The sequence below is a fragment of the Streptomyces sp. NPDC057249 genome, assembly GCF_042669245.1.
Classification (GTDB): domain Bacteria; phylum Actinomycetota; class Actinomycetes; order Streptomycetales; family Streptomycetaceae; genus Streptomyces.
Genome location: NZ_JBHUXS010000009.1, coordinates 111924 through 168571, shown reverse-complemented (window position 1 = coordinate 168571; position 56648 = coordinate 111924). Strand labels below are relative to the sequence as shown.

Below are 56648 nucleotides of genomic sequence, written 5' to 3'. Positions count from 1 at the left end.
CGGTACTTCGCCGGCAAGGAGGACGCCGTTCTGGACTCGGTCCGGGGCGACGGCGACCGGATCAACGACGCCCTGCGCGCCCGTCCGGCCGACGAGCCCCCGCTCACCGCCTACCGCCGGGCCGTCCAGGACTGGCTCCGGGACCCGGTGGCCCCGGCCTGGCACCGCCGCCCGCGCATCTACGAGCTGCTGGTCCTCGCCGAGCGCGAACCGACCCTCTACGCGGCCTTCCACCACATCCGGGTGGACGCGCAGGCGGATTCGGTCGCCATCGTCGCGGACCGGCTCGGCACCGACCCCCTCAACGACCTGCGGCCCGCCGTCACGGTCGCCGCCGGAGCCGGCGCCCTCCTCGCCGCCCAGGCCGCCTGGGTGCGCGGGGACCGCCCCGACGAGCTGCCCCGGCTCGTCGAACGCGCCTTCGACGCCCTGGCCGGCGAACTCTTCACCGGCTCCGCGCCGCACCGCACCACCAGCACCACGGAAGGAAACGGCACCCCATGAGCACCACCACCCCCACCGACCAGGAGTTCGCCGGCCGCACCGCCCTCGTCACCGGCGGGGCCTCCGGCATCGGTCTCGCCCTCGCCCACCGGCTCGCCGGCGCGGGCGCCTCCGTCGTCGTCGCCGACTACAACGAGGTGAGCGCCCGCGAGGCGGCCGCCGCGCTGGAGAGCGCCGGCGGCCGGGCCGCCGCCGTGGCCATGGACGTCACCGACCCCGCGTCCGTCGAGGCGGGCGTGCGGTTCGCCGTCGACACCTTCGGCGCACTGCACCTCGCCGTGAACAACGCGGGCATCGGCGGCCCCCGCAACCCCACCGGTGAGTACCCCGTCGCGGACTGGGACCGGGTCGTCGCGACCAACCTCAGCGGCGTCTTCTACTCGATGCGCCACGAGCTGCCCGCCATCGTCGCCGCGGGCGGCGGCGCGATCGTCAACATGTCCTCGATCCTGGGCACCAACGGCTTCGCCGGCTCGCCGGCCTACGTCGCGGCCAAGCACGGCGTCGTGGGCCTCACCAAGACCGCCGCCCTGGAGTACGCCGCCCAGAACGTCCGGATCAACGCCGTGGGCCCCGGCTTCATCGACACCCCGCTGCTGCGGGACACGGAGGGCCCGGCCCGCGACCACCTGATCTCGCTGCACCCGGCGGGCCGCCTGGGCACGTCCGAGGAGGTCGCGGAGCTCGCCGCGTTCCTGCTCTCGGACCGCGCCTCGTTCATCCACGGCAGCTACCACCTGGTGGACGGCGGCTACTCCGCCTCCTGACCGGCGGACGGGGATCCGGGGGAGCGGGGGACAGGGGGACAGGGGGACAGGGGGGTTCGGGGGTCAACGCAAGAGCCACAGCCACAGAGGTCGAGGAGGACCCCATGAAGGCAGTCCAGTACCGCGAGATAGGCGCCGCACCCGAGGTCGTCACCGTGCCGGACCCGGAGCCGGGCCCCGGGCAGGTGCTGCTGAAGGTCAGGGCGGCGGGCGTCTGCCACTCCGACATCGCCGTGATGAGCTGGACCGCGGACCAGTTCCCTTACCCGCTGCCGCTCACCCTCGGCCACGAGGGCGTCGGCACGATCGCCGCGCTCGGTGACGGCGTCACCGGCCTGGAGACCGGCCAGTCCGTCGCCGTCTACGGCCCCTGGGGCTGCGGCACCTGCGTGAAGTGCGCCGAGGGCAAGGAGAACTACTGCCTGCGCGCCGCCGAGCTCGGCATCAACCCGCCCGGCCTGGGCTCGCCCGGCGCCATGGCCGAGTACATGATCGTGGACGACCCGCGCCACCTCGTGCCCATCGGTGACCTCGACCCGGTCCGGACCGTGCCGCTCACCGACGCCGGCCTCACCCCGTACCACGCCATCAAGCGCTCCCTGCCGAAGCTGGTGCCCGGGGCCACCGCCGTCGTCATCGGCACCGGCGGCCTCGGCCACGTCGCGATCCAGCTGCTGCGCGCCCTCACATCGGCCCGGGTCATCGCCCTGGACGTCACCGAGGACAAGCTGGCCCTCGCCCGCACCGTCGGGGCGCACGAGACCGTCCTGTCCGACGCGCACGCCGCCGCCCGCATCCGTGAACTGACCGGCGGGATCGGCGCGCAGGTCGTCCTGGACTTCGTCGGCGCCCCGCCGACCGTAGCCACGGCGGGCGCGGCCGCCGCCATCGACTCGGACGTCACCATCGTCGGCATCGGCGGGGGAACGCTGCCCGTCGGCTTCGGGGTCCTGCCGTTCAACACGACGGTCACCGCCCCGTACTGGGGATCGCGTTCCGAACTGGCCGAGGTGCTGGACCTGGCCCACGCGGGCGCGGTGGACGTCCACGTCGAGACGTACCCGCTGGACGAGGCACCGCTCGCCTACGAGCGCCTGCACGCCGGAAAGATCAACGGCCGGGCGGTCATCCTCCCGCAGAGCTGACCGGTCCGGCGGCGAGGAGGGCGGGCGCCGGCATCAGGCCCCGCCCTCCGCCAGGTGCTCGCGGAGCCGGTCCACGAAGACCCGCTGCCCCTTCACCAGCCGCTCCGCCGCCTCCTCGGGCGTGCACCAGGCGAACCGGTCCATCTCCGGGAACTCCCGCAACGTCCCCGACTTCCGGGGCCACTCCATCGCGAACGTGCCGGGCACCGCCGTCGCCGGGTCGGCATCGCCCTCCAGCGCCCACACGGTGACCGTCTTCCCGCTCGGCTGACGGGCCTCGCCGAGATCCACCCACGCACCGTCCGGCGCCGGATGCCCGAACTCCTCCTCGAACTCGCGCCGAGCCGCCGCCCTCGGCTCCTCGTCGGAGGCGTACTCACCCTTGGGCACCGACCACGCGGCTTCCTCGCGCCCCGTCCAGAACGGGCCGCCCATGTGGCCGATGAGCACTTCGAGGCCGCGCCCGGCACCGGTACGGAACAGCAGCAGGCCCGCACTGCGGCGGGCGGTCTTCTTGGCCGTCATGCCGTCAAGTGTGCGCGGCGCCCGGTGCCTACGCCTTGCGGTACCCGTACGCCTCCGAGGCCGCCGCCTCCACCGCGTCGAGGCCGCCGCCCGTCGACGCGGTGACCACGGCGGCCACCGCGCCCTCCACGAACGGGGCGTCCACCAGCCGCGTCCCGGCCGGAAGTCCGTCGCCCTCGGCCAGCATCGCCTTGACCGTCAGGACCGCGCTGCCCAGGTCCACCAGGACGGCGACCCCCGCCCCGCCGTCCACCGACCGGGCGGCCTCCGCGATCAGCTCCGCGCTCGTCCCGAGCCCGCCCGCCCCGGTGCCGCCGGCCGCGGCCACCGGAGCCGTCGCCCCGCCCGCCGCCAGCCCCCGGGCCAGCTCCGCCACGGACTCGGCCACCGGCCCGCTGTGCGAGACCAGCACGATGCCCACCTGCGCCTCCGCGCTCACGCCGCGCCCCCCTTCGTGTCCGCCACGTCCGCCGTGTCCGCCAGCGCGGCGAGCAGCAGCGCCGCCGAGGTCGCCCCCGGGTCCTGGTGCCCGACGCTCCGCTCGCCCAGATAGCTCGCCCGGCCCTTGCGCGCCCGGAGCGGCACCGTCGCCTCCGCACCCGCGCGCGCCGCCTCCCGGCCCGCCGCGAACGAGGTCCCCAGCGCCTCCACGGCCGGCAGCAGCGCGTCGAGCATCGTCTTGTCGCCGGCCCGCGCCCCGCCCAGCTGCGCCACCGCCGCGACGCCCTCCCCGAGCGCCCGCGCCAGATCCGCGGGGGACACGGCCGGAGCATCGCCCAGCGCCTTGCCCGTACGCCGCAGCAGCGTCCCGTACAGCGGGCCCGACGCCCCGCCGACCGTCGAGATCAGCCGGCGTCCGGCCAGCGTCAGCACGGCCCCCGGGGTCAGCGGCGGCTCCTTCGCCAGGGCCGCCGAAACGGCGGCGAACCCGCGCTGGAGATTGCTGCCGTGGTCGGCGTCCCCGATCGCGGAGTCCAGCTCCGTGAGGCGCGCCGCCTCGCGGTCGACGAGACTCGCGGTCGCGGTCATCCAGCGGTGGAAGAAATCGGCGTCCAGCACATGCCCTCCTCGGTCCTCGCGTGCGGATCAGCGGCCCCAGCGCAGCGCCGGCGTCTCGACCGGCGCGTCCCACAGCCGCAGCAGCTCCTCGTCCACCTGGCACAGCGTCACCGAGCAGCCCGCCATGTCGAGCGAGGTCACGTAGTTGCCCACGAGCGTACGAGCGACCACCACGCCCCGTTCCCGCAGCACCCGGTGCACCTCGCCGCCGAACCCGTACAACTCCAGCAGCGGGGTCGCGCCCATGCCGTTGACCAGGGCGAGCACCGGGCCGCTGGGGCGCAGGCCGTCCAGGACCGCGTCCACGGCGAAGTCCGCGATCTCCCCGGAGGTCATCATCGCCCGCCGCTCCCGGCCCGGTTCGCCGTGGATGCCGATGCCCAGTTCGAGCTCGCCGGCGGGCAGGTCGAAGGTGGGGGAGCCCTTCGCGGGGGTCGTGACGGAGCTGAGGGCCACACCGAAGCTGCGCGAGGACTCGTTCACCCGGCGGGCGATCGCGGCCACCCGGTCCAGCGGGGCGCCCTCGTCGGCCGCCGCGCCAGCGATCTTCTCCACGAAGAGGGTGGCCCCCGTGCCCCGGCGCCCGGCGGTGTAGAGGCTGTCGGTCACCGCGACGTCGTCGTCCACGAGCACCTGCGCGACGCGCAGCCCCTCCTCCTCGGCGAGCTCGGCCGCCATCTCGAAGTTGAGGACGTCCCCGGTGTAGTTCTTGACGACGAAGAGCACCCCCTCACCGCTGTCCAAGGCGGCCGCCGCCCGCACCATCTGGTCCGGCACCGGCGAGGTGAACACCTCGCCCGGACACGCCGCCGACAGCATCCCGGGGCCGACGAACCCGGCGTGCAGCGGCTCGTGCCCCGATCCGCCGCCGGAGACCAGGGCGACCTTTCCGGCCACCGGCGCGTCCCGGCGTACGACGACCCGGCTCTCCACGTCCACGGTCAGCTCGGGATGGGAGGCGGCCATCCCGCGCAACGCGTCGGCCACCACGGTTTCGGGGACGTTGATCAGCATGCGCAACGGAATCTCCCAGGAGAGCTGTCGGACCCGGACGGCGTGAACCACCCCACCGTAGGCCGAGATCGCGCCGCTGCGAAGACGGCGGCGCTACGCTGTCGGCGTCCGCCGGGCCCCGCGGTCCCTCCCGCATGAACAGGTGATCGGATTTGCTGTACATCGCACTGCTCCGAGGGCTGAACGTGCCGGGCCGCTCCGTGAAGATGGAGCGCCTGCGCGGCCTCTTCACGGAGCTGGGTCTCGCCTCCGTGCGCAGCTACATCCAGAGCGGCAACGTCTTCTTCGAGTCCGACGAGACCGACCGGGCCGCGCTCGCCGCCCGGATCGGCGACCATCTCGCCGGGGCCCTCGGCTACGACGTCGCGGTGTGCCTGCGCACGGTTCCCGAGCTGGAGGCGCTGATCGCGCTCGACCCGTTCGAGGACGTCACGGTCACCGACGACATCCGCTGCTGCGTCGTGTTCACGACCGGGCGCATCCCGTCGGACCTGGACCTGCCGATGCTCTCCCCGAAGAAGGACATGGAGATCATCGGCCACACCGACCACGACGCCTTCGTCGTCTGGCACCTGATCAACGGCAAGGCCCCGGCCGCCAAGGGCTTCCAGGAAGGCGTCCTGGGCCGCGACGCGACCACCCGCTTCTTCCACACCGTCGTGAAGATCCTGGCCGCCGCCCGGAAGGGCACGGACTGACCGGTCAGGCGCGGTCGATGTGCACGCTGGTCGACTTCACCCGGGCGGTGGCCTGCACACCGACCTCCAGGCCCAGTTCCTCGACGGCCTCCCTGGTCAGCAAGGACACCAGCCGGTGCGGCCCCGCCTGGATCTCGACCTGCGCGGCCACATCGCCCAGCTTCACGGCGGTGACGATGCCCGCGAACGCGTTGCGCGCCGAGGTGTACGAGACGTCCTCGTCGCCCGCGCCGTTCTGCGCGACCTCGACCGAGAACGCCGCCAGGTCCCGGCCGTCGATGAGGCGGCGGCCCCCCTCGTCCCGGTGGGTCGCGACACGCCCCGCGTCGGCCCAGCGCCGGGCGGTGTCGGGGCTCACGCCCAGAAGCCGGGCCGCCTGCCCGATCGTGTACGACTGCATGCGCCGTACCCTAACCGGCGCCCCGCCCGGCACGGCCGGGTGGACCAGCCGGGATGAGGAATCCCCGCACCCGTCCTAGGGTGCCAACCATGGCAGACAGCGCGGCGGGCCGGGGTTCCGGCGGGCAGGACGCGGATCCGGGGTCCGGGCCCGACACGCCCGATCCGCGGCGGTGGCAGGCGCTCGCCGTCTGCCTGGTCGCCGGGTTCATGACCCTGCTGGACGTCTCGATCGTCAACGTCGCGCTCCCCTCCATCAAGGCGGGACTGCACACCCCGGAGTCCGACCTGCAATGGGTCCTGTCCGGTTACGCCCTGGCCTTCGGCCTGTTCCTGATCCCGGCCGGACGGCTCGGTGACGCCCGCGGCCGGCGCGCCGTCTTCATGGCGGGGCTCACGCTCTTCACGCTGTCCTCGGCGGCCTGCGGTGCCGCCCAGTCCAGCCTCTGGCTGGTGATCGCCCGCCTGGTCCAGGGGCTGGCCGGCGGCATGGTCTCACCGCAGATCTCGGCCCTCATCCAGCAGATGTTCCAGGGCCGGGAGCGCGGTCGCGCCTTCGGCATGTTCGGCACGGTGGTCGGCATCTCCACCGCCGTCGGCCCGCTGCTCGGCGGCCTGCTGATCCAGGCGGCCGGAGCGGACGAGGGCTGGCGCTGGGTGTTCTACGTCAATCTGCCGCTGGGGCTCGTCTGCCTCCTGCTGGCCCGCCGTCTGCTGCCCGACACCCCGTCCGCCGGCCGGGTCCGGCCGCGGGACCTCGACCCGGTCGGCGTGCTGCTGCTCGGCTCCGGGATTCTGGCCCTGCTGCTGCCCTTCGTCCAGTCCCGCCAGTGGCCCGGCGACGAGAAGTGGCTGCTGCTGATCCTGGCCGTGGCGCTGCTCGTCGTCTTCGTCGGCTGGGAGTCCCGGTGCGGCCGGCGCGGCACCCAGCCGGTCGTGGACCTCCGGCTCTTCCGGGTGCGCTCGTACTGGCTGGGCTGTCTGCTCATCCTGCTCTACTTCGCCGGATTCACCTCGATCTTCTTCATCACCACGCTCTACCTCCAGAGCGGCCTGCACTACACCGCCTTGCAGGCCGGCCTGACGATCACCCCCTTCGCCCTGGGCTCCGCCGTCGCCGCCGGCCCCGGCGGCAAGCTCGTCGGGCGCTTCGGCCGCCCCCTCGTCGTCGCCGGCCTGGCCGCCGTGGCCGTGGGCCTCGGAGCCACCGCGCTCGCCGTCCACCTGGTGCCCGGCCGGGGCGCCGGCTGGGCGATGGCCGCCCCGCTGCTCTTCGCGGGGCTCGGCAGCGGCCTGGTCATCGCGCCGAACCAGACCCTGACCCTCTCCGAAGTGCCCGTGGCCACCGCGGGGAGCGCCGGCGGCACCCTCCAGACCGGGCAGCGCGTCGGCTCCGCCATCGGGATCGCCGCCGTCGGAGCGGTGTTCTTCGCCCAGGTCGGCGACGGCTGGTCCGACGCGTACGACCACGGGCTCATCGTCTCCGTCGCCTTCGTCGTCGCCGCCCTGCTCGTCGCGCTCGCGGACGTGGGCGGCGGCCGACGGGGCAGACGCCGTACACAGCACTCCCCACCTCCCGCAGCCGCCTCCTGAGGAGAACGCGATGAACGACTCCGCCGGCACCGACGGAAACAGCTCGTACGGACACAAGCCCTTCAAGCGCTCCCGCAGCCACTTCGCGGACCGCATCACCGCCGACGGCCGCGACGGCTGGCCCGTCGAGGCGGGCCGCTACCGGCTCGTCGCCAGCCGGGCCTGTCCCTGGGCCAGCCGCGCCCTGGTCTCCCGCAGGCTCCTCGGCCTGGAGGACGCGCTCTCGGTCGCCGTCGTCGACCCGCTCCAGGACGACCGCAGCTGGCGCTTCACGCTCGACCCGGGCGGCCGGGACCCGGTGCTCGGCATCCGCTACCTCAGCGAGGCGTACGACGCCCGCGAGCGCGACTACCCGGGCGGCGTCAGCGTGCCGGCGATCGTGGACGTACCCAGCGGCAAGCTGGTCACCAACGACTACCAGCAGATCACCCTGGACCTCGCCACCGAGTGGACCGACCTGCACCGGTCCGGTGCGCCCGACCTCTACCCCGAGCCGCTGCGCGCGGAGATCGACGCGGTCATGGAGGGCATCTACCGGGACGTCAACAACGGGGTCTACCGGGCAGGGTTCGCGGACGGCCAGGACACTTACGAGGAGGCGTACGGGGCACTGTTCCGCCGCCTGGAGGAGATGTCCGGGCGGCTCGCGGACCGGCGCTACCTCGTCGGCGACACGATCACCGAGGCCGACATCCGGTTCTTCACCACCCTGGTCCGCTTCGACCCGGTCTACCACGGCCACTTCAAGTGCAACCGCCGGAAACTCTCCGAGGACCCGGTGCTGTGGGCGTACGCCAGGGACCTCTACCAGACCCCCGGTTTCGGGGACACGGTCGACTTCCACCACATCAAGCAGCACTACTACCGGGTGCACACCGGCATCAACCCCACCGGCATCGTGCCCGCCGGCCCCGACCTCTCCGGCTGGCTGACCCCGCACCACCGCGAACAGCTCGGCGGCCGCCCCTTCGGCGACGGCACCCCGCCCGGTCCGGTGCCCCGGGGTGAGGGCGTACCGCCCGGCGGCCGTCCGTAGGACGTCTTCCGGCCGACGGGAGGGCAGGGCCCTGTCGAACCCGCGCCGCTCACGAGATATCTTGATGTCAAGCAATGTTGCAGACGTGGAGCGGAGCACAGGGTGACTGACTCGACCATCATCTATACACACACCGACGAGGCCCCGGCCCTGGCGACGTATTCGTTCCTGCCCGTGGTCGAGGCGTACGCCTCCAAGGCCGGTGTCACCGTCGAGAGCCGGGACATCTCCCTGGCGGGCCGGATCATCGCCGGATTCCCCGAGCGGCTCCGGGAGGACCAGCGCATCGACGACGCTCTCGCCGAGCTCGGTGAGCTGGCCACCACTCCGGGCGCCAACATCATCAAGCTGCCGAACATCTCGGCCTCCATCCCGCAGCTGAAGGCCGCGATCGCCGAGCTCCAGGCCCAGGGCTACGCCCTCCCGGACTACCCGGACGACCCGAAGACCGACGAGGACAAGGACGTCCGCGCCCGTTACGACAAGGTCAAGGGCAGCGCCGTCAACCCGGTCCTGCGCGAGGGCAACTCCGACCGCCGCGCCCCCGCGTCGGTCAAGAACTACGCCAAGACCCACCCGCACCGCATGGGCGCCTGGACCGCCGACTCGAAGACCAACGTCGCCACCATGGGCGTCGACGACTTCCGGTCCACCGAGAAGTCCGCGGTCATCGCCGAGCCCGGCACCCTGCGCATCGAGCTCGCCGGCGACGACGGCACCACCACCGTGCTGCGCGAGTCCGTCCCGGTCCTCGCGGGCGAGGTCGTCGACGCCTCCGTCATGCGCGTCGCCGCCCTGCGTGAGTTCATCACCGCCCAGATCGCCCGCGCCAAGGCCGAGGGCGTCCTCTTCTCCGTGCACCTCAAGGCCACGATGATGAAGGTCTCCGACCCGATCATCTTCGGCCACGTCGTGCGCGCCTTCTTCCCGAAGACCTTCGCCGCGTACGGTGACGCGCTCGCCGCGGCCGGCCTGACCCCGAACGACGGTCTGGGCGGCATCCTCAAGGGCCTGGAGGCCCTGCCCGAGGGCGCGAAGATCAAGGAGTCCTTCGAGGCCGAGCTCGCCGAGGGCCCGGCCCTCGCCATGGTCGACTCCGACAAGGGCATCACCAACCTGCACGTCCCCAGCGACGTCATCGTGGACGCCTCCATGCCGGCCATGATCCGCACCTCCGGCCACATGTGGGGCCCGGACGGCAACGAGGCCGACACCATCGCCGTCCTGCCGGACAGCAGCTACGCCGGTGTCTACCAGGTCGTCATCGACGACTGCCGCGCCAACGGCGCCTTCGACCCGGCCACGATGGGCTCCGTGCCCAACGTCGGCCTCATGGCGCAGAAGGCCGAGGAGTACGGCAGCCACGACAAGACCTTCGAGATCCCCGCCACCGGCACCGTCCGCGTCGTGGACGCCGCCGGCAACGCCGTGCTGGAGCAGGCCGTCGGCGCCGGCGACATCTTCCGCATGTGCCAGACCAAGGACCTGCCGATCCAGGACTGGGTCAAGCTGGCCGTCACCCGCGCCCGCGCGACCGGCAGCCCGGCCGTCTTCTGGCTCGACGCGGACCGCGCGCACGACGCCCGGCTCATCGAGAAGGTGAAGACCTACCTCGCCGAGCACGACACCGAGGGTCTGCAGATCGAGATCATGACCCCGCAGGAGGCCACCGCCTTCTCCCTGGAGCGCATCCGCCGCGGCGAGGACACCATCTCCGTCACCGGCAACGTGCTCCGCGACTACCTGACGGACCTCTTCCCGATCCTGGAGCTCGGCACCAGCGCGAAGATGCTCTCCGTCGTCCCGCTGATGAACGGCGGCGGCCTCTTCGAGACGGGCGCCGGCGGCTCCGCGCCCAAGCACGTGCAGCAGCTCGTCAAGGAGGACTACCTGCGCTGGGACAGCCTGGGCGAGTTCCTGGCCCTCGCCGTCAGCTTCGAGCACCTCGCGCAGACCACGGGCAACGCCCGCGCCCAGGTCCTCGCCGACACGCTGGACCGGGCCACGGCCACGTTCCTCAACGAGGACAAGTCGCCCTCCCGCCGCCTCGGCGGCATCGACAACCGCGGCAGCCACTTCTACCTGTCCCTGTACTGGGCCCAGGAGCTGGCGCAGCAGACCGCCGACGCCGAACTGGCCGCCGCGTTCGCCCCGCTCGCCAAGACGCTGTCCGAGCAGGAGCAGACGATCGTGGACGAGCTGATCGCGGTCCAGGGCAAGCCGGCCGACATCGGCGGCTACTACCAGCCCGACCCGGCCAAGGCCGCGGCCGTCATGCGTCCGTCCGCCACGTTCAACCAGGCGATCGCGAGCCTCGCCTGACCCGACGGTCACCGACGCCCCGGCCGGCCTCCGCCGCGCCGGGGCGTCGGCGTGTCAGCACACGAAGGGCGCTGACCCCCCCTGACGGGTGAATGTCGTGCTCCGGCGGGTGCCGGGCCGCGCGACGGGGCCGCTTCGCTGCTTTGCTGCATCCGGTAACACGGATGCACAAGCGAAGGAGCGGCCCCGTGACGACGACGGGCACACCAGGTACGGCCGAGGACGAGGAGTCGTACTCCAACGAGCTGCCGGTGCGCGGCAGACAGCCCGGCAACGTCGTCATCAAGTGGGCGACCACCACCGACCACAAGACGATCGGCACGCTGTACCTGGTCACCTCGTTCGCGTTCTTCCTGGGCGGCGGGCTGCTCGCCCTGTTCATGCGCGCCGAGCTGGCCCGGCCGGGCATGCAGATCATGTCGAACGAGCAGTTCAACCAGGCGTTCACGATGCACGGCACGATCATGCTGCTGATGTTCGCGACGCCGCTGTTCGCCGGGTTCGCGAACTGGATCATGCCGTTGCAGATCGGCGCGCCCGACGTGGCGTTCCCGCGGCTGAACATGCTCGCGTACTGGCTGTACCTCTTCGGCTCGCTGATCGCGGTGGCCGGCTTCCTCACCCCGAACGGCGCCGCCGACTTCGGCTGGTTCGCCTACTCGCCGCTGACCGATGTGGTCCGCTCGCCCGGGGTCGGCGGTGACCTGTGGATCATGGGCCTGGCCTTCTCCGGCTTCGGCACGATCCTCGGTTCGGTCAACTTCATCACCACGATCATCTGCATGCGCGCGCCCGGCATGACGATGTTCCGGATGCCGATCTTCACCTGGAACGTCCTGCTGACCGGTGTGCTGGTGCTGCTCGCCTTCCCGGTGCTCGCCGCCGCGCTCCTGGCGCTGGAGGCGGACCGCAAGTTCGGTGCGCACGTCTTCGACGCGGCCAACGGCGGGGCGCTGCTCTGGCAGCACCTCTTCTGGTTCTTCGGCCATCCGGAGGTGTACATCATCGCCCTGCCGTTCTTCGGCATCGTCTCCGAGATCATCCCGGTCTTCAGCCGCAAGCCGATCTTCGGCTACATCGGTCTGATCGGTGCCACCATCGCCATCGCCGGCCTCTCGATCACGGTGTGGGCGCACCACATGTACGTCACCGGCGGCGTCCTGCTGCCGTTTTTCTCGTTCATGACGTTCCTCATCGCGGTGCCCACCGGGGTGAAGTTCTTCAACTGGATCGGCACCATGTGGAAGGGCTCCCTGTCCTTCGAGACACCGATGCTCTGGTCGGTCGGCTTCCTCGTGACGTTCCTCTTCGGCGGCCTGACCGGGGTGATCCTGGCGTCCCCGCCGCTCGACTTCCACGTCTCCGACTCGTACTTCGTGGTCGCCCACTTCCACTACGTCGTCTTCGGCACCGTAGTCTTCGCGATGTTCGCCGGCTTCCACTTCTGGTGGCCGAAGTTCACCGGGAAGCTGCTGGACGAGCGGCTCGGCAAGATGACCTTCTGGACGCTGTTCGTGGGCTTCCACGGCACGTTCCTGGTGCAGCACTGGCTGGGTGCGGAGGGCATGCCCCGCAGGTACGCGGACTATCTCGCTTCGGACGGCTTCACCGCGCTGAACACCATCTCGACCATCTCCTCGTTCGTACTGGGCCTGTCCATGCTGCCCTTCCTGTACAACGTGTGGAAGACCGCCAAGTACGGCAAGCAGGTCGCGGTGGACGACCCGTGGGGCTACGGCCGTTCGCTGGAGTGGGCGACCTCCTGCCCGCCGCCCCGGCACAACTTCGTCACCCTGCCCCGTATCCGCTCCGAGTCCCCGGCGTTCGACCTGCACCACCCCGCCGTGCGCGAGCTGGAGGAGGCAGCCACCCGGCCGCACACCTCCGCGACGGTGGCGCCGGGGGACAAACAGGCGTGAGCGGCGAGGAGAGGCGGGCGCCGGCCGATCCGGACGCCGAGAGCGCGCGGGGTCTGGCCCAGATGGAGGGCTACCTGCTGTGGAACGCCGAGGTCGAGCGGGCACGCGGGCTCGCCCGCCGCTTCACCGACCAGCTGCCCTGGCTCACCACCGCCCAGCGCGAGGACGTGGAGCGGGTCTACACCGCCGAGCGGACCGCCGAGTCCCGGGTGGTGCTGGCGCGGATCTCCGCGCGCGCCCTGGAACTGCGCGGCGAGTACACCGAGCGCTACCGCAGGCTTCGCGCCCGCTGTGTCGCCGCCGCCGTGGTCTGCGCGGGCGCGGCCGCCGGCGCCTGCGGCGTGGCCGCCTACCTGGCCAGGTGACCCGGCCCGGTCGTCCGTTCTGCCTTCCCAGCAGGCGCACTCGCCTCCCGGTCGTGAAGATGAGAGGTGACGGGCGCGTGTGACGGGGCAGGCGAACGGACGACCGTGCAGACCCCCAGAAGGGACGATCACTGTGGCACGACCCAGGATTCTCGTAGTCGGAGCCGGTTTCGCCGGGGTCGAGTGCGTACGCCGTCTGGAGCGGGGGCTGCGACCCGGTGAAGCGGAGATCGCGCTCGTCGCCCCGTTCTCGTACCAGCTCTACCTGCCCCTGCTGCCCCAGGTGGCGTCCGGGGTGCTGACCCCGCAGTCCGTCGCGCTGTCGCTGCGCCGCAGCCGCCGTCACCGCACCCGCATCATTCCCGGCGGCGCGATCGGCGTGGACCCCGAGGCGAAGGTGTGCGTGATCCGCAAGATCACCGACGAGATCGTCAACGAGCGGTACGACCACCTCGTCCTCAGCCCCGGCAGCGTCACCCGGACCTTCGACATCCCCGGGCTCCTCGACCACGCCCGCGGCATGAAGACGCTGGCCGAGGCCGCCTACGTACGCGACCACGTCATCGCTCAGCTCGACCTGGCGGACGCCAGCGACGACGAGGCCGAGCGGGCCTCCCGGCTCCAGTTCGTCGTGGTCGGCGGCGGGTACGCCGGGACCGAGACCGCGGCCTGCCTCCAGCGCCTCACCACCAGCGCGCTGCGGCACTACCCCCGCCTGGACCCGAAGCTCGTCAAGTGGCACCTGATCGACATCGCCCCGAAGCTCATGCCCGAGCTGGGCGACAAGCTGGGCGCCAGCGCCCTCAAGGTGCTGCGCGACCGGGGCATCGAGGTGTCGCTCGGGGTGTCCGTCGCCGAGGCCGGGCCCGACACCGTGACGTTCACCGACGGCCGGGTGCTGCCCTGCCGGACGCTGATCTGGACCGCCGGGGTCGCCGCCAGCCCGCTGGTCGGCACCTTCGACGCGGAGACCGTCAAGGGCCGGCTCGCCGTCACGCCCGAGATGACGCTGCCCGGCCACGACGGCATCTTCGCCCTCGGCGACGTGGCCGCCGTGCCCGACCTGGCCAAGGGCGACGGCGCGGTCTGCCCGCCCACCGCCCAGCACGCGCTGCGCCAGGGCCGCAAACTCGCCGACAACCTGCTCGCCGAGCTGCGCGGCCGGCCGCTCGAACCCTACGTCCACAAGGACCTCGGGCTCGTCGTGGACCTCGGTGGCAAGGACGCCGTGTCCAAGCCCCTCGGCGTCGAGATGCACGGCATCGCCGCCCAGGCCGTGGCGCGCGGCTACCACTGGTCGGCGCTGCGCACCAACGTGGCCAAGGTCCGCGTCATGGCGGACTGGCTGATCAACGCCGCCGCCGGCGACGACTTCGTGCGCACCGGATTCCAGATGCGCAAACCGGCGACGCTGCGGGACTTCGAATACACCGACAGCTACCTCACCCCGGAACAGGTCCGGAAGCACACCGCCGCCCTCCACACCCGGATGTGACCGGGCGCGGCGGGCGGCGGACGCTCAGACCGCCGGGCCGGACCCGCGGAACGCGGCAAGGATCTCCTCGGCGGCCAGCGTCGCCGGGAGCGTCCCCTCCCGCACCCGGCGCTCCAGGTCCGGCGCCACCGCCCGCACCCCGGCGTGGCCGCGCAGGCTCTCCAGGAGTTCGTCGCGCACCATCGTCCAGGCCCAGTCCACCTGCTGCTCGCTGCGCTTGGCGGCGAGCCGGCCGGACGACTCCAGCAGGGCCCGGTGCTGTTCCAGCCGCTCCCACAGCGCGTCGAGACCGGTCGACTCGCGCGCGCTGCACGTCAGGACGGGCGGCGTCCACGCCGCGTCCGCCGGGTGCATCAGCCGTAGCGCGCCCGCGAGTTCACGGGCCGCGGCCTTCGCGTCGCGCTCGTGCGGGCCGTCCGCCTTGTTGACGGCGATGGCGTCCGCGAGCTCCAGGACACCCTTCTTGATGCCCTGCAACTGGTCCCCGGTACGCGCCAGGGTCAGCAGCAGGAACGCGTCGACCATGTTGGCGACCGCGGTCTCCGACTGGCCGACACCGACGGTCTCCACCAGCACCACGTCGTAACCCGCCGCCTCCATCACCACGATCGACTCGCGGGTCGCCTTCGCCACCCCGCCCAGCGTGCCGGCGGTGGGGGAGGGGCGCACGAAGGCGTCCGGGTCCACCGCCAGCCGTTCCATCCGGGTCTTGTCGCCCAGGATGGAACCGCCCGTCCGGCTGGACGACGGGTCGACCGCCAGCACGGCGACCCGGTGCCCCAGCCCGGTGAGCATGGTGCCGAGCGCGTCGATGAACGTCGACTTGCCAACCCCGGGCACCCCGCTGATGCCGACGCGCCGGGCGTGGCCCGAGTGCGGCAGCAGCCGGCGCAGCAGCTCCTGCGCCAGCGCCCGGTGGTCGGGACGGGTGGACTCGACGAGGGTGATGGCGCGCGCGATGTGCGCGCGCTTCCCGTCGAGCACGCCCTTCACATAACTCTCGAGATCGATCCTCGGTGCCATCGGTCAGCGGCTCACAGCTCGTGGCCGAGCGAAGACCCGAGCCGCGTCACCAGGTCGTGGGCCGCCTCCGGGATCACCGTCCCGGGCGGGAACACGGCCGCGGCGCCCGCGTCGAGCAGCGCGTCCACGTCCTGCGGCGGGATCACCCCGCCCACCACGATCATGATGTCCTCGCGCCCCTCGGCGGCCAGCTCCTCGCGGAGCGCCGGGACGAGCGTGAGGTGGCCGGCGGCCAGCGACGAGACGCCCACGATGTGCACGTCCGCCTCGACCGCCTGCCGGGCGACCTCGCCCGGCGTCTGGAACAGCGGGCCGACGTCCACGTCGAAGCCCAGGTCGGCGAAGGCGGTCGCGATCACCTTCTGGCCGCGGTCGTGCCCGTCCTGGCCCATCTTGGCGACCAGGATGCGCGGACGCCGCCCCTCCGCCCCCTCGAACGCATCGACCAGTGCGCGGGTGCGGTCCACGGACGGCGATTCCCCTGCCTCGTTGCGGTACACACCGGAGATCGTACGGATCTGGCCCGCGTGCCGGCCGTAGACCTTCTCCAGGGCGTCCGAGATCTCGCCCACGGTCGCCATCGCGCGGGCCGCGTCCACGGCCAGCGCCAGCAGGTTGCCGTCCAGGCCGGGGCCGGGGTCCCGCTCTGCGGCGGCGGTCAGCGCGCGCAGGGCGTCCTGGCACGCCTGCTCGTCGCGCTCCTCGCGCAGCCGGCGCAGCTTCTCGATCTGCTGGGCGCGCACCGAGGAGTTGTCGACCTTGAGGACATCGATCTGCTCGTCGGTCTCGACCCGGTACTTGTTGACCCCGATCACCGGCTGGCGGCCGGAGTCGATGCGCGCCTGGGTGCGGGCGGCGGCCTCCTCGATGCGGAGCTTCGGGATGCCCGCGTCGATCGCCTTCGCCATGCCGCCGGCCGCCTCGACCTCCTCGATGTGCTGCCAGGCCCGCCGCGCCAGGTCGTACGTCAGCTTCTCCACGTACGCGCTGCCGCCCCACGGGTCGATGACCCGGCCGGTGCCGGACTCCTGTTGGAGGAGGAGCTGGGTGTTGCGGGCGATGCGCGCGGAGAAGTCGGTGGGCAGGGCCAGCGCCTCGTCGAGCGCGTTGGTGTGCAGCGACTGGGTGTGGCCCTGGGTGGCGGCCATCGCCTCCACACAGGTGCGCGTGACGTTGTTGAACACGTCCTGCGCGGTCAGCGACCAGCCGGACGTCTGGGAGTGGGTGCGCAGCGACAGCGACTTGGCGTTCTTCGGCTCGAACTGCTGCACGAGCTTGGCCCAGAGCAGCCGGGCGGCGCGCAGCTTCGCGATCTCCATGAAGAAGTTCATGCCGATCGCCCAGAAGAAGGACAGCCGGGGCGCGAACGCGTCGACGTCGAGCCCCGCGTCCTGTCCGGCGCGCAGGTACTCCACCCCGTCCGCCAGGGTGTACGCCAGCTCCAGATCGGCCGTCGCCCCGGCCTCCTGGATGTGATAGCCGGAGATGGAGATCGAGTTGTAGCGCGGCATCTTCTGCGAGGTGTACGAGAAGATGTCGGAGATGATCCGCATCGACGGCTTCGGCGGATAGATGTAGGTGTTGCGGACCATGAACTCCTTCAGAATGTCGTTCTGAATGGTCCCGGCCAGCTTCTCCGGCGGTACGCCCTGCTCCTCGGCGGCCACGATGTACAGCGCGAGGACCGGCAGCACCGCGCCGTTCATCGTCATCGACACCGACATCCGGTCCAGCGGGATGCCGTCGAACAGCTGACGCATGTCGTAGATCGAGTCGATCGCCACACCCGCCATGCCGACATCGCCAGTCACCCTCGGGTGGTCGCTGTCGTAACCGCGGTGCGTCGGCAGGTCGAAGGCGACCGACAGGCCCTTCTGACCGGCCGCCAGGTTGCGCCGGTAGAACGCGTTCGACTCCTCGGCCGTCGAGAAACCCGCGTACTGCCGGATCGTCCAGGGCTGGTTCACGTACATCGTCGGGTACGGACCGCGCAGATACGGCGCGATCCCCGGGTACGTACCGAGGAAGTCGAGCCCTTCCAGATCGCGCCCGGTGTACAGCGGCTTGACCGTGATGCCTTCGGGGGTCTCCCACAGCAGGTCGCCGGCCGAGCTGCCGGAGGACTCCTTGACCGCGGCGCGCCACTGGTCCTCGGTGCCCTCGGGGGCGCCGCCCGGCCCGAGCCCGATGTCGGAGAAGTCGGGGATACGCATTACGCCACACCCATCCGGTCGAGAAGGGAAGAGAGCACGGCCACCGCGTCGCAGCCGGCGAAGACGTACTCGTCGACACCGTCGTACGCGCCGGGCCGCCCCGCCAGGTACACGCGTCGCGCACCCGCCGCGACCAGCGCCGCGGCGACCTCCGCCGCCTGTTCGGCGTAGAGCGCGTCGCTGGAGCACAGGCACGCCACGTCCGCCCCCGAGGCGGCGAACTCCCCGGCCACCGTGGACGCGTCCACCCGCACCGGCTCGTGCACCGGCTCGACGCCGCCCGCCTGGAACAGGTTCGCGGCGAAGGAGACCCGCGCGGTGTGGACCGCCGCCGGGCCGAGCGCGGCCAGGAACACCCGGGGCCGCGCGCCGGTCGCCGCGAGATGGGCGTCCGAGCGGACCCGCAGCGCCTCGAACGCCTCGTCGCGCCGGACGACCGGAAGGCCGCCCCGCGCCGGGGCCGTCGGGAACGGCTCGCGCTCCACCGGGCGCTCGGCCAGCAGCGGGAACTCGCTCACCCCGGTCACCGGCTCCTTGCGCCGGGCCAGGTCCTTGCCGCGCTCCGCCCAGGTCGCCGCGATCCGTTCCCCGACGAGGCCCGAGCCCAGCGCGGCCGCCTGGCCGCCCGCCCGCTCGATCTCCTGGAAGAACGACCAGGCCGCTTCCGCGAGTTCGTCGGTCAGCCGCTCCACGTACCAGGAACCGCCCGCCGGGTCGATGACCCGGGCCAGGTGCGACTCCTCCAACAGGATCGTGGAGGTGTTGCGCGCGATGCGCCGGGCGAACGCGTCGGGCAGGCCCAGCGCGTGATCGAACGGCAGCACGGTCACCGCGTCGGCCCCGCCGACGCCCGCCCCGAGGCTCGCGAGGGTGGTCCGCAGCATGTTCACCCACGGATCGCGCCGCGTCATCATCACCGGCGACGTCACCGCGTGCTGCCGCTGCGCCCCGGCGCCCGGGGCCCCGCAGACCTCGGCGACCCGGGCCCACAGCCGGCGCGCGGCCCGCGCCTTCGCGATGGTCAGGAACTGGTCGGCGGTCGCCGCGTACCGGAACTCCAGCTGTCCGAACGCCGCTTCGACGCCGAGCCCGGCCTCGGTCAGCGCCCGGAGATAGGCGACGCCCGTGGCCAGCGACGCGCCCAGCTCCTGGGCCGCCGAACCGCCCGCCTCGTGGTACGGCATCGCGTCCACGACGACCGCGCGCAGCCCGGGGAACTCCTCGGCGCACCGCAGCGCCCAGCGGACGGCCTCCGCCAGGTCGGGCTCGGTGCCCTCGCGCGCGGCCCGCCCCAGCGGATCGGCGCCGAGGCTGCCCCGTACCTGCCCGGCCGGGACACCGCGCTCCGCGTGCAGCCGCAGCAATTCGGCCGCCGCGGCGTCCAGTTCCGCGCCCGCGTCCAGGACGATGGGCGCCAGGTCGAGCAGGACGCCGTCGAGTGCCCGCTCCAGACCGGAGACCGGCACACCGCCGGTGCCGCCGACGGCCAGCCACAGCGAGGTGACGCCGTTCTCCAGGTCCGCGAGCACGGCCTCGTTGAGCCGGGCGGGGTCGGTGAACGCGTGCCGTTGCCGTACGCCCCAGCCGCCCGCCGTACACCCTTCGGGCTTGCTGCCGCGGGTGAACGGGGCGAAGCCCGGGAGACCGGCATCGGGCGCGTCGTCGCGCTGGGTGTAGAGGGGCCGGGTGATGAGCCCGTCCTCCACCGTGGTGGACAGTGCTTCCTCGGCGGCCGGTCCCGACACGTCCTTGCCCGATTTGCGCAGCACGCCTTCGACAAGGCTCTGCCACTGCTCATGGGCGGGGTCGGGGAATCCGGCGGCCAGCGGAAGCCCGTCAGCAGGCTGGACCGTCATGGCCCAGATGCTAGGACAGCTCCCGGGGGAGGAGCAGTGCGTCGGCCTGTGACCTTGCCCTCCCCCAGCGCACTTGATCCTTTACGTACTGTCGCGTAGCTGCTCCTGCCGTTGTGTGCTGTTCTGCCATGGTGCGTCACGGATTGCCCAAAGTTATGCTGCTCACGATCCATTCATGCGGAGAGGACGCGCCCGTGACCGTGGGACCAGTGGAATACCTCGTCGTCGCCTTTCCCGGCAGCCGGTTCACCGGCGCCATCGCGCCGGCGCTGGCCGACGCGGTCGCCTCGAAGGCGGTGCGCATCCTCGATCTGACCTTCGTGCAGAGGGCCGAGGACGGCACCGTCCAGGCCGTCGAGCTGGATGATCTGGACCCCGACGACCTGGTCTCCTTCGAGCCGGTCGAGGGCGAGGTCAGCGGCATGCTGAGCAGTGAGGACATCCGGCTGCTCGGCGAGCGCGTGCCGCCGGGGAGCTCCGCCGCCCTGATCGTGTGGGAGGACCTGTGGGCCGTCCCGTTGACCGAGGCGGTCCGGGCATCGGGCGGACAGGTCATCGCCCACGAACGGATTCCGGCCGCGGTCGCGGAGGCCGCCGCCTCCGCCGCCGGTCACGCCGGCTGACGCCCGCACCGGAAGGGGAACACGCCATGCCGATCTTCCGAGCACCCGGAATGAACCGCCGCGGACCCGGCCTCATCGGGGCCGCCGCGCGTACGGCCGTCGTCGCCGGCACCGCGTCCGCCGTCTCCGGGCGGGTCCAGCAGCGCCAGCAGGCCAGGTTCGCGCAGCAGGAGGCGGAGCAGTACGCCGCCCAGCAGCCGCCTCCGCCCGCTCCGCGGCCCGCCGCGCCCGGCGAGGACCTGATCGGGCAGCTGGAGCGGCTGGCCGCGCTGAAGCAGCAGGGCATCCTGACGGAGGCCGAATTCGAGGCCCAGAAGGCGCGCCTGCTGGCCGGGTGAGACCAGGGGGAGCGGGGCACCCGCCCCGTCACCCCGCTTCCGCCCGCGCGCGAGGTGTCGGCGCCCGCGGGAGACCGCTTCGCGCGGCTCCCGCCTGCCCGCGCGGCCGATCGATGATCCCCGGCGTTTTACTTTGTCGATGTGACGACATCATGCGACTTTTGATCCGGCCAGGCCGAAATCATTTCGGATGCGCGCCGGGAAAAGAGGAAATCCATCGTGCAAACCGTCAGGGCCGTCCCGACCGTCTCCGCCCTCAATCTGCGCGATCTCGGCGGCATCACGCTGGGCCCGGGCCGGCAGGTCCGGCCGGGCGTGGTGCTGCGCTCCGGCCGGCTCGGCGGCCTGGACCCGGTGGACGCCGCGGCCGTGGCCGCGCTCGGCATCCGCACGGTCGTCGACCTGCGCACCGCCGACGAGCGGGGCTCGGCCCCCGACGCGCTGCCGCCGGGCGCCCGGCTCTTCGTCGCCGACGTGCTGGGTGACAACCCGGGTGTGACGCCCGCACGGTTCCGCGCGCTGCTCGCCGACCCCGTCGAGGCCGAGCGGCTGCTGGGCGGCGGCAAGGCCGAGGAAGCGGTCGCGCGGTCTTACCGGCAACTGGTGCTCTCGCCGGGGGCCGCGGCCGCGTACCGCGCCTTCATCGACACGGCCGCCGACCCCGCCGCGCGGCCGGTGCTCTTCCACTGCGCCACCGGCAAGGACCGCGCCGGCTGGGGGGCCGCCCTGCTGCTCCTCATCCTCGGCGCCTCGCGCGACGTGGTGCGGCAGGAGTTCGTCGCCGTGAACCCGGTGCTGCGGATCGTCGGACGCCCGTACGTGCAGGGCTTCCTCGACGCGGGCGGCGACCCGGAGATCGCCTCGGCGATCATCGAGGTCCGCCCCCGCTACCTGGAAACGGCCCTGGCCGCCATGGACGAACGCTGGGGCGGCCTGGACGGCTACGTGCGCGACTGCCTGCGCGTCCCCGGCCCCACGCTGCGACGCCTGCGCAGCGAACTGGTCGTCTACACCGGTCCGTAGGGCGCACGGCACCGTCCCCGCACAGCGCGTCGCCCCGGCACACGCGGTGCCGGGGCGATCCCCGTCTCGGAGCGACCTGCCCCCGGGCGTCGTGTCAGACCTTCAGGAGCCGTTCGGTGAGGTCGCGGTAATGCTGGAGCGTGATCCGCAGCTCCTCGGTCCGGGCTCCGGGCTCGCCGCCGTCCCGTTCGCCGACGTGCAGGGTGCTGCGGCGCTCCTTGAGCGCTTCGGTGAGGCCGGCGACCACCGCGTCGAACGTGGACTCGGCCTCTTCCACCGCCCGGTGCGGGCTCTCCACGAAGTCGGTCACCGCCTGGTGCAGCCGATGGGCCAGCCGGTCCTGGTCGCCGGCCGGGAGCAGGCGGTCGGCCCCGTCGTGCGCGGTGTGCGCGGTGTGCGCCCGGTCCGTACCGCCCGCGTCCTTGTGCCCGAGGTGCTTCTCGGACAGCGGGACGGGCGCGGCGGCCGGGGGAGTGGAGGGCGCGGTCCGGGGCGGACGGGCCGAGGCGTCGTCCGAGAAGTGCGGGGTGCCGGTTCCGGCGGCCGGGTCCCCGAGGACCGGCCGGCTCGTGGGAGCGGCCGTGGGCCGCGCGGTGGGGTCGGTGTCCTTGGTCATGCCGTGCCACTTCCTTCCGCGTGGTGGTGCTCGTCCCGGCGGACCGGGCGGTCCGTGCCGTTCGATACGAGGACGTCGAAGAGGCCCCGGGCCTCGACGAGCGCGGTGCGCAGCTGCTCCGTGTCGCCCTCGCCGCGCTTGGCGGCGTGCACCCGCCGGTAGCCGTGGACGTGCTCGGCGTGGTGGACGGAGAGCGCGTCGCTCTGCTCGTCGAAGTCCTTGCCGTCCGGGAAGCCCATGTCCCGGGCCAGCTCCGCGAGGAGCGTGTCGGCCTCGGCCACCGCCTGCCGCGGCGCGTCGACGAACCGGTCCTGGACCCGCGCCCAGCGGGCGAGGTACCGCTCCCGCTCCTCGGGCGTCAGCGCACGCTCGTCCAGCGAGCCGTGCCGCTTCAGCCGTTCGTTCAGTTCGTGTTCGGCGGCCTTCGTGTCGCCGTCGTGCCGGGCCACGGCACGCTCGTACTCGGGTCCGAAACGCCGCCGCAGCCCGTGGCCGCCGTTCCTCCGGCCGAGGACGAGGAACAGTCCGGCGGCCACCACCACGACGACCGCGAGGATGATCACGAGGGTCGTCATCGTCACCACCCCCGGCGGTAGCCGGTCCGCAGGTCGCTGTGTTCCACTCCCACCATCCCTTTCGGTTCGTCGCCCGGCTCCGTCCCGGCCGGGCGTGACGCTCGTGTACCCCCGCGGACGCGTTCGAGACGCGGTGCGCGCGCCCTCTGCTGTCCGACCGGCGTCGCCGGGCGCCTCGGTAGGGTGGAGCACGCCGCAGCAGGCGTACTCCGAGAGGGGATCACGGTGACCGAGCGCAAACCCGCGGGCGTGAGCTTCGAATCATGGGTGGACCAGCAGATCCGGGAGTCCGAACGGAAGGGCGACGTCTCGAAGCTGCCCGGGTTCGGGAAGCCGATCGAGGCGCTGAGCGCCCCGTACGACGAGGCGTGGTGGATCAAGTCGAAGATGCAGCGCGAAGGGGTCTCGGTGCTTCCGCCGGCGCTGGCGCTCCGCAAGGAGGCCGAGGACGTCGTCGCCCGCCTGCCGGAGATCCGGACGGAGGCGGAGGTGCGCCGGGTGCTGACCGAGGTGAACGACAAGATCCGCGAGGCCGTCCGCAGGCCCCCGCCGGGTCCCCTGCTGAACCTGCGCCCGTTCGACGTGGACGCCCTAGTGGCGGAGTGGCGCACCGGACGCGCCGCCTCCTGAAGGGGCCCCGGCCGCTCCCCGGAGGGGATGCGTAATACTCGCCGCATGAGATCAAGCGTTACGCCGACGGGCCGCCGGGCATCCGGCGGCCCGGTCCGCGTCAGGCGGGCGACCGCGCGGGACGCCAAGCGCCTCACCCGGCTGGTCCGGTCCTCACGCGCCTACGAGGGCCCCTACGCGCCGATGGTCGCCGGGTACCGGGTGGGACCGGACTACATCGAGGCCCATGAGGTCTTCGTGGCCGTGCGGGAGGCGACGGACCGGGTGCTCGGCTTCTACGCGCTCGTCCTGGACCCGCCCGAACTGGACCTGCTGTTCGTCGCGGACGACGCCCAGGGCACCGGCACCGGGCGCCTGCTGATCGGCCACCTGCGGGCGGAGGCGGAGGCGCGGGGGCTGCCCGGCGTCCGCGTCGTCTCGCATCCGCCCGCCGAGGGGTTCTACCTGACCATGGGCGCGGAGCGGACCGGCACCGTACGGGCCGCGCCGCCCGCCGTGATGTGGGACCGGCCCGAGCTGCTGCTGCCGGTCGCCTGAACCGGGCCGGTCAGGCGGCGTCGGCGTCCGACGCCCGGTGGACGTCCGTGACGGTGAAGAGCCCGCCGTCCGGGTCCAGGAGCGTCGCCTCCCGGCCCTCGGGGCGCGTCAGCTCCTCCACCAGAGAGCCCCCGTGCTCGCGGGCCCGCTCCACGGCGCGGGTCACGTCGTCCACCGGGAAGTTGACCTGCCAGTGCGGGCGTACCAGCGGATCGGGGGCGGCCTCCACCGCGCCGGAGCTGATCCGGGCGAGCTGGCGGCCCCCGCACTGGACGATCACCTCGTCCTTCGCGTACGACACCTCGCAGGCCCCCGGCTGCCCGCTCGCCCAGTCCAGCACCTCGCCGTAGAAGATCGCGGCGTCGAAGGCGCTCCGGGTGCGCAGCCGCAGCCAGGCGTGTGCGTGGCCGTCCGGGGCGGGCGGCGACGTCGCCGGCGCGGTCCGCTCCCAGATGCCGAATCCGGCGCCGTCCCGGTCGGCGGCCAGCGCTCCGCGCCCCTTGCCCAGTGTCAGCGGGCCCACCGCGACCGTGCCGCTGCGCTCCCGGATGCGGGAGGCCGCCACATCGGCGTCGCGGACGGCGAAGTAGGGCGTCCAGGCCACCGCGACCCGGAAGGCGGTGGCCACGGCCCCGATGCCGGCGACCGGCACATCGCCGCGGCGGGCCACCGAGAACTCGTCGCCGAGCCTGCCCGGGCGGAAGCTCCAGCCCATCACCGGGCCGTAGAACTGCTGGGCGGCCTTCAGATCGCGGGTCATCAGATTGACCCAGCAGGGAGCGGCGGACCCGGTCAGGGCCGCACGCGCGGGCGCCGTGCCGGAGGTGCTTGGGGTCATGGTGCCACTGCCTTCATGGGGGGTGCGGCAGATGTGCCGACGGGCTTCGGGACCGCCACCCAGCCTGGCCGGGGGCAGCCGCTCCCGCAAACGCGACGCCGCCACCCGCCCCCGGTCCCCCGAGCGGGGACCGGTCAGTCGCGCTTGTCGTCGTCCTCGTGGCGGATCGGCTCGTTGCCGTGCTCACCGAGCTCGTACGGGGACAGGCCGCGGCCGTCCTCCGGGAAGCGGTCGTCGCCGTGGACGTCCGGCTTCTCCTCGTGGCTGCGGTGCTCGGGGCCGACCGGCTGCTCGTCCGGCCGGGGCGGGGGCAGTTCCTGGTCGTGCCGTCGCTTGCCCAGCAGGAAGGCGCCGATCAGCATGATCACCAGGAGCACGCCGATCACGCCCATCACGACGCCCGTCGCACCGCGTCCGTCCGCGAGGGTGACCGCCAGGGAATTCAGGGCTCCATCCGAAACGTCCATGCTTGCCGGATACCCCAGGACACAGGCGTCACTCGGGACGGCGATCGAATTCATGTTTTAAGTGGATATGGGCGCCGAAAATGTTTCGAGCGGTGTGAGCCCCCGCGACACCGGGCACGCGGGGGAGTCCGGGCCGCTCCTGTCGCAGCCGACCGTGCGCGGGGTCAGCCTGGACAGTACGGCAACACCCCTACGGAAGGACCCGCGGTGAACAGCGCACAGGACAAGCGACAGACCACCGACCACCACGACCAGGAGGTGTCGGTCGTCCTCAGCGAGTGCCCCGAGGACGACGCGCGCACCGTCTTCGACGTGCTGAGGGCCGCCTTCACCACCGACCGCTCCTCGGCCGACGTGCCCCAGGAGACCGCGGGCCGGCGGCCCACCGCGTGGGCCGCGACCGTCGACGTGTCCGAGGCCCGGGTGGTCTCGGGGTCCGTGGCGCTCGGTGCCCCCGTCACGCTCGACGTGCAGGGCGGCTACCACGCCGTGGACCGGCTCCGGGGCGGACTGGCCGACGCCTTCGCCGTCCGGGTGGTGGGCACCGTGTCGGGCGACCAGGAGGAGGAGGTCCGGCTGCGCCTGGAGAACAAGTAGGCCGAACGCCCCGTGCGGGGGCGCGAGGGGTCCGAGGCGCCGCCCACATCTGGTAGAAATCGGACAAAAGTGACTTCGTCGAAAGGTGTCGCGCGTGGACCCGACCAGTTCGTGGGAGGGCGGCGCCGCCGAATCGCCGGCGCCCGGCGACCTTCCCTCCGCCACCCTGACCCTGCACATCAACGGCACCGAGCGCACCCTCACCCTCGACCACCGCACCACCCTCCTGGACGCCCTGCGCCACCACCTGGACCTCACCGGGGCGAAGAAGGGCTGCGACCACGGGCAGTGCGGCGCCTGCACCGTCCTCGTGGACGGCCGCCGCGCCAACAGCTGCCTCCTGCTGGCCGTCGCCCACGACGGCTCCCGCATCACCACGGTCGAGGGCCTGGCGGACGGCGACCGGCTGCACCCGCTCCAGGAGGCGTTCCTGGACCGCGACGCCTTCCAGTGCGGCTACTGCACCCCGGGCCAGCTCTGCTCCGCCGCCGGCGTCCTCGCCGAGGCCGGCCAGGGCCACCCCTCCCACGTCACCCCGCACGACGCCCCCGTCGCCACCCCCGCCCGGCTCGGCCCGGACGAGATCCGGGAGCGGATGAGCGGCAACCTCTGCCGGTGCGGCGCCTACCCGCGGATCGTCGAAGCCATCGAGGACGTGGCGTCGTGAAACCCTTCGCCTACCTGCGCGCCGAGACCGTCACCGACGCGGTACGCGCCTGCGCCGCCCACCCGGGCGCCAAGTTCCTCGGCGGCGGCACCAACCTGGTCGACCTGATGAAGCTCGGCGTGGAGACCCCCGGCATGCTGGTCGACGTCAGCCGGCTGCCGCTCGACCAGATCACCGACACCGCCGACGGGGGCCTGCGCATCGGCGCCACGGTACGCAACAGCGACCTGGCCGCCCACCCCGCCGTACGCACCCGCTACCCCGCCCTGTCGCAGGCGCTGCTGGCCGGCGCGTCCGGCCAGCTCCGCAACATCGCGACCACCGGCGGCAACCTCCTCCAGCGCACCCGCTGCCCCTACTTCCAGGACACGTCCAAGCCCTGCAACAAGCGCGAACCCGGCACCGGATGCCCCGCCGTCGAGGGCAACCACCGCGACCTCGCCGTCATCGGGCACTCCGAGGAGTGCGTGGCCACCCACCCCTCCGACATGGCCGTGGCCCTCGCCGCGCTCGACGCGGAGGTCGTGCTGCACGGACCGGAGGGCCGACGGACCGTCGCGGTGACCGACTTCCACCGGCTGCCCGGCGACAACCCCGACGCCGACACCGTCGTCCGGCCCGGCGAGCTCATCACCGAAGTGCTGCTGCCACCCCTGGCCGACGGCACGGTCTGCCTCTACCGCAAGGCCCGCGACCGCGCCTCCTACGCCTTCGCCCTGGCCTCCGTCGCCGCCGTGCTGCGCGTACGCGACGGGCACGTCGAGCACGCCGCCCTCGCGTTCGGCGGACTCGCCCACCGCCCCTGGCGGGCCCGCACCGCCGAGGAGATCCTGCGCGGCGCACCCGCCACCGACGCGACGTACCTGCGGGCCGCCGACGCCGAACTGGCCCGGGCCCGCCCGCTGCGCGACAACGCGTTCAAGGTCCGCCTGGCCCGGCACCTGGCCGTCGACGCCCTCGCCGCACTCACCGCCCGCACCTGAAGAGCCGAGGATTCCGCCATGAGCCATGCCCCCCAGCCGCTCGGCGCGCCCGCCGTCCGCCGCGAGGGCCGCGCCAAGGTGACCGGCGCCGCGCGCTACGCCGCCGAACGCGGCCTGCCCGGCTGCCTGTACGCCTGGCCGGTGCCCGCCACCGTGCCGTCCGGCCGGGTCACGGCCGTCCGCACCGTCGACGCCCTCGCCCACCCCGGCGTCCACTCCGTCCTCACCCACGACAACGCGCCGCGCCTGGCCGAGCCGGACGACCCCATCCTCGCCGTCCTCCAGGACGACCGGGTGCCCCACCGGGGCTGGCCCGTCGCGCTCGTCGTCGCCGACAGCCTCGCGAGCGCCCGGGCCGGAGCCGACGCCCTCCACATCACGTACGAGACCACCCCGCACGACGTCCTGCTCACCGAGGACCACCCCGGCCTCTACACCCCGGAACAGGCCAACGGCGGCTACCCCGCGGTCCGGGAACGCGGCGACTTCGACCGGGCCTTCGAGGCGTCACCCGTACGCGTCGACGTCACGTACACCCTGGAGCCACTGCACAACCACCCCATGGAGCCGCACGCCTCGACCGCCCACTGGTCGCCCGCGGGGCACCTGACCGTGTACGACTCCAGCCAGGGCGCCACCAAGGTGCGCGACAGCCTCGCCGCCGCCTTCGGGATCGCGACCGACCGGGTCACCGCCGTGTCCGAGCACGTCGGCGGCGGCTTCGGCTCCAAGGGCACCCCGCGCCCGCAGGCGGTGCTCGCCGCCATGGCCGCCCTGCACACCGGCCACCCCGTGGAACTCGCGCTGCCCAGGCGGCAGATGCCCGCGCTCGTCGGACACCGCGCGCCCACCGTGCAGCGCGTCAGGCTCGGCGCCGACGCCGGCGGCACGCTCACCTCGGTCGCCCAGGAGATCATCACCCACACCTCCGAGGTCAAGGAGTTCGTGGAGCAGGCCGCCGTACCCGCCCGCGTCATGTACGGCTCACCGCACAGCCGCACCACCCACCGCGTCACCGCCCTGAACGTGCCCAGCCCGTCCTGGATGCGCGCCCCGGGCGAGTGCCCCGGCATGTACGCCCTCGAATCCGCCATGGACGAACTCGCGGCGGAACTCGGCGTCGACCCCGTCGAGCTGCGGCTGCGCAACGACCCGGCCGACGAACCCGACTCCGGCAAGCCCTTCAGCAGCCGCGGCCTGGCCGCCTGCCTGCGCGAGGGCGCCGAACGCTTCGGCTGGTCCCGGCGCGACCCGGCCCCCGGCACCCGCCGCGAGGGCGCCCTGCTGCTCGGCACGGGCGTCGCCTCGGCGACGTACCCCGTCTACGCGAGCGCCAGCCACGCCTCGGCGCACGCCGCCCCCGACGGCACCTACCGCATCGCCGTCAACGCCACGGACATCGGCACCGGCGCCCGCACCGTCCTCGCGCAGATCGCCGCCGAGGCGCTGGGCGCACCGCTGGACGACGTGGCCATCGACATCGGCGACAGCGACCTGCCCGACGCCCCGCTGGCCGGCGGCTCGTCCGGCACCGCCTCCTGGGGCTGGGCCGTGCACAAGGCCGCCGCCACGCTCGCCGAACGGCTCGCCGCACGCGGCGGGCCGCTGCCCGCCGAAGGGGTGACCGTCACCGCCGACACCACCGAGGAGACCGCCGAGAAGTCCCCGTACGCGCGCCACGCCTTCGGCGCGCACTTCGCCGAGGTCGCCGTCGACACCCGTACCGGAGAGGTCCGGGTTCGCCGCATGCTCGGCGTCTTCGCGGCCGGCCGCATCCTCAACTCCCGTACCGCCCGCTCCCAGTTCGTCGGCGGCATGATCATGGGCATCGGGATGGCCCTGACCGAGGGCTCCACCCTGGACCCGGTGTTCGGCGACTTCACCGAGTGCGACCTCGCCTCGTACCACGTCCCCGTCTGCGCCGACGTGGCCGCCGTCGACGCGCACTGGATCGAGGAGGACGACCCGCACCTCAATCCCATGGGCAGCAAGGGCATCGGCGAGATCGGCATCGTCGGCGCCGCCGCGGCCGTCGGGAACGCCTTCCGGCACGCCACCGGAGCCCGCGTGCGCACTCTGCCCCTCACACCCGACCGGGTGCTCACCCACCTGGCCTGATCTCCGGCCGCGCATCCCCCGCCCGCGCGAAAGCGCCGGTCACCCGGGGTGCGCGGCCCGATATGTTGCGCGACCGGCCCAGCCGGGTCACCCTGTGGAGTGACCCAGAAGAGACATCTGCTCACTCTTCGTATTCGGGGGTCGTTGGTTCAACGAGGCGAAGTCGTGGGCCTCGATGTGAGGAGCCTCGACGATGACCGTTCCACTCGACCGGCACTATCTGGTCGAACTCCAGGTTTCCGCAGACCGTGTGGACCAGCTGCGACGCATAGTCGCGGCCCACCTGCGCCACTGGAGTCTCGAACTCCACGTACGGCCCGTGTGCCGTGCCGTGGAGGAGCTGCTGACCAATGTCCACCGGCACGTCGGTGACGACAACCGCTGCGTCGTCGAACTCCGCTGGTCCGGACGGCACCTCACGGTCTCCGTCGCCGACAACGGCTCCGAGATGCCGCGGCTGCTCCACGAGGGCGGCGGCCTGAGCCGGGTCATGGCCCTCAGCGACAGCTGGGGCACCTGCCGGACCGCCGAGGGCAAGGTCGTCTGGTTCACCCGGTACGCCCAGGAGCCGCAGCACATCGAGCTGGTGCCGCTGCCGCCGCTCCCCGGCGTCCGCGAGTTCCGCCGCCCGCCGGCCGTGGTCGCGGAGATCCCCGAGCCGGTTCCGGCCGCCGCCGACGAGACCGTCCCGGTCGCGGCCGGCATCGACGAGGCCGTCCCCGACGCCGCCCCGGCGCTCGTCTGAGACGCACGGCCCCGCCCCCGCACCGCGCGCCCCCGGCCGGCGCGGATCGCATGTCCCGAGCATGCATGATCCGCGCCGGCCGGGTATGCGGTGGCGGGGGCGGTGCCGTGTCACGGCCCGCGTTGCGGGCGGGCCCGCCGCGCGGCACGGTCGAAGTACCGAGGCAAGGAGGCCACAGTCATGCCCATCGCGACGGTCAACCCCGCGAACGGCGAGACGCTCAGGACGTTCGACGCGCTGGCGGACGACGAGATCGAGAGGCGGATCGCCGCGGCCGACGCCGCCTTCCGCGACTACCGCACCACCACATTCACCGAGCGGGCCCGGCTGCTCAACCGGGCCGCCGACCTCCTGGACGAGGACCGGCAGGACATCGCGCGCACCATGACCCTGGAGATGGGCAAGCCCGTCACGGCGGCCCGCGCCGAGGCCGCCAAGTGCGCGAAGGCGATGCGCTGGTACGCCGCGCGCGCCGAGGAACTGCTCGCCGACGAGCACCCCGCCGCCGCCGACGTGGAGGACTCCGGCGCGGTGCGCGCGTACGTCCGCTTCCGGCCGCTCGGCCCGGTCCTCGCCGTGATGCCGTGGAACTTCCCGCTGTGGCAGGTCGTGCGCTTCGCCGCCCCCGCCCTGATGGCCGGCAACACGGGCCTGCTGAAGCACGCGTCCAACGTGCCGCAGACCGCGCTGTACCTCGGCGACCTCTTCCGTCGCGCGGGCTTCCCGGCCGGCTGCTTCCAGACCCTCCTCGTGGGCTCCAAGGCCGTCGAGGGCATCCTGCGCGACCGCCGGGTGGTCGCCGCGACGCTCACCGGCAGCGAACCGGCGGGCCGGTCCGTCGCCGCCGTCGCCGGTGACGAGATCAAGCACACCGTCCTGGAACTCGGCGGCAGCGACCCCTACCTGGTCCTGCCCTCGGCGGACGTCGCCAAGGCCGCCCGCACCGCCGTCACCGCCCGCACCCAGAACAACGGCCAGTCGTGCATCGCCGCCAAGCGGTTCATCGTGCACACCGAGGTGTACGAGGAGTTCGCCGAGCGCTTCACCGTCGGCATGCGGGAGCTGACCGTGGGCGACCCGCTGGACGAGTCCACCGACGTCGGGCCGATCGCCATGGAACAGGGGCGCGCGGACCTGGAGGAACTGGTGGACGACGCGGTGGGCCGGGGCGCCGAGGCGCTGTGCGGCGGCGGACGCCCGGAGGGCCTGGGCGGCGGACTGGAGAACGGCTGGTTCTACGCCCCCACCGTCCTCGCCGGCATCACACCCGAGATGCGCGTCCACCGCGAGGAGACCTTCGGTCCGGTCGCCTCCCTCTACCGCGTGGACAGCCTGGACGAGGCCGTCGAGGTCGCCAACGACACCCCTTTCGGGCTCAGTTCCAACGTCTGGACCCGCGACGCCGCCGAGGCCGACCGCTGCGTCCGGGACCTCCGGGCCGGCGGCGTCTTCTTCAACGGCATGACCGCCTCCCACCCGGCGCTGCCCTTCGGCGGGGTGAAGCGCTCGGGCTACGGGCGCGAGCTCGCCGGGCACGGCATCCGCGAGTTCTGCAACGCCACCACCGTCTGGTACGGCTCCGAGCCCCGGTGACCGTACGCGCGACGCCCCGAACCAGCCCCGCTGAGAGGTCACCATGAGCGACGCCCCACCGCCGCCCGGCCCGTCCGACCGGGAACTCGACGCGCTGGACGCGCACTGGCGGGCCGCCAACTACCTGGCCGTCGGGCAGATCTACCTGATGGACAACCCCCTGCTGACCCGGCCACTCGCCCCCGAGCACATCAAACCCCGGCTGCTCGGCCACTGGGGCACCTCACCCGGGCTCAACCTCGTGTACACCCACCTCAACCGCCTCGTCAGCGCGCGCGGCACACCGGCCCTGTGCGTCTGGGGTCCCGGCCACGGCGGGCCCGCCGTCCTCGCCGGCTCCTGGCTGGAAGGCAGTTACTCGGAGGCGTACCCGGACGTCACCAGAGACGCGGAGGGCATGGGGCGGCTCTTCAAGCAGTTCTCGTTCCCCGGCGGCGTCCCCAGCCACGTCGCCCCCGAGACCCCCGGCTCCATCCACGAGGGCGGCGAACTCGGCTACTCCCTCGCCCACGCCTACGGGGCCGCCCTCGACCACCCCGAGCTGCTGGTCACCTGCGTCATCGGCGACGGCGAGGCGGAGACCGGACCGCTCGCCGGGTCCTGGCACGCCAACAAGTTCCTCGACCCGGTCCACGACGGGGCCGTCCTGCCGGTCCTCCACCTCAACGGCTACAAGATCGCCAACCCGACGGTCCTCGCCCGCCTCCCGCAGACCGAGCTCGACGCCCTGCTGCGCGGCTACGGTCACGACCCGATCTACGTGGAGGGCGACGAGCCCCGCGCCGTGCACCGGGCGATGGCCCTCGCCATGGACCGCGCCGCCGACCGCATCGCGGAGATCCAGGCCGCCGCCCGCGCCGGCGGCGACACCGACCGCCCGCGCTGGCCGATGATCGTGCTGCGCACCCCGAAGGGCTGGACCGGGCCCGCCGAGGTCGACGGGCTGCCCGTCGAAGGCACCTGGCGCGCCCACCAGGTCCCGCTGCCCGGCGTCCGCGACAACCCGGACCACCTGCGACAGCTGGAGGCGTGGCTGCGGTCCTACCGGCCGGACGAGCTCTTCGACGCCGAGGGCCGCCCGACGGAACAGGTCCTCGCCTGCGTCCCCGAGGGCGCCGCCCGCCTCGGCGCCACCCCGTACGCCAACGGCGGCCTCCTCCTGCGCGACCTGCCCGTCCCGGACCTCGACGGGTACGCCGTCCCGGTGGACCGGCCCGGGACCACGCTGCGGGAGCCCACCCGCGTACTGGGCGGTCTCCTCGAAGCGGTCATGGCGGCGACGGCGGACCGCAGGGACTTCCGGCTGGTGGGGCCCGACGAGACGGCCTCCAACCGGCTCGACGCCGTCTACCGGGCCAGCGGCAAGGCATGGCAGGCCCGTACGCTCCCGACCGACGAGCACCTCGCCCGGGACGGCCGGGTCATGGAGGTTCTGTCGGAGCATCTGTGCCAGGGCTGGCTGGAGGGCTATCTGCTGACCGGCCGGCACGGGCTCTTCTCCTGCTACGAGGCGTTCGCGCACATCGTGGACTCGATGGTCAACCAGCACATCAAGTGGCTGCGCACCTCGCGCCGGCTCGCCTGGCGCCGCCCCGTCGCCTCGCTGAACTACCTGCTCACCTCGCACGTCTGGCGCCAGGACCACAACGGCTTCTCGCACCAGGACCCGGGGTTCGTGGACCACATCCTCAACAAGAGCCCCGAAGTCGTACGCGTCTACCTGCCGCCCGACGCCAACACCCTGCTCTCCGTCGCCGACCACGCCCTGCGCAGCCGGGACTACGTCAACGTCATCGTGGCCGGCAAGCAGCCGAGCTTCGACTGGCTCACCCTCGACCAGGCCCGGGTGCACTGCGCGCGCGGCGCCGGCCTCTGGGAGTGGGCGGGCACGGACGACGGCAGCCGCGAGCCCGACGTCGTCCTCGCCTGCGCCGGTGACGTTCCCACGCTGGAGACCCTGGCCGCCGCCCAGCTGCTGCGGCGCCATCTGCCGGAGCTGGCGGTGCGGGTGGTCAACGTGGTCGACATGGCCCGGCTCATGCCGCACTCCGAGCACCCGCACGGCATGCCGGACTCCGAGTACGACGCGCTGTTCACCCGGGGCAAGCCGGTCATCTTCGCCTACCACGGCTACCCGTGGCTGATCCACCGGCTGGCCTACCGCCGCGCCGGGCACGGCGACCTGCATGTGCGGGGCTACAAGGAGGAGGGCACCACCACCACGCCCTTCGACATGGTGGTCCGCAACGACCTCGACCGCTACCGGCTGGTCATGGACGTCATCGACCGGGTCCCCGGCCTGGGCGTGCGCGCCGTGGCGGTGCGTCAGGAGATGGCGGACACCCGCACCCGCCACCACGCCTGGATTCGCGAACACGGCACCGACCTGCCCGAGGTGGCGAACTGGTCCTGGGAGGGCTGAGCCCGGGTACGCGGCGAGGGCCCGGAGGTTCCGTCCGGGCCCTCGCCGTGCGACCGGCCGGCTCAGAAGCGCAGTTCGGCCGCGATCCGGCCGTGCCCCTTGAGCGCGTCGTCCGCGACGAAGAACACCTCCGCGCCGCTGTCCAGCGCCGCCTCCACCAGCTCGTCCACGATGTCCTCGCGGACGCTCGCGTCGGACGGGTCCACCACGTCGTCGGTCACCGGCTTCAGGTGTTCCCGGTCGACCCGTACCGTCTGCTGGAAGTGCTCCTCCACCGCCACCAGGCCGGCGCGGCCCTCGCGCACCGCGGCCCACACCTCGTCGAGACCGCCGGCGAACGCCTTGCGACCGCGCGCCGCGTCCAGCCGCCCGTCGATCTCCTTCGCGAAGTGCGCGCGCCGGGCGTCCAGGGCCGGGCGCAGCTCGGTGAGCAGGTCGCGGGGCGCGTTGTCGGCCGGCGCGCCCTTGGTGACCCGGCCGACCGCGTCCTTCGCGCACTCGCTGACCTCGTCGAACAGGGCGAGCGCCGGGGCGATGCCGACCAGATACAGCGGACGGGGGTCGGTGGCCAGGACGGCACGCAGCTTCTCGTCCACCGTGCGCAGGAAGTTCCGGGTGTCCTCGCTGGCGAAGTTGGACGGCGTGTCACCGGTCCGCTCCATGCGCTGCGGGTTGAACTCCTCGCGCGGGGCGGTCAGCGGGAAGCCGCCGGCGTGGGCCTCCTGGGCGGACTCGGTGGTGCCGCTGAAGAGGGCGGCGTGGTCGGCGGCCACGGTGAGCGCCCAGAAGGGGCGCGCCTGCGCCTTCGCGGCGACCAGGTTGCGGGTGAGGTAGCTGTCGCTCAGCACCACCCGTTCGGGTGCGGTACGCGGCAGCCGCCAGATCTGGTACTCGTCGGCCGTGGCGAGGAGCACGAGCGCGTCCAGGGCCCGGCGCTGGTCGAGTTCGCCCGCCGCGCGGTCGAGCTGCTGCTTGATGGCGGCGCACGCCTCGCGGCCGACCTCCGGATCGGCCTCCAGCCGGTTGTGGGCCTCGGACAGCAGGTTGCGCAGCCGGACGGCGTCCTGGGCGTTGTCCGGGGCGCGCCGGTGGGTCGGCATGGTCAGGGACAGGGCCGGATAGGGCCTGGTACGGCGCAGCTCCTGCAGCAGGCCGGCGGTCAGGGCGTCCGTGTCCATCAGTTCCCTCCCGGGGAATTGCGCACTGCGTGCGGAGCGGGTGAATCAACGAGTCAATTCATACCTTTTGATCCTAATATGGGCGAGTTGGTCATCCCGGGTGCGGGAAGAGCTGCTTTCCCCTGCCCGCTCAGTGGACGGAGCGTTTGTGAACCGGACCGGCCCCGCGCGGCGCCCCTTCCGAGGCCGTGTCATCCGCGGCCTGACCCCTGCCGCACTCGTCGCGGTACTCGTCGCCGGAGCAGCCGCCTGCGGCGACTCCGACACCTCGTCGGCGGGTACGGCCAGAAGCACCCGCACGATCTCCGCCGAACCCACGGCGAGCCCGAGCCCGACCCGGAGCGGGCGCACCCAGGACGAGTTCGCCGCCTCCGTCTCCGCCGACGTCGAGCGCAACCGGCAGAAGGCCGTGGCGACGCTCAAGCGCGTCGACGGCAAGGGCAACGCGATGGACGACGTCTCCGTCAGCAGCATCGCGGTCGCGTCCGGGGAGCAGTTCCGCAGCGCCCTGGTGCGGGTGACGAACAGGAGCGGCGAGGAGGCGTTCTTCGCCGTGCGCGTCGAGTTCGTCGACGTGTCGGGCAAGGTGCTGGACTCCGTGGTGCTCGGCTTCCCGGACGCGCCGACCGACAGGACGGTCAGTCAGCACGCCAACAGCCGCAAGGCCGCCGGTGTCAAGTCGGTCCCCCGGATCGCCCAGGCGGAGCGGAGCTGACGGCCGGCGGCCGGGATCAGAGGTGCCGGGCCGTCACCAGATGGCCTCCACCCACTCCGGGTGGTCCACGAACGGGTTCCGGTTGTGCTGGTAGTCCTCGTATATGACGTCGTTGCGCCGCTTCTCGAAGGTGTCCGGCGGGTCCTGCTCGCTCCAGGCCTTCAGTACCGAGAGCCGGCCCATGTACGGTGCGGAACCGTTGGACACGCTGTCGTTGGGCTCCAGGTCCGCGAACGCGTCGTCGCCCTCGTAGCGCACCGCCATGTAGAGGATCATCCGGGCCACGTCGCCCTTGACGGCGTCGCGCGGCTCGAAGGAGTCGCTGTCGGTGTAGTTGCCCGGCGCGTCGCTCAGTTGCGTACCGCCGTTGTCGAAGTCCTTGTTGCCGCGCGTGGAGTTGACCTGGACGTCGGACGGGCGCAGGTGGTGGATGTCGGTCCCGGGGCCGGTGGCCGTGCCGAAGTCGCCGTGTGACTTGGCCCAGACGTGCTCGCGGTTCCACTGGCCGGGGTTGCCGCCGTTGTCGCTCTTCGGCTCGGAGCGCCCGGTGTACAGCTCGATGACGTTCGAGGGATTGGCCGGGTCCTCGTCGGTGTCCTTCAGGGCGTCCCAGACCTGGCTGTAGGTGAGCTTGCTCTGGTCGCTGATGATCGTGTGCAGGGCGCTCTTCAGCGCGGCGCCGGTCTTGCCGGTCGCGTCCTCGTAGTACGTGTCGTCCAGCGCGCCGGGCGCGGAGGCGGCGGTGGGCGGTGGCGTCGGGGCGGGTGCGGCGGCGGCCGTGCCGGTGAACACCGCGAGCGCGGCGAGCGCGGCGGGCAGTGCGTGGCGCACGGGAAGGTGACGACGGGACATGTGGGGTGTCCTCTCCGGGAATACGCGCACCGCGGCGCCGTCACGGGGTGGGGGACGGCTCCGCGGTGGTCGTGTCCGCTCTGTGTACGCGGGAGCGTCCCATGCGGACCGTCACGATGTGTGAACCCCTCGTAGCTATCATGTGCAGGTCAAGTGAGGGCCCGGAACCCGTTCCGGGACCGAGCCCCGGTCTCGGATGCGGGAGCACCGGCGGCGGGCGAGAATGACGGGAAGGACAAGGAGGCGGCATGAGCGACGAGTCCGATTCCGTATCCCGTACCCGGGGCCTGACTCCGGACGACCTCTTGCACACCGGCGCCACCGACGACCCGTCCGCCGAGGACCTGGTCCTCGCGTCCGGGCGGGACCTGACCCCCGAGAACCTCGCGTGGGCGGAGCGCACCCTGGCCAGGGAGGGCCGGGCGGCCATCGACAAGCGACTGCCGTAGACAGCGGTACGGCGCGGCGGTCACGGCCGTCGCGCCTGCGGCAGGTACGGGCGCCGGGCGCCGCTCGGTTAGCCTGAACGCACAATGAACCGTTTGACGACGTCAGAGGCGGGTTACGACCTCGCCCGCTTCCCCGAGGACCCCCGCGACCCGTTCCGTGCCTGGGACGCGGCCGACGCCTATCTGCTCCAGCACCTGGCGGAGGCGGTCGACGTCTCGGGGAACGTCGTCGTCATCGGGGACCGCTGGGGCGCGCTGAGCACGGTCCTGGCCGCACACCGCCCCGTACAGATCAGCGACTCCTACCTCGGGCAGCGGGCGACCGCCGCGAACCTGGAGCGCAACGGGCTGCCCGCCGACGCGGTGCGCCTGCTGTCCCCGCGCGACACCCCGCCGGACCGCGTGGACGTGCTCCTCGTGCGCGTCCCGAAGAGCCTCGCGTTCCTGGAGGACCAGCTCCACCGCATCGCGCCCGCCGTGCACGCCGGCACCGTCGTCGCCGGCACCGGCATGGTCAAGGAGATCCACACCTCCACGCTCAACCTGTTCGAACGCCTCATCGGTCCGACCCGCACCTCCCTCGCGGTCCGCAAGGCCCGGCTCATCCACTGCGCCCCGGACCCCGCCCTGCCCCGCACCCCCAGCCCCTGGCCGCTGCGCTACGAGCTGCCGCCGGACGCCGGGGCCGCCGCCGGGCGCACCGTCACCAACCACGCCGGGATCTTCTGCGCCGACCGGCTCGACATCGGCACCCGCTTCTTCCTCAAGCACCTCCCGGACCGCACGGGCCCCGACCGCGTCGTGGACCTCGGCTGCGGCAACGGCGTCGTCGGCCTCGCCGCCGCCCTCGCCAACCCCGACGCCACGCTCACCTTCGTCGACGAGTCCCACCAGGCCGTGGCATCGGCCGAGGCGACCTTCCGCGAGAACACCGGGCCGGACGCCCGGGCACGCTTCGTCGTCGGGGACGCCCTGGCCGGCGCCGAACCGGGCAGCGCGGACCTCGTCCTCAACAACCCGCCGTTCCACTCCCACCAGGCCACCACCGACGCGACCGCCCGCAGCATGTTCCGCGGAGCCCGGCGGGCGCTGCGCCCGGGCGGCGAGCTCTGGGTGGTCGCCAACCGCCACCTGGGCCACCACGCCACCCTGCGCCGCGTCTTCGGCAACTGCGAAACGGTGGCGGGCGACCCGAAGTTCGTGGTGCTGCGCGCCGTCAGGCGCTGAGCGCCGCCCACCCGGGCAGCGGTTCGCGGGCCGCGTGCCAGGCCGGGGGAAGGGCGGCGACGCCGGTACGGGCGGCGATCACGCCCCCCGCGACGGCGCACGTGGTGTCGATGTCACCGCGTCCCGCGACCGTGCACCACAGCCCCTCCGCCAGGTCGTCCAGGTGGCCCGCCGCACACCACAGCGCGAACGGGACGGTGTCGGGCCCGGACATCCGGTAGCCGGAACCCAGGACCTCGGCCGCGTGACGGACCGAGGTGTGGTCGGGCATCCGGGCCGCGATGCGGATGCCCGAGCGCACATCGCTGTCGGACAGGTGCGCGGCGACCTCCCGGAGGAACGCGCCGCGCCCGGGCGCCGGGGCGCCCCGGCCGCGCACGGCCAGCGCCGCGGCGACGGCGACCGCCGCCGCCCCGGCGGCCGCCTCCGGGTGGTGGTGCGAGACGGCGCTCTGGCGGGCGGCCTGCTGTCCGATGACCGACGTACCCGCCCCCGCACTCGACTGCCGCCCCGGTTATTCCGCCGCGCCGCGCCGCGCGGCGGCCGCCGCCACGGCCGCGCCGCCGGAGAGCAGTGCGCAGAGCAGCCAGACCGCTACGTACCCGGACTCGCCCGCCGCGTCCTGCGTCTCGGAGACGGTGCTCCCCACTTCGGACGCCGGGGTCGCCAGGATGACGGCGATGACCGCCCCGGCGACCGCACCGCCGAGGGTCTTGACGTTGTTGTACAGGGCCGTGGTGATCCCCGTCCGGGAGGGGGCGCCGGCCTCCGCGATCACCGTGGGCAGCGCGCCGAGCGCCACGCCGATCCCGGCACCGGCGAGCACCTTGGCCGCCACCAGCTGCCAGATCGCCGTGTGGAACGCGGCGGTGGACAGGAAGCTCACGCCGATCAGGGCGAACGAGGCGATCAGCGCGGGGCGGTAGCCGACGCGCCCCGCGACCCGGGCGGTCAGCGAGGAGCCGACGACCGCGGCGACCCCGGCGGGCAGGGCGATCAGCGAGATGGCGAGGGCGGAGAGCCCGAAGCCGTAACCGGTGCGGTCCGGGTCCGCCGCCAGGAACGTGGAGTCGGGGGCCAGGCTGCCGAAGTAGACGACGCCGAAGGCCGCCGCGCACAGGAAGTACGGGGCGACACTGCGGTCGGCCAGCGCCCGCAGGTCCACCAGCGGATCGGGCACTCGCAGCTCGCGCACCGCCCACACCGCGCCCGCCACCAGGGCGAGCGGCACCGGGACCAGCACCGCGCCGGAGAGCAGGGGGCCGGTCTTCGCCGCCGAGATCCCCGCGAGCAGCAGGAGCACCGCCAGGCTCAGCAGGCCCACGCCCGGCCAGTCGAGCCGGGCGCCCGGCGTCCGGGCGGACTCCGGGATCGCGAGGAACGACACCGGGACGCAGAGCAGGGCCAGCACGGCCGGGACGAGCAGCGTGAGCCGGACATCGCCGGTCGCCTTGTGCGCCAGGCCCATGACCACCCCGCCGAGCAGAGTGCCGAGGGTGAGCGCGCCGACCAGGCGCGCGATGGCGGCGCGGGCGCGTTCGACGGAGAGCCGGTCGCGTACGAGGGCGATCTCCAGCGGCAGCAGGGCGGCGAGCGGCCCCATCAGCACCCGCCCGGCCAGCAGCACGGGCAGCGAGGGGGCGAGGGCCACGAGCAGCGAGCCGACGGCCACGCACACCAGCGAGACCCGCAGCATGCGGCGGTGCCCGTACACGTCGCCGAGCCGGCCGAACGCGGGCACCGACACCGCGGCGGCGAGCAGCTGGGCGGCCACCACCCAGTTGAGGTCGGCGTCCGCGATGCCCAGCTCCGTGCCGATGTCCGGCAGCAGCGGGGCGATCCCGCCCTGAAGGAACCCGCTGGTCAGCTCGAAGAGGACGAGGAGACCCACGACCGCGCCGACGGACGCGGTGTCGGTCCGGGCGGGCCCGGCCGACTCCGTCGTGCTCATGACGGCTGCTCCGTGCGGGCGCCGGCCTCCCGGGCGCCGGCCTCCTGGAGGCGGCGTGCCGCGAGGCCGGCCAGGAGGGCCGCGGCGTCCGCCACCGCCCGGTCGTCGTAGACCGCCTGCGCGGAGTGGTTCATCGGGGCGGCCGACGGGTCCTGACCGGCCGGGCACGCGCCGAGGCCCACGTACGCGCCCGGGACCTCGTGCAGCACGTACGAGAAGTCCTCGGAGCCGGCCATCGGGCGCGGCGCCTCGAAGACCTGCGCCGCGCCGAGCACGTCGCGCGCGGTGCGCAGCGCGAACGCGGCCTCGGCGGCGTCGTTGACGGTGACCGGGTAGCCCTCGCGGTAGTCGACCGCGGCGGTCAGACCGTGCGCGGCGGCGATCCCCCGCACGGTCCGTTCCAGGGCCGCCCGGACCCGGGCCCGGGTCGCCTCGGAGAACGTCCTGACGGTGGCCGTGAACTCGGCGGCCCCGGGGATGACGTTGCCGGCCGATCCGGCGTGCAGCGAGCCCACCGTGACCACGGCGGGGTCGAAGATGTCGACGGTGCGCGTGACCAGGGTCTGGAGCGCGGTGACCATCTCGCAGACGGCCGGGACCGGGTCCTTGGCCAGGTGCGGCGAGGACCCGTGGCCCCCGGCGCCCAGGACGCGCACGGTGACCTCGTCGGAGGCGGCGAGCATCGGGCCCGGCCGTACGGCGGCGGTCCCGACGGGCAGCACCGCGGAGGTGACGTGCAGCGCGTACGCGGCGACGACCCGGGTCCCGGCCGCGTCGAGCACGCCCTCCTCGATCATCAGCCGGGCACCGCCCATGCCCTCCTCGCCCGGCTGGAACATGAACACCACGTCGCCCGCCAGCTCCTCGCGCCGCGAGGCCAGCAGCCGGACCGCCCCGACCAGCCCCGCGGTGTGCACGTCGTGGCCGCAGGCGTGCATCCGCCCGGGCACCTCGGAGGCGTACGGCACACCGCTGTCCTCCGGTACCGGCAGCGCGTCCATGTCGCCGCGCAGCAGTACGGCGGGCCCGGGCCGGCCGCCGCGCAGCACGGCGGTCACCGAGGTGAGCTGCCGGCCGGTCGTGATCTCCAGGGGGAGTCCGGACAGGGCGTCCAGGACGGCCCGCTGGGTGCGGGGGAGGTCGAGACCGAGTTCGGGCTGCCGGTGCAGGGCATGGCGGAGCCGGACCAGGGAGTCCTCGACGGCGAGGGCGTCAGTGCGTGTGAACATGCCTGGTATGGTGCCGATCCGGCCGTTCGGGGCGGGCTCCGTGCCAGCATCCTCCGGATCACGCAGATCGTTTGCCGGAAACCACCGGACGACCGGTGCCGCGATCACCCGGAGGGCGCCCCCGTGCTGGACGAAGTCGACCTGCTGCTCGTCACCGCGCTCCAGATCGCGCCGCGCGCGGACTGGCGGACCATCGGGGACGTGCTCGACATCGACGCCTCGACGGTCGCCCGGCGCTGGACCCGGCTGACCCGGGCCGGGCACGCCTGGATCGGCGTGCACCCCTCGGTCGCGGCGAGCGGCCCGGACACCTGGACCCTCGTCGCGTTCATCGAGGTCGACTGCGTCCCCGGGCGGCTGCACGAGGTGGCCGGCCACATCGCCGAGGACCCGCACGTGTTCAACCTGGAGCACGTCAGCGGCAGCCGGGACCTCGTGGTCACCGCGGTCTTCACGGACCACGTGCAGCTGGCCCGGTACGTCGGCTTCCGCCTCGGCGCCCTCGACGGCGTCGCGGCCTCCCGCACCCAGGTCGCCACCACCCTGCACACCGAGGGCAGCCGCTGGCGGCTCGACCGCCTCACCGAGGAGCAGCGCCGCAAGCTGGCCCCGCCGGCCCCGAACCGGCAGCCCACCCGCACCGTCCCCCGGCGCGACCTGGAACTGGTCCGCGTCCTCGGCGAGGACCCGCGCCGGCCCGTCGCCCACATCGCCGAACGCACCGGGCTCAGCCCCACGACCGTCCGCCGACGCCTCGACCGGCTCGACGCCGACCGGGCGCTCGCCTACCGGTGCGAGGTGGCGCGGTCGCTCTCCGGCTGGCCGGTCTCGGTCTCGTACTGGGCGGCGGTGCCGCAGAGCCGGGCGCCCCAGCTCGCGAAGAGCATCAGCCAGATCCGCGAGATCCGGCTCTGCGCCTCGCTGACCGGCCCGCACAACCTGCTCCTGGCCGCCTGGCTGCGCTCGGTGGACGACATCGGCGCCTTCGAGTCCCGGCTCACCGCCCGCCACCCGGAGCTGACCGTGGCCGACCGGGCGGTCACGCTCTGGCCGATGAAGCTCGCCGGACACCTCCTCGACCCCCAGGGCCGCCATCTGCGGGCCGTCCCCCTGGCCGGCTGGGAGGGCACCCACTCCGACACCGCGGAGGCGGCCCTCCTGGACCGCCTCCGGACACCTCCGGCCTGACGACCCCGCCGCGGGGTGCCCACCGGGCGCCGCCCCCGCCACACTGGGGAGGGTCCGGCGACGCGGCGCCGGACCACCCCCGAGCGGGAGGGACACGCACATGACGGAAGCCGACCCCGGGCTCTTCGGACCCGCATCGGTCACCTGGCAGCTGCACGGCGACCCGATGATGTGGATCGCCGGGGTGCGGGCCCTGTACCTCCAGGCGCTCCACCCCCTCGCCGTGCGCGGCGTGACGCAGAACTCCGACTTCCGCGAGGACGCCTGGGGCCGGCTGATGCGCACGGCGGGGTTCGTCGGCACCATCACGTACGGAACCACCGAGGCCGCCGAGAAGGCGGGCGCCCGGGTCCGGAAGATCCACGCCCGCCTGAAGGTCACCGACCCGGCGACCGGGCGCACCCACGGCGTGGACGAGCCCGAGCTGCTGCTGTGGGTGCACTGCGCCGAAGCCGACTCCTACCTCCAGGTCCTGCGCCGCTCCGGCTACCCGCTCACCGCCCGGCAGGCCGACCAGTACCTCGCCGAGCACCGGCACAGCGCCCGGCTCGTCGGCCTCGACCCCGACGACGTACCCGCCACCACCGCCGAGATGGCCGACTACTTCGCCCGCGTGCGGCCCCGGCTCGCCCGGACCCCGGAGGCGCTCGACGTCGACGGCTTCCTCCGCCGCCCGCCCGTGCCCCCGCTCCTCGTCCCCGTACGCGCGCTGCTGTGGCGGCGCGTGGCCACCCTCGCCTACCGGTCGCTGCCGACGTTCGCCCATGAGCTGTACGGGAGGACGGCGCCGCCGCCCGCCGCCGTGGACCGCCGGCTGCGCGCCACCGGGGCGCTCCTGCGGGCCGTACCCGCGCGGCTGCGGTGGCGGCTTCCGCCCGGTCACATCATGAACGCGATGGCACGGCTCGGACCCGGCAGCCGCCCCACCCCGTACACACTGAAGAGGCAGGCAGCCATACTGGACTGACCGGGGCGGGCGCGGCGACAGCGAGCTGAACGACGGGGGCGGCAACAGGGATGGCGGAAACCAGGCTGATCCAGAGCCGGTACCGGCTGCTCGACCTGATCGGTCGCGGCGGCATGGGCGAGGTGTGGCGCGCCCGCGACGAAGCGCTGGGCCGCCAGGTCGCCGTCAAATGCCTCAAGCCCATGAGCGGCCGGCACGACGAGGACCACACCCGCATCGTCCGCGAACGCTTCCGCCGAGAGGCCCGGGTCGCCGCCGCCCTCCAGCACCGGGGCGTCACCGTGGTCCATGACTTCGGCGAGTACGAGGGCGTGCTGTACCTCGTGATGGAGCTGCTGGACGGCCGCAACCTCAGCCAGCTCCTGGAGGACAACGAGCAGCACCCGCTGCCCGTGGACGACATCGTGGACATCGCCGAACAGGTCGCCGACGCGCTCGGCTACACCCACCAGCAGGGCATCGTCCACCGCGACCTCAAGCCCGCCAACATCATGCGGCTGTCCGACGGGACGGTGAAGATCTGCGACTTCGGGATCGCCCGGCCGGGCCACGGCATCCCGGTCACCTCCCGGCTCACCGGCGTCGGCATCGCCATGGGCACCCCGCACTACATGTCGCCGGAGCAGATCAGCGGCGGCCAGGTCGACCACCGCAGCGACCTCTACTCGCTGGGCTGCGTGCTGTACGAGATCGCGACCGGAGCCCCGCCCTTCGACCTGGAGGACTCCTGGGGCATCCTCGTCGGCCACCGCGACACCCCGCCCGAGCCGCCGCGCTCCCACCGCGCCGAACTCCCCGGGTTCTTCGACCGGGTCGTCCTCGACCTGCTCGCCAAGACCCCCGAGGAACGCCCGGCCGACGCCCACGACCTGCGCCGCCGCATCGCCGTCGGCCGCACCGGCGAGCATCCCTTCCCGGGCCCGGCCGGCGAGGCGCCGCCCGTCCCCGTCGTGCTCTCCGGCCGGGCGCCCGCCCCCGCCGCGCCGCTGCCCGCCTGGGCACACACGATGACCGCCGGCCACAAGGCGACGGGCACCGCGCACCCGATGGCACCGCCCGACCACTCGGCGGGCCTCACGCTCGCCTGGACCACCGGAGCCGCCGGGCCCGGCACCCGGGCCGACCGCCAGGTCCTGGGCCCCGCACCCACCCGCAAGGACCGGGCCGAGAACGCGCTGCGCGAGTTCGGCCGCATCGCCGAGGACCGCGCCCGCGCCCTCGGCGCCGAGCACGGCGAAACGCTCGCCGCCCGGCAGCAGATGGCGTACGCGCTGGGCCGCCTCGGCCGCCACACCGAGGCCCACGAACTGCACGCCGCCGTGCTCGCGTCACGGGAGCGCGCGCTCGGCCCCGACCACCCCGACACCCTGCGCTGCCGCCACAACCTGGCTTTCAGCCTCAGCAGGCTGGGGCGGCTGGAGGACGCGTACCGCACGGCCCGCGACGTGGCCGCGGCCCGCGCCCGGGTGCTGGGGGCCGCCCACCCGGACACCCTGGTCACGCTTTACGAGGTCGGCTACACGCTGGGCCGGCTCGGCCGGTGGACGGAGGCCCTGCACACGTACCGCCAGGTCGCCGAGGCACGGACCCGGCTGCTCGGCGCCGAACACGCCGACACCCTCGCCACCCGCTACGAGGTCGGCATCAGCCTCGGCCGCCTCGGCCGCAGCGCCGACGCCCTGGAGCTGTACCGCGCGCTCGTCGCCGACCGCACCCGGGTCAACGGCCCCAACGACCCGGAGACCCTGCGGGCCCGCCACGGACTCGGCGTCAACCTCGGCCGGCTGGCCCGCTGGGACGAGGCACTGGCCGAGGCGCAGGCGGTGTGCACCGCCCGGGAACACGTCCTGGGCCCCGATCACCCCGACACCCTGGTCAGCCGCCGCGAGGTCGCCGTCGCCCTCGGCTGGCTCGGGCGCTGGACCGACGCGCTCACCCTGTACCGGCAGGTCGCCGACGCCCGGACCCGGCTGCTGGGCCCCGCCCACCCCGACACGCTCGCCGGCCGCGACGACGAGGCGCACTGCCTCGAACAGCTGGGTCGCGCCCGCGAGGCCGCCGACGTCTACCGCGAGGCGGCGGCGCTCAGGCGGCGCGGCCACGCGCCGCCCTGACGCGGCCCCCCACGCACCGCGGCGGGGGCGGACGGCCGGGCCCGCCCGCCCCCGCGTTCCAGGGGCCGGTCAGTCGGCCGAGGCGGCCCAGCCCTTCGCGTCGATCCGCCGGGCGTCCGCCGGGCGGCCCTCGTCGAAGACCGTACGGCCGCCGTCCTCGACCTTGATGGCGTCCACGTACACGCCCCGGCCGACGTACAGCTGGTCCGTGGTGTAACGCCACCTGAGCAGGACCTCGGCGCCGCGCATTCCCGCGAGGTCCGCGTCGAGGCGGTGCCAGACCCGGCCCGACCAGCCGGAGAGCGAGCCGTCCGGGTGTGCCTCGGGGCGGGGGCGCCCGCCCCGGCCCGTCGGCGCGGTGGTGAACGGGACCGGCTGCCAGGTGGCGCCCGCGTCCGTCGAAGCCTCCAGGTACAGGAAGTCCGACGCCGGTTCGGTGTCCCACCACAGCGCGCAGCTGAGCCGGGCCCGCGAGGAGACGAGCGGCAGGGCGGGCAGCGCCAGGGTGGCCGTGGACGCACTCGCCATCCCGGAGAACCAGGCGGTACGGCCCCGGGCCGGGCGGACCGCGACGGCCCGGGCCATCTGGTTGGCGGTGGCGACCCGGGGCGCGCTGCCGGACCGCCAGGAGCGCACCGGGTGCACCGAGTTGCCCAGCACGATCAGGAACGAGTCCGTGGTCGGGTCCAGCACCAGACTGGTCCCGGTGAAGCCGGTGTGCCCCGCCGTCCGGGGCGTGGCCATGGCGCCCATGTACCAGTGCTGGTAGAGCTCGAAGCCCAGACCGTGCTCGTCCCCGGGGAACGCCGTGTTGAAGTCGGTGAACAGCAGGTCGACGGAGTCCGCCGAGAGGATGCGGGCCCGCCCGTACACCCCGCCGTTGAGCAGCGTGCGCGCCAGGATCGCGAGGTCCCAGGCGCAGGAGAACACCCCGGCGTGCCCGGCGACCCCGTCCAGGCTGAACGCGTTCTCGTCGTGCACCTCGCCCCAGACCAGGCCGCGGTCGAGCCCGGACCAGGGGAGCCGGGCGTCCTCGGTCGCGGCGATCTTCGGCTTCCAGGAGGCGGGCGGGTTGTAGCGGGTGCGCCGCATCCCGAGCGGACCGGTGATCCGCTCGCGCAGCAGGACGTCCAGGGTCCGCCGGGTCAGCTTCTCCAGGACGAGCTGGAGCGAGATCAGGTTCAGGTCGGAGTAGAGGTAGACCGTGCCGGGCGGGTGGGCCGGGACCTCCTTCCACAGCAGCTCCAGCTTCCCTTCCCGGGTCGGCGCGCTGTAGAGCGGAATCCAGGCGGTGAACCCCGAGGTGTGGGTGAGCAGCTGACGGATGGTGATGTCCTGCTTGCCGCCGCCGGCGAACTCCGGCAGGTAGGACGCGACCGTCGCCTCCAGCTCCAGTGTGCCGCGTTCGATCTGCTGCACGGCCAGGATCGAGGTGAACAGCTTCGAGACCGACGCCAGGTCGAAGACCGTGTCCTCGGCCATCGCGATCTGCTGGTCCTCGGGGAACTCGACCCCGGTGTCGGTCGTCTCGTCGTACGCCGAGTAACGCACCGCCTTGCCGATCGGGTGGTGCAGTGCCACCGTCCCGCCCCGGCCCGCGAGCAGCACCGCGCCCGCGTACCACGGGTGCTTCGGGGATGCGGCCAGATAGCGCTCCGCCTCGGTGACCAGCTGGTCGAGCGGTTCCCGCAACAGCCCGGCACGGGCGGCCGATCCGCGCCGCAGCGTCGGCTTCGCGCCCCTGCCCGCGTGCATCTGTGACGCCCCCGCCCCCGACTCCGTGGCAGACGCCGTGCCCGCGAACGGGATCGGCGCCAGGGCGAGTGCCCCGCCCAGGGCCAGCATCCCACCACCGAGCCTCCGCCGGCTGATGCCCCCGACCGCCGTGTCCTCCGTCATGCACAACCCCTTCTCGCCGCCTGAAAGTAACTTTCGAAATCTCTTCCGAGTGTGAAACTTCCTGCCGAGCAGAGAGTACTGTCAGGCTCCGCCATGCCGTAGGGGTGGGAGCCGGAAAGAATCTGATGTCGCGTCAGGCCCTTGACCCAGGCCTCCCCGCCGCACAGGATCACGCCATGACCGGTGTACGCAGCAGCACAGTCGACGGCGTCCTGACCCGCAGCGCACGGCGCGCCCCCGCACGAACCGCCCTGCGGTACGCCGACCGGGCCTGGACCTACCGCGAGCTGGACGAGGCCGTCGGCACCGCGGCGGCCGTCCTCACCGAGGGCCACGGGCTGCGCCCGGGAGACCGGGTCGCCGCCTACGCCCACAACTCGGACGCGTATCTGATCGCCTTCCTCGCCTGCGCCCGGGCCGGGCTCGTCCATGTGCCGGTGAACCAGAACCTCACCGGTGACGACCTGGCGTACATCCTGCGCCAGTCCACCAGCTCCCTGGTCCTCACCGACCCGGGCCTCGCCGACCGCGTCCCGGAGGACTTCGCCGTACGGGCGCTGCGCGACGACGACGCGTCGCTGCTGGCCGAACTGGGCACCCCGCGTCCGTTCACCCCCGCGCGCGAGCCGGCCGCCGACGACCTCGTCCAGCTGCTGTACACCTCCGGGACGACCGCGCTGCCCAAGGGGGCGATGATGACGCACGGCGCCCTCGTCCACGAGTACGTCAGCGCGATCACCGCGCTCGACCTGCGCGCCGGGGACCGGCCCGTCCACGCGCTGCCGCTCTACCACTCGGCGCAGATGCATGTGTTCCTGCTGCCCTACCTCGCGGTGGGCGCCGAGAACACGGTCCTGGACGCGCCGGACGCGGCCCGGATCTTCGACCTGGTCGAGTCGGGGCGGGCCGACAGCCTCTTCGCCCCGCCCACCGTCTGGATCGGCCTCGCCAACCACCCGGACTTCGCCGCCCGCGACCTCGGCGGCCTGCGGAAGGCGTACTACGGGGCGTCGATCATGCCGGTGCCCGTGCTGGAACGCCTCCGCGACCGGCTGCCCGGTCTCGCCTTCTACAACTGCTTCGGGCAGAGCGAGATCGGCCCCCTCGCCACCGTGCTCGGACCGGACGAGCACGAGGGCCGGATGGACTCGTGCGGCAGGCCCGTCCTCTTCGTGGAGGCGCGGGTCGTGGACGAGCACGGCGAAGAGGTCCCCGACGGCACCGCGGGCGAGGTCGTCTACCGCTCGCCCCAGCTGTGCACCGGCTACTGGGACAAGCCCGAGGAGAGCGCGGAGGCCTTCCGCGACGGCTGGTTCCACTCCGGCGACCTCGCCGTCCGGGACGAGGACGGCTACTTCACGGTGGTCGACCGGGTGAAGGACGTCATCAACTCCGGCGGGGTCCTCGTCGCCTCCCGGCAGGTCGAGGACGCCCTCTACACCCACCCCGCCGTCGCCGAGACCGCCGTCGTCGGGCTGCCCGACGAGCGCTGGATCGAGGCCGTCACCGCCGTCGTCGTCCTGAAGGGCGAGGCGACCGAGGACGAGCTGATCGCGCACGCCCGGGAACGGCTCGCCCACTTCAAGGCGCCGAAACGGGTCGTGTGCGTGGACGCCCTCCCGCGCAACGCCAGCGGCAAGATCCTCAAGCGGGAACTGCGCGACCGCCTGGCCTGACGACGCTCAGGAGGGCACACTCCTATCCGCGGACGCGGCCGACCCCCGCGTAGATGGTGTCGGGGATCTGCCCGTGCTCCGGTGCGGGCACGCCGTGCCAGTGCGGGGCGGCCACCAGACCGGGGGCGACCAGGTCGAGCCCGTCGAAGAAGCGGGCCACCTCCGCACCGCTGCGCGGCTGGAGCGTGATGCCGCTCGACCGGTAGCGGGCCAGGGCCTCCTGGTGCGCGGCGAGGAAGTCCACCGTGAAGTGGGAGAGCACCAGGCAGCTTCCGGCGGGCAGCGCGTCGACCAGTGTGCGGGCGACACCGTACGGATCGTCCTCGTCGGACAGGAAGTGCATCAGGGCGATCATCGAGAGCGCCACGGGCCGCTCGAAGTCCAGCACCGTACGGGCGTGGTCGAGGATCTTCTCCGGCGACCGCACATCGGCCTCCAGATAGTCGGTGACGCCCTCCGGTGTGCTGACGAGCAGCGCCTCCGCGTGCCGCAGGACGATCGGATCGTTGTCGGTGTAGACGATCCGGGCCGCCGGGTTGATCTCCTGGACGATCTGATGGAGATTCGGCCGGGTCGGGATGCCGGTCCCGATGTCGAGGAACTGGTCGATGCCCTCCCGCGCCGCCCAGCCGGCCGCCCGGTGCATGAAGGCACGGTTCTGCGCGACCCCCACCTTCGCCGGCTCCGGCATCTGCTCGCCGAGTTCCTGGTCGACGGGGTAGTGGTCCTTGCCGCCCAGAAGGTAGTCGTAGACACGGGCCGGATGCGGCCTGCTCGTGTCGACCGGGCCTGCCGTCATGAAGTGCTCCCCAACCCTCGGCCGGAGCATGCGGGTCCCCGGCGGACAATGGCTCCCTCGACTTCATCCTGCCACAGCAACCCCGCCGGTCAGCGGGGGAGTTGGCCGGTCACCCGCGCTCGTCCACGATCCGCCGGAACTTGCCGACCGACCGCTCCAGCGTCTCCGGGTCCAGGATCTCGACGCCCACCGACACCCCGATCCCGTCCTTGACCGCCGCCGCGACGGACACGGCGGCCGCCGTCCGCTGCTCCGGCGTCGCCCCCGGCCGGGCCTCCGCCCGCACCGTCAGCACATCGAGCCGGCCCTCCCGGGTCAGCCGCAGCTGGAAGTGCGGCGACACTCCCGGGGTACGGAGCACGATCTCCTCGATCTGGGTCGGGAAGAGGTTCACCCCGCGCAGGATCACCAGGTCGTCGCTGCGGCCGGTGACCTTCTCCATCCGCCGGAACACCCTGGCCGTGCCGGGCAGCAGCCGGGTCAGGTCCCGGGTCCGGTAGCGGACCACCGGCATGGCCTCCTTGGTCAGCGAGGTGAACACCAGCTCGCCCCGCTCCCCGTCGGGCAGCACCTCGCCGGTGAACGGGTCGACCACCTCCGGATAGAAATGGTCCTCCCAGATGTGCAGCCCGTCCTTCGTCTCCACGCACTCCTGGGCCACGCCGGGGCCCATCACCTCGGACAGCCCGTAGATGTCGACCGCGTCGATCGCGAACCGCTCCTCGATCTCCCGCCGCATCTCCTCCGTCCACGGTTCGGCCCCGAAGATCCCCGCCTTCAGCGAGGTCGTACGCGGATCGACGCCCTGCCGTTCGAACTCGTCGAGGATGGTCAGCATGTACGAGGGCGTCACCATGATGATGTCGGGCCGGAAGTCCTGGATCAGCTGGACCTGGCGGGCCGTCATGCCGCCGGACGCGGGAATCACCGTGCAGCCCAGCCGCTCCGCCCCGTAGTGCGCGCCCAGTCCACCGGTGAACAGCCCGTAGCCGTACGCCACATGGATCTTGTGCCCCGGCCGGCCGCCCGCCGCCCGGATGGAGCGGGCGACCACGTCGGCCCACGTCTCCAGGTCCTTCCCGGTGTAGCCGACGACGGTCGGGCGGCCCGTCGTCCCGCTGGAGGCGTGGACCCGGCGCACCCGGTCCTCGGGGACCGCGAACATCCCGAACGGGTAGTTGTCCCGCAGATCCGCCTTGGTGGTGAAGGGGAAGCGGGCCAGATCGGCGAGCGAGCGGCAGTCCTCCGGCTTCAGCTCCGCCCGGTCGAACGCGGCCCGGTAGTGCGCCACGTTCTCGTAGGCGTGGCGCAGGGCGGCCCGCAGCCGTTCGAGCTGAAGCGCCTCCAGCTCGGCGCGGCTCATCCGTTCCGCCGTGTCCAGCAGAGCCGTCATGTCGGGCCTCCCTCGTCCGTGCGCGCGGTGCGGGCGACCGATCATTCGGTCGCTTTCTCCGGGAGCAGTAATTCAGGATCTTGTACCGCCTGGCAAGAGGGGGGACGCATCCGGGCCGGACCGCGAATACGCCCGTACCGAACACGGCTGCGTCACCCGGACGGCCCTGTTTGGATGGGACCATGCCGACCTTCCACACGTACGACGGAACCGAGCTCGCCTATCACCTCGTGGGGGAGGGCGCACCGCTGATCTGCCTGCCCGGCGGTGCCATGCGGGCGAGCGCCTACCTCGGTACCCTCGGCGGACTCGCGGACCGCCGGCAGCTGGTCCTCCTCGATCTCCGGGGCACGGGCGACTCCGCCGTTCCCGAGGACCCCGCCACCTACCGCTGGGACCGGCAGACCGAGGACGTCGAGGCCCTGCGTGCCCACCTCGGCCTCGAACGCGTCGACCTCCTCGCCCACTCCGCGGCCGGCGACCTCGCCGCGCTCTACGCCGCCCGGTATCCGCACCGGCTGCGCAACCTGGTCCTCGTCACCCCCACCACCCGGGCGGCCGGCCTCCCCGCCTCGGTGCGCGAGTCCCGCGAGGCGGCCGCCCTGCGCGCCTCGGAACCGTGGTACGAGGACGCGCTCGCCGCCCTGGAAGAGATCTGGGCGGGCCGGATGGACGACGGACTGCGCGCGAGGACCCGGCCGTTCATGTACGCCCGCTGGGACGCGGCCGCCCAGCGGCACGGCGCGGCCTCGCCTGCGCAGATCAACGCCGGGGCCGCCGCGCGGTACGCCGGGGAGGGCGCCTTCGACCCGGCCGCGACGGTCCCCGCCCTGCGCACCCTGGCGGCCCCGGTCCTCGTGCTGGCCGGGGAGTACGACACCGTCAGCACGCCCGACCGGGCCGCCGGACTGGCCGCGCTCTTTCCGCACGCGGAGTTCGCCGTGCAGCGCGGCGCCGCCCACTTCCCGTGGATCGACGACGCGGGGGCGTTCGCCCGTACCGTCGAGGCGTTCCTGGACCCGGAGGTGCACAGCGTCCGGGCCGGCGGTACGCGGCTCGCGTACCGGGTGTGGGGCGACCCGGCCGCGCCACCGGTCGTCCTGGCCCACGGCCGGTGCGGCGACAGCGCCGACTGGGCCACCGTCGCCGCCCGGCTGGCCGCCACACACCGGGTGTACGCCTTCGATTTCCGAGGCCACGGTCTCAGCGACTGGCCCGGCCGCTACAGCTTCGAACTGTTCCGCGACGACCTGCACGGCTTCCTGGAGGCCCGCAACCTCGCCGGTGCCACCGTCGTCGGACACTCCATGGGCGGGGCCGCCGCCTATCTGCTCGCCGAGCGGCACCCCGGGCTGATCGGCCGCCTGGTCATCGAGGAGGCCCCGCCGCTCGTCCCGCTCGACCCGCCCCGGCCCGTCCCCGAACGGCCCGACGGGGAGCTGGACTTCGACTGGCCCGTGGTGCCGGCCATCGACGCCCAGCTCAACGACCCGGACCCGGCCGGCCGCGCACTCCTCGGCGAGATCACCGCCCCCACCCTCGTCATCGGCGGCGGCCCGAGCAGCCAGATCGCCCAGGAGGACCTGGCCGAGCTGGCTCGCGCCATCCCCGGCGCGGAGTTCGTCACCATCGACGCGGGCCATCTCGTACACACCGAACGACCGGAGGAATTCCTCGCCGCCCTCCGGTCGTTCGGGATCTGATCACTGACTTGACGCCGCGTCAGTCACGGTGCAGCAGCGTCACCAGGACCTCGTACAGCGTCGCCTCGGCGTCCTCGGAGCCCGACTCCGTACGCCAGGCGACGAAGCCGTCGGGGCGCACCAGCACCGCGCCGCCCCGGCCCGTCCCGTGCGCCCCGGCCCAGTCCGCCCCGTCCTCCGGCTCCAGATCGGCGCCGACACCGATGCCGAACGCGTCCAGCCGCACCCCCAGCCGGTCCGCGACCCGGTCCGCGGCCCGCCGCCACACCGTGTCCGCACCGTCCGCCAGCAGCACGAACGAGCGCTCGTACAGATCCAGGGTCGAGATCCGCTCCCCGGCCCGGCGCACCCAGAGGTGGGGCGCCCGGCTGCCCGGTTCACCCGTCAGCCGCATCCCCTCCGGGACCACCGGCGCGTCCGGCGCCACGCCCAGCACCGCGCCCGCCGTGTAGCGGTAACCCAGCGCCACGTTCAGCATCCCGCCCCGCTTGCCCCCGCCCACCGAGGGCGGGGGAGCGTAGCCGGGGTGGCTGTGCTCCCCGGACCGCGCCGACGCCCGCTCACTGGTCGCCCGGGCCACCGGCAGCCGCTCCTGCCCGTACGTCTCCAGCAGTCCCCGGCCCGCCTCGCCGCGCAGCACCGCCGCCAGCTTCCAGGCCAGGTTGTGCGCGTCCTGGATGCCGGTGTTCGAGCCGAACGCCCCGGTCGGGGACATCTCGTGCGCCGAGTCACCGGCCAGGAACACCCGCCCCCGCGCGTAGCGTTCGGCCACCCGCTCCGCCGCGTGCCACGGCGCCTTGCCGGTGATCTCCACGTCGATGTCCGGCGCACCGACGGCGGCACGGATGTGGCGGGCGCACCGCTCGTCCGTGAAGTCCTCCAGCGTCTCGCCCCGCTCCGGCTGCCACGGGGCGTGGAACACCCACTCCCGCTCGTTGTCCACCGGCAGCAGCGCACCCTCCGCCTCCGGGTTCGTCAGGTAGCACACGATGAAGCGCCGGTCGCCCAGCACCTCCGCCAGCCCGCGCGACCGGAAGGTGACGCTCACGTTGTGGAACAGGTCGCCCGCACCCGAACGGCCGATGCCCAACTGCTCACGGACCGGGCTGCGCGGCCCGTCCGCCGCGATCAGATAGTCCGCCCGCACCGTCGTGTGCTCACCGGTCTCCCGGTTCTTCAGGGTCGCCGTGACCCCCGAGGCGTCCGGGTCGAACGACATCATCTCCGTGGCGAAACGCAGATCACCGCCCTGCTCCCGGGCCCGCTCCAGGAGGACCGGCTCCAGGTCGTTCTGGCTGCACAGGCACCAGCCCGTCGGGCTGAACCGGGCGAGCGCCCCGCCCGGGTCGATCTCCTTGAACAGCCACTCCTGGTCCTCGCCGGTCAGCGAGCCGGCCTGGAGGATGCCGTGGTTGTCCGCCAGCACCGAAGCGGCCGCGCGGATCTCCCGCTCGACACCCGCACGGCGGAACACCTCCATCGTGCGGACGTTGTTGCCCCGCCCGCGCGGATGGGTCGAGGTGGCGGAGTGCTTCTCGACCAGCAGGTGCTCGACGCCGAGCCGGCCGAGGAAAAGTGACGCGGACAGACCCACCAGCGAGCCGCCCACGATGAGGACCGGTACGTGGAGGTCGACGTTCTCGTTCATCAGTTGCTCCAGCTCCGACGCCGTACAGATGCTCTGTCCATGCCCCTGCCGGAGCCGCGTCGGAGCCCTTCGGACGCCTGCTCACCTGAACGGTTCATAAATCTCGCGTCGGGCGGACCAGCGTTTCACGATCGGTCACGGAGACGGCCGGGTCTCCCCGCATTCCTGCCTCCCACCGTCGAAGGAGTTCGCCAGATGACCACCACCCTCTCGGAACGGATCTCACAGTCCGCCTTCGACGGATCCCGGCTGCGCGTCGTGCTGCTGCTGGACCTGCACGACGGCGCCCAGAAGCAGTTCCTGGAGGCGTACGAGCACATGCGCAACCAGGTCGCGTCCATCCCCGGCCACATCAGCGACCAGCTGTGCCAGTCCATCGAGAACCCCTCGCAGTGGCTGATCACCAGCGAGTGGGAGAGCGCGCCGCCCTTCCTCGCCTGGGTGAACAGCGAGGAGCACGTCGCCACCGTGCAGCCCCTGCACAGCTGCGTACGCGACACCAGGTCGCTGCGGTTCAGCGTGCTGCGCGAGACCGGCAAGGGCTTCGAGGCCGTCCCCGACCCGGTCAGGGGCAGCCTCCAGACCTCCCCGCGCCTCGGCGACGGCGTCGTACGCCACGCGCTCACCTTCACCGTGAAGCCCGGCACCGAGGACATCGTCGCGGGGCTCCTCGCCGACTACGAGTCGCCCCGCTCCCGCGTGGACGACCACACCCGGCTGCGCCGCACCTCGCTGTTCATGCACGGCAACCGCGTGGTGCGCGCCGTCGAGGTCGAGGGCGACCTGATGGCCGCCCTGCGCCACGTCTCCCGCCAGCCCGAGATCCGGGCCGTCGAGGAGGCCATCAACCCCTACCTCGAACAGGACCGGGACCTCGCCGACCCCGACTCCGCCCGGATGTTCTTCACCCGCGCGGCCCTGCCGACCGTGCACCACGTCTCGGCCGGCCGCCACG

At 73.2% G+C, this 56648-nt stretch carries 50 protein-coding genes and 2 pseudogenes (2 of these 52 cut by a window edge); 31 read left to right on the top strand and 21 right to left on the bottom strand.

Annotated features, from left to right (window positions below):
- The 3 genes from ACFUJY_RS18890 to ACFUJY_RS18880 all read left to right on the top strand — a co-directional run.
- Nucleotides 1-504, top strand: partial view of a TetR family transcriptional regulator gene (locus ACFUJY_RS18890; RefSeq protein ID WP_383300643.1) — the 3' portion only. 165 nt of this gene lie to the left of the window's left edge; only the last 504 of its 669 coding nucleotides appear in the window; its start codon lies off the left edge, out of view; it ends in the stop codon at nt 502-504.
- On the top strand, nt 501-1271 hold the full coding sequence (locus tag ACFUJY_RS18885) for an SDR family NAD(P)-dependent oxidoreductase (RefSeq protein ID WP_383300641.1): 771 nt from the start codon (nt 501-503) through the stop codon (nt 1269-1271). Before ACFUJY_RS18890 ends, ACFUJY_RS18885 begins: the two co-directional genes overlap by 4 nt.
- 104 nt (nt 1272-1375) lie before the next feature.
- A complete protein-coding gene (locus ACFUJY_RS18880; protein ID WP_383300638.1) occupies nt 1376-2416 on the top strand; it encodes an NAD(P)-dependent alcohol dehydrogenase in 1041 nt (346 codons plus the stop codon).
- Between the two features lie 33 nt (nt 2417-2449).
- Here the strand turns inward: ACFUJY_RS18880 and ACFUJY_RS18875 are convergent, their stop codons facing one another.
- From ACFUJY_RS18875 to dhaK, 4 genes are read right to left on the bottom strand one after another with little or no spacing between them, the layout of a single operon-like run.
- A complete protein-coding gene (locus tag ACFUJY_RS18875; protein WP_383300635.1) occupies nt 2450-2941 on the bottom strand; it encodes an NUDIX domain-containing protein in 492 nt (163 codons plus the stop codon).
- A 28-nt stretch (nt 2942-2969) separates the two neighbouring features.
- Entirely contained in the window at nt 2970-3380 is a 411-nt protein-coding gene (locus ACFUJY_RS18870; RefSeq protein WP_383300632.1) for a PTS-dependent dihydroxyacetone kinase phosphotransferase subunit DhaM, read from the bottom strand.
- Nucleotides 3377-4000 carry a dihydroxyacetone kinase subunit DhaL gene (gene dhaL / locus ACFUJY_RS18865; RefSeq protein WP_383300630.1) on the bottom strand — a complete coding sequence of 208 codons (624 nt, stop codon included), beginning with the start codon at nt 3998-4000 and terminating at the stop codon, nt 3377-3379. The genes ACFUJY_RS18870 and dhaL overlap by 4 nt, the downstream gene beginning before the upstream one ends.
- 27 nt (nt 4001-4027) lie before the next feature.
- Complete coding sequence (dhaK, locus tag ACFUJY_RS18860; protein ID WP_383301047.1) at nt 4028-5020, bottom strand: dihydroxyacetone kinase subunit DhaK; 993 nt, start codon at nt 5018-5020, stop codon at nt 4028-4030.
- 146 nt (nt 5021-5166) lie between these two features.
- On the opposite strand from dhaK, the gene ACFUJY_RS18855 reads away from it, so the two are divergent.
- The gene (locus ACFUJY_RS18855) at nt 5167-5712 is read left to right on the top strand and encodes a DUF1697 domain-containing protein (RefSeq protein ID WP_383300628.1); all 546 of its coding nucleotides are present in this window, start codon (nt 5167-5169) and stop codon (nt 5710-5712) included.
- 4 nt (nt 5713-5716) lie between these two features.
- Here ACFUJY_RS18855 and ACFUJY_RS18850 read toward each other — a convergent pair whose 3' ends face one another.
- Nucleotides 5717-6112, bottom strand: a complete 396-nt coding sequence (locus ACFUJY_RS18850; protein WP_164404540.1) for a molybdopterin-binding protein — start codon at nt 6110-6112, stop codon at nt 5717-5719.
- Nucleotides 6113-6201: 89 nt separating this feature from the next.
- On the opposite strand from ACFUJY_RS18850, the gene ACFUJY_RS18845 reads away from it, so the two are divergent.
- The 6 genes from ACFUJY_RS18845 to ACFUJY_RS18820 all read left to right on the top strand — a co-directional run bounded on the left by ACFUJY_RS18845 (nt 6202) and on the right by ACFUJY_RS18820 (nt 14841).
- Nucleotides 6202-7704 carry an MFS transporter gene (locus ACFUJY_RS18845; protein ID WP_383300626.1) on the top strand — a complete coding sequence of 501 codons (1503 nt, stop codon included), beginning with the start codon at nt 6202-6204 and terminating at the stop codon, nt 7702-7704.
- A gap of 10 nt (nt 7705-7714) precedes the next feature.
- Nucleotides 7715-8740 (top strand): glutathione S-transferase family protein, encoded by a 1026-nt coding sequence (locus ACFUJY_RS18840; RefSeq protein ID WP_383300623.1) that lies wholly within the window; start codon nt 7715-7717, stop codon nt 8738-8740.
- Nucleotides 8741-8842: 102 nt separating this feature from the next.
- A complete protein-coding gene (locus ACFUJY_RS18835) occupies nt 8843-11062 on the top strand; it encodes an NADP-dependent isocitrate dehydrogenase (RefSeq protein WP_383300621.1) in 2220 nt (739 codons plus the stop codon).
- Nucleotides 11063-11226: 164 nt separating this feature from the next.
- Nucleotides 11227-12981 (top strand): cytochrome c oxidase subunit I, encoded by a 1755-nt coding sequence (gene ctaD, locus ACFUJY_RS18830; RefSeq protein WP_383300618.1) that lies wholly within the window; start codon nt 11227-11229, stop codon nt 12979-12981.
- Nucleotides 12978-13346 carry a hypothetical protein gene (locus tag ACFUJY_RS18825; protein ID WP_383300616.1) on the top strand — a complete coding sequence of 123 codons (369 nt, stop codon included), beginning with the start codon at nt 12978-12980 and terminating at the stop codon, nt 13344-13346. Before ctaD ends, ACFUJY_RS18825 begins: the two co-directional genes overlap by 4 nt.
- 133 nt (nt 13347-13479) lie before the next feature.
- Nucleotides 13480-14841 (top strand): NAD(P)/FAD-dependent oxidoreductase, encoded by a 1362-nt coding sequence (locus ACFUJY_RS18820; RefSeq protein WP_383300613.1) that lies wholly within the window; start codon nt 13480-13482, stop codon nt 14839-14841.
- A gap of 24 nt (nt 14842-14865) precedes the next feature.
- Here ACFUJY_RS18820 and meaB read toward each other — a convergent pair whose 3' ends face one another.
- Genes meaB through mutA form a run of 3 tightly spaced genes read right to left on the bottom strand, consistent with a single transcriptional unit; the run spans nt 14866 to nt 19933 of the window.
- Nucleotides 14866-15864, bottom strand: a complete 999-nt coding sequence (gene meaB / locus ACFUJY_RS18815) for a methylmalonyl Co-A mutase-associated GTPase MeaB (protein ID WP_383300610.1) — start codon at nt 15862-15864, stop codon at nt 14866-14868.
- Nucleotides 15865-15875: 11 nt separating this feature from the next.
- Complete coding sequence (scpA, locus tag ACFUJY_RS18810) at nt 15876-18077, bottom strand: methylmalonyl-CoA mutase (protein WP_383300608.1); 2202 nt, start codon at nt 18075-18077, stop codon at nt 15876-15878.
- Nucleotides 18077-19933, bottom strand: coding sequence for a methylmalonyl-CoA mutase small subunit (mutA, locus tag ACFUJY_RS18805; protein WP_383300605.1), 1857 nt, complete (start codon nt 19931-19933; stop codon nt 18077-18079). Before mutA ends, scpA begins: the two co-directional genes overlap by 1 nt.
- A gap of 194 nt (nt 19934-20127) precedes the next feature.
- On the opposite strand from mutA, the gene ACFUJY_RS18800 reads away from it, so the two are divergent.
- From ACFUJY_RS18800 to ACFUJY_RS18790, 3 genes are all read left to right on the top strand, one after another.
- On the top strand, nt 20128-20556 hold the full coding sequence (locus tag ACFUJY_RS18800; RefSeq protein ID WP_383300603.1) for a DUF6325 family protein: 429 nt from the start codon (nt 20128-20130) through the stop codon (nt 20554-20556).
- Nucleotides 20557-20606: 50 nt separating this feature from the next.
- On the top strand, nt 20607-20894 hold the full coding sequence (locus ACFUJY_RS18795) for an SHOCT domain-containing protein (RefSeq protein ID WP_383301044.1): 288 nt from the start codon (nt 20607-20609) through the stop codon (nt 20892-20894).
- A gap of 219 nt (nt 20895-21113) precedes the next feature.
- Nucleotides 21114-21917, top strand: a complete 804-nt coding sequence (locus ACFUJY_RS18790) for a tyrosine-protein phosphatase (protein WP_383300601.1) — start codon at nt 21114-21116, stop codon at nt 21915-21917.
- A 94-nt stretch (nt 21918-22011) separates the two neighbouring features.
- On the opposite strand, the gene ACFUJY_RS18785 is transcribed toward ACFUJY_RS18790, so the two are convergent.
- Both ACFUJY_RS18785 and ACFUJY_RS18780 read right to left on the bottom strand, forming a co-directional pair.
- Nucleotides 22012-22533, bottom strand: coding sequence for a hypothetical protein (locus ACFUJY_RS18785; protein WP_383300598.1), 522 nt, complete (start codon nt 22531-22533; stop codon nt 22012-22014).
- Nucleotides 22530-23117, bottom strand: a complete 588-nt coding sequence (locus tag ACFUJY_RS18780; protein WP_383300596.1) for a hypothetical protein — start codon at nt 23115-23117, stop codon at nt 22530-22532. Before ACFUJY_RS18780 ends, ACFUJY_RS18785 begins: the two co-directional genes overlap by 4 nt.
- Nucleotides 23118-23333: 216 nt before the next feature.
- Here ACFUJY_RS18780 and ACFUJY_RS18775 point away from each other — a divergent pair, with 216 nt between their 5' ends.
- Together ACFUJY_RS18775 and ACFUJY_RS18770 are read left to right on the top strand one after the other, a co-directional pair.
- Nucleotides 23334-23738 carry a DUF1992 domain-containing protein gene (locus ACFUJY_RS18775; RefSeq protein WP_383300593.1) on the top strand — a complete coding sequence of 135 codons (405 nt, stop codon included), beginning with the start codon at nt 23334-23336 and terminating at the stop codon, nt 23736-23738.
- Nucleotides 23739-23783: 45 nt separating this feature from the next.
- Nucleotides 23784-24275 (top strand): GNAT family N-acetyltransferase, encoded by a 492-nt coding sequence (locus ACFUJY_RS18770; protein ID WP_383300591.1) that lies wholly within the window; start codon nt 23784-23786, stop codon nt 24273-24275.
- Nucleotides 24276-24285: 10 nt separating this feature from the next.
- On the opposite strand, the gene ACFUJY_RS18765 is transcribed toward ACFUJY_RS18770, so the two are convergent.
- Together ACFUJY_RS18765 and ACFUJY_RS18760 are read right to left on the bottom strand one after the other, a co-directional pair.
- A complete protein-coding gene (locus tag ACFUJY_RS18765) occupies nt 24286-25113 on the bottom strand; it encodes a VOC family protein (protein ID WP_383300588.1) in 828 nt (275 codons plus the stop codon).
- A 134-nt stretch (nt 25114-25247) separates the two neighbouring features.
- Nucleotides 25248-25580: a DUF6479 family protein gene (locus ACFUJY_RS18760; RefSeq protein WP_383300586.1), complete on the bottom strand. Its 333-nt coding sequence runs from the start codon at nt 25578-25580 to the stop codon at nt 25248-25250.
- A 207-nt stretch (nt 25581-25787) separates the two neighbouring features.
- Between ACFUJY_RS18760 and ACFUJY_RS18755 the strand changes: the two genes are divergently transcribed.
- The 7 genes from ACFUJY_RS18755 (at nt 25788) to ACFUJY_RS18725 (ending at nt 34705) form a co-directional block, all read left to right on the top strand.
- Nucleotides 25788-26177 (top strand): hypothetical protein, encoded by a 390-nt coding sequence (locus ACFUJY_RS18755; RefSeq protein WP_383300583.1) that lies wholly within the window; start codon nt 25788-25790, stop codon nt 26175-26177.
- Between the two features lie 94 nt (nt 26178-26271).
- On the top strand, nt 26272-26844 hold the full coding sequence (locus ACFUJY_RS18750; RefSeq protein ID WP_383300581.1) for a 2Fe-2S iron-sulfur cluster-binding protein: 573 nt from the start codon (nt 26272-26274) through the stop codon (nt 26842-26844).
- A complete protein-coding gene (locus tag ACFUJY_RS18745; protein ID WP_383300578.1) occupies nt 26841-27827 on the top strand; it encodes an FAD binding domain-containing protein in 987 nt (328 codons plus the stop codon). The genes ACFUJY_RS18750 and ACFUJY_RS18745 overlap by 4 nt, the downstream gene beginning before the upstream one ends.
- A gap of 18 nt (nt 27828-27845) precedes the next feature.
- A complete protein-coding gene (locus ACFUJY_RS18740) occupies nt 27846-29945 on the top strand; it encodes a xanthine dehydrogenase family protein molybdopterin-binding subunit (protein ID WP_383300575.1) in 2100 nt (699 codons plus the stop codon).
- 193 nt (nt 29946-30138) lie between these two features.
- Entirely contained in the window at nt 30139-30690 is a 552-nt protein-coding gene (locus ACFUJY_RS18735) for an ATP-binding protein (RefSeq protein ID WP_383300573.1), read from the top strand.
- Nucleotides 30691-30870: 180 nt separating this feature from the next.
- Entirely contained in the window at nt 30871-32283 is a 1413-nt protein-coding gene (locus ACFUJY_RS18730; RefSeq protein WP_383300570.1) for an NADP-dependent succinic semialdehyde dehydrogenase, read from the top strand.
- A gap of 43 nt (nt 32284-32326) precedes the next feature.
- A complete protein-coding gene (locus ACFUJY_RS18725) occupies nt 32327-34705 on the top strand; it encodes a phosphoketolase (RefSeq protein ID WP_383300567.1) in 2379 nt (792 codons plus the stop codon).
- A gap of 62 nt (nt 34706-34767) precedes the next feature.
- Here the strand turns inward: ACFUJY_RS18725 and ACFUJY_RS18720 are convergent, their stop codons facing one another.
- Nucleotides 34768-35883 (bottom strand): chemotaxis protein, encoded by a 1116-nt coding sequence (locus ACFUJY_RS18720; RefSeq protein WP_383300564.1) that lies wholly within the window; start codon nt 35881-35883, stop codon nt 34768-34770.
- Between the two features lie 148 nt (nt 35884-36031).
- Between ACFUJY_RS18720 and ACFUJY_RS18715 the strand changes: the two genes are divergently transcribed.
- Entirely contained in the window at nt 36032-36598 is a 567-nt protein-coding gene (locus ACFUJY_RS18715; RefSeq protein WP_383300561.1) for a hypothetical protein, read from the top strand.
- Nucleotides 36599-36631: 33 nt separating this feature from the next.
- On the opposite strand, the gene ACFUJY_RS18710 is transcribed toward ACFUJY_RS18715, so the two are convergent.
- A complete protein-coding gene (locus ACFUJY_RS18710) occupies nt 36632-37450 on the bottom strand; it encodes an endonuclease I family protein (RefSeq protein WP_383300559.1) in 819 nt (272 codons plus the stop codon).
- Nucleotides 37451-37698: 248 nt separating this feature from the next.
- Here ACFUJY_RS18710 and ACFUJY_RS18705 point away from each other — a divergent pair, with 248 nt between their 5' ends.
- Together ACFUJY_RS18705 and ACFUJY_RS18700 are read left to right on the top strand one after the other, a co-directional pair.
- On the top strand, nt 37699-37899 hold the full coding sequence (locus ACFUJY_RS18705; protein WP_383300556.1) for a hypothetical protein: 201 nt from the start codon (nt 37699-37701) through the stop codon (nt 37897-37899).
- Nucleotides 37900-37983: 84 nt separating this feature from the next.
- On the top strand, nt 37984-39126 hold the full coding sequence (locus ACFUJY_RS18700; protein ID WP_383300554.1) for a methyltransferase: 1143 nt from the start codon (nt 37984-37986) through the stop codon (nt 39124-39126).
- On the opposite strand, the pseudogene ACFUJY_RS18695 reads toward ACFUJY_RS18700, so the two are convergent.
- From ACFUJY_RS18695 to ACFUJY_RS18685, 3 genes and pseudogenes are all read right to left on the bottom strand, one after another.
- A pseudogene (locus ACFUJY_RS18695) lies at nt 39116-39595 on the bottom strand (ADP-ribosylglycohydrolase family protein); the annotation flags it as partial. The gene ACFUJY_RS18700 and the pseudogene ACFUJY_RS18695 sit on opposite strands and share 11 nt — an antisense overlap.
- A gap of 45 nt (nt 39596-39640) precedes the next feature.
- Nucleotides 39641-41077: an MFS transporter gene (locus tag ACFUJY_RS18690; protein ID WP_383300551.1), complete on the bottom strand. Its 1437-nt coding sequence runs from the start codon at nt 41075-41077 to the stop codon at nt 39641-39643.
- A complete protein-coding gene (locus tag ACFUJY_RS18685; RefSeq protein WP_383300549.1) occupies nt 41074-42306 on the bottom strand; it encodes a M20 family metallopeptidase in 1233 nt (410 codons plus the stop codon). Before ACFUJY_RS18685 ends, ACFUJY_RS18690 begins: the two co-directional genes overlap by 4 nt.
- 123 nt (nt 42307-42429) lie before the next feature.
- On the opposite strand from ACFUJY_RS18685, the gene ACFUJY_RS18680 reads away from it, so the two are divergent.
- The 3 genes and pseudogenes from ACFUJY_RS18680 (at nt 42430) to ACFUJY_RS18670 (ending at nt 46575) form a co-directional block, all read left to right on the top strand.
- Complete coding sequence (locus ACFUJY_RS18680; RefSeq protein WP_383300546.1) at nt 42430-43494, top strand: Lrp/AsnC family transcriptional regulator; 1065 nt, start codon at nt 42430-42432, stop codon at nt 43492-43494.
- A 100-nt stretch (nt 43495-43594) separates the two neighbouring features.
- Nucleotides 43595-44458: pseudogene (locus ACFUJY_RS18675) on the top strand (oxygenase MpaB family protein); the annotation flags it as partial.
- Between the two features lie 53 nt (nt 44459-44511).
- Nucleotides 44512-46575, top strand: a complete 2064-nt coding sequence (locus ACFUJY_RS18670) for a tetratricopeptide repeat protein (protein WP_383300543.1) — start codon at nt 44512-44514, stop codon at nt 46573-46575.
- A gap of 69 nt (nt 46576-46644) precedes the next feature.
- Here ACFUJY_RS18670 and ACFUJY_RS18665 read toward each other — a convergent pair whose 3' ends face one another.
- Nucleotides 46645-48474 carry a serine hydrolase gene (locus tag ACFUJY_RS18665; RefSeq protein WP_383300540.1) on the bottom strand — a complete coding sequence of 610 codons (1830 nt, stop codon included), beginning with the start codon at nt 48472-48474 and terminating at the stop codon, nt 46645-46647.
- Nucleotides 48475-48650: 176 nt separating this feature from the next.
- Between ACFUJY_RS18665 and ACFUJY_RS18660 the strand changes: the two genes are divergently transcribed.
- Nucleotides 48651-50150 (top strand): acyl-CoA synthetase, encoded by a 1500-nt coding sequence (locus tag ACFUJY_RS18660; RefSeq protein WP_383300537.1) that lies wholly within the window; start codon nt 48651-48653, stop codon nt 50148-50150.
- 22 nt (nt 50151-50172) lie between these two features.
- Here ACFUJY_RS18660 and ACFUJY_RS18655 read toward each other — a convergent pair whose 3' ends face one another.
- Nucleotides 50173-50949 (bottom strand): SAM-dependent methyltransferase, encoded by a 777-nt coding sequence (locus ACFUJY_RS18655; RefSeq protein WP_383300534.1) that lies wholly within the window; start codon nt 50947-50949, stop codon nt 50173-50175.
- A 109-nt stretch (nt 50950-51058) separates the two neighbouring features.
- The gene (gene paaK, locus ACFUJY_RS18650; RefSeq protein ID WP_383300532.1) at nt 51059-52342 is read right to left on the bottom strand and encodes a phenylacetate--CoA ligase PaaK; all 1284 of its coding nucleotides are present in this window, start codon (nt 52340-52342) and stop codon (nt 51059-51061) included.
- Between the two features lie 182 nt (nt 52343-52524).
- Here paaK and ACFUJY_RS18645 point away from each other — a divergent pair, with 182 nt between their 5' ends.
- Nucleotides 52525-54045, top strand: a complete 1521-nt coding sequence (locus tag ACFUJY_RS18645) for an alpha/beta fold hydrolase (protein ID WP_383300529.1) — start codon at nt 52525-52527, stop codon at nt 54043-54045.
- A 19-nt stretch (nt 54046-54064) separates the two neighbouring features.
- Here the strand turns inward: ACFUJY_RS18645 and ACFUJY_RS18640 are convergent, their stop codons facing one another.
- A complete protein-coding gene (locus ACFUJY_RS18640) occupies nt 54065-55693 on the bottom strand; it encodes an FAD-dependent oxidoreductase (protein WP_383300526.1) in 1629 nt (542 codons plus the stop codon).
- 195 nt (nt 55694-55888) lie between these two features.
- On the opposite strand from ACFUJY_RS18640, the gene ACFUJY_RS18635 reads away from it, so the two are divergent.
- Nucleotides 55889-56648 carry the 5' portion of a SchA/CurD-like domain-containing protein gene (locus tag ACFUJY_RS18635; protein WP_383300524.1) on the top strand. 362 nt of this gene lie beyond the right edge of the window, so only the first 760 of its 1122 coding nucleotides appear in the window; its start codon is at nt 55889-55891; the stop codon falls past the right edge of the window.

Bases quoted from the DNA above. Each gene is read 5' to 3' on its own strand.
- ACFUJY_RS18685 (WP_383300549.1), bottom strand. From the start codon at position 42,306: ATGTTCACACGCACTGACGCCCTCGCCGTCGAGGACTCCCTGGTCCGG.
- ctaD (WP_383300618.1), top strand. From the start codon at position 11,227: ATGCACAAGCGAAGGAGCGGCCCCGTGACGACGACGGGCACACCAGGT.
- ACFUJY_RS18880 (WP_383300638.1), top strand. From the start codon at position 1,376: ATGAAGGCAGTCCAGTACCGCGAGATAGGCGCCGCACCCGAGGTCGTC.
- ACFUJY_RS18765 (WP_383300588.1), bottom strand. From the start codon at position 25,113: ATGACCCCAAGCACCTCCGGCACGGCGCCCGCGCGTGCGGCCCTGACC.
- mutA (WP_383300605.1), bottom strand. From the start codon at position 19,933: ATGACGGTCCAGCCTGCTGACGGGCTTCCGCTGGCCGCCGGATTCCCC.
- scpA (WP_383300608.1), bottom strand. From the start codon at position 18,077: ATGCGTATCCCCGACTTCTCCGACATCGGGCTCGGGCCGGGCGGCGCC.
- ACFUJY_RS18845 (WP_383300626.1), top strand. From the start codon at position 6,202: ATGGCAGACAGCGCGGCGGGCCGGGGTTCCGGCGGGCAGGACGCGGAT.
- ACFUJY_RS18785 (WP_383300598.1), bottom strand. From the start codon at position 22,533: ATGACCAAGGACACCGACCCCACCGCGCGGCCCACGGCCGCTCCCACG.
- ACFUJY_RS18690 (WP_383300551.1), bottom strand. From the start codon at position 41,077: ATGAGCACGACGGAGTCGGCCGGGCCCGCCCGGACCGACACCGCGTCC.
- ACFUJY_RS18875 (WP_383300635.1), bottom strand. From the start codon at position 2,941: ATGACGGCCAAGAAGACCGCCCGCCGCAGTGCGGGCCTGCTGCTGTTC.
- paaK (WP_383300532.1), bottom strand. From the start codon at position 52,342: ATGACGGCTCTGCTGGACACGGCGGAACGGATGAGCCGCGCCGAGCTG.
- ACFUJY_RS18795 (WP_383301044.1), top strand. From the start codon at position 20,607: ATGAACCGCCGCGGACCCGGCCTCATCGGGGCCGCCGCGCGTACGGCC.
- ACFUJY_RS18645 (WP_383300529.1), top strand. From the start codon at position 52,525: ATGCCGACCTTCCACACGTACGACGGAACCGAGCTCGCCTATCACCTC.
- ACFUJY_RS18840 (WP_383300623.1), top strand. From the start codon at position 7,715: ATGAACGACTCCGCCGGCACCGACGGAAACAGCTCGTACGGACACAAG.
- ACFUJY_RS18730 (WP_383300570.1), top strand. From the start codon at position 30,871: ATGCCCATCGCGACGGTCAACCCCGCGAACGGCGAGACGCTCAGGACG.
- ACFUJY_RS18665 (WP_383300540.1), bottom strand. From the start codon at position 48,474: ATGACGGAGGACACGGCGGTCGGGGGCATCAGCCGGCGGAGGCTCGGT.
- ACFUJY_RS18670 (WP_383300543.1), top strand. From the start codon at position 44,512: ATGGCGGAAACCAGGCTGATCCAGAGCCGGTACCGGCTGCTCGACCTG.
- ACFUJY_RS18720 (WP_383300564.1), bottom strand. From the start codon at position 35,883: ATGGACACGGACGCCCTGACCGCCGGCCTGCTGCAGGAGCTGCGCCGT.
- ACFUJY_RS18640 (WP_383300526.1), bottom strand. From the start codon at position 55,693: ATGAACGAGAACGTCGACCTCCACGTACCGGTCCTCATCGTGGGCGGC.
- ACFUJY_RS18850 (WP_164404540.1), bottom strand. From the start codon at position 6,112: ATGCAGTCGTACACGATCGGGCAGGCGGCCCGGCTTCTGGGCGTGAGC.
- ACFUJY_RS18885 (WP_383300641.1), top strand. From the start codon at position 501: ATGAGCACCACCACCCCCACCGACCAGGAGTTCGCCGGCCGCACCGCC.
- ACFUJY_RS18770 (WP_383300591.1), top strand. From the start codon at position 23,784: ATGAGATCAAGCGTTACGCCGACGGGCCGCCGGGCATCCGGCGGCCCG.
- meaB (WP_383300610.1), bottom strand. From the start codon at position 15,864: ATGGCACCGAGGATCGATCTCGAGAGTTATGTGAAGGGCGTGCTCGAC.
- ACFUJY_RS18660 (WP_383300537.1), top strand. From the start codon at position 48,651: ATGACCGGTGTACGCAGCAGCACAGTCGACGGCGTCCTGACCCGCAGC.
- ACFUJY_RS18655 (WP_383300534.1), bottom strand. From the start codon at position 50,949: ATGACGGCAGGCCCGGTCGACACGAGCAGGCCGCATCCGGCCCGTGTC.
- ACFUJY_RS18735 (WP_383300573.1), top strand. From the start codon at position 30,139: ATGACCGTTCCACTCGACCGGCACTATCTGGTCGAACTCCAGGTTTCC.
- ACFUJY_RS18710 (WP_383300559.1), bottom strand. From the start codon at position 37,450: ATGTCCCGTCGTCACCTTCCCGTGCGCCACGCACTGCCCGCCGCGCTC.
- ACFUJY_RS18760 (WP_383300586.1), bottom strand. From the start codon at position 25,580: ATGGACGTTTCGGATGGAGCCCTGAATTCCCTGGCGGTCACCCTCGCG.
- ACFUJY_RS18700 (WP_383300554.1), top strand. From the start codon at position 37,984: ATGAACCGTTTGACGACGTCAGAGGCGGGTTACGACCTCGCCCGCTTC.
- ACFUJY_RS18705 (WP_383300556.1), top strand. From the start codon at position 37,699: ATGAGCGACGAGTCCGATTCCGTATCCCGTACCCGGGGCCTGACTCCG.
- ACFUJY_RS18740 (WP_383300575.1), top strand. From the start codon at position 27,846: ATGAGCCATGCCCCCCAGCCGCTCGGCGCGCCCGCCGTCCGCCGCGAG.
- ACFUJY_RS18725 (WP_383300567.1), top strand. From the start codon at position 32,327: ATGAGCGACGCCCCACCGCCGCCCGGCCCGTCCGACCGGGAACTCGAC.